Genomic DNA, 53765 nt, shown 5'->3' on the forward strand with positions numbered 1-53765 from the left:
AATCCATGTAAAGCTTCATCAAAAGGAATAATGGGAATTCCCAGCCTTGATTCCTCAACAAAATATTTCTGAATGGCGTTGATCTTTTTTGCTAATTTTTCAGCATCTTCATTGGCATTGTATTTCAGTAACTGCCCTGCTGCTCCACCTCCCTGGTTTCCTGCACTTACCTGCAGTCCAAAAATCCCATGAGCATATTGCCCTTTGGGAACATAATCCAAATCTCCGGGAATCATAAAACACTGCCAGAATTTTTCTTCAGGTGTCATTCTCTTCAAAAGGTCCTGAACTCTTGCTTCAACGGGCTGTTTTGAATCTTTGTATAAAGGCTTTTGAGCAGAAATAAAGACTGAGCTCAACAAGAAAATTCCTATAATTTTAAATCGAAGTTTAAAACACATCTCAAGAATAATTTAGTTTAAAATTTGTTCTTTTACCTTAAAGCAAAAGAACCATTTTCTATCTCACTTTAATATAAAAATGAGTCACAAATTCAACTATTGCATTATTTGAATTACAGTTGAATATTTTAACTGAGTTCTTTCTTTAGGTAAATTAATTTCAATTGAATTCCCTGCTTTTTTCCATTGAATTTTGTTTGACAACCCTAAAACTTTCAAAGATTTTGGTTTAAAATTATCAGGAATTGTAAAACTTAATGTTGATGGAGACTCATAATTTGTTTTTTCATCCAAGTGAAAAACATTCACTGTTTTTCCATCTTTGCTTTGCGTATAATAAAAATTACCTTCGTGATATGGCGCAATAGGACGGGTTGCAAAAACAGCAGACTGATTATTTTCCATCCAACCGGAAATTTGTTGTAATCTTTCATATACGATGGCATCATAATCTCCATTGGGACCCGGAGCAATATTCATCAGGTAGTTTCCTCCTCTTGAGATGATCTTTACTAAGGTTTCTATGATCTTTTGGGAGGTTTTATAGTGGTCATTGGGAAGGTAGGAAAAGGAATCTCCCATTGTGATACAGCTTTCCCAAGGGATAGAAAGAGCGTGTTCCGGAACAGCCTGCTCCGGGGTAACATAGTTTTCCCATTTTCCTGGAACGGTACGGTCTACAATAATGATCCCCGGCTGATTTTTTCTCGCCATTGTTCCTATTTTGTCCATATCAATATCCTGCTCTACTTTGATGGTACGCTGCCATTCTACTTTCGGATCTATGGTGTGAAAAGGGCGAACCCAGCCTCCATCCAGCCAGAGAATATCCACTTTACCGTAATTGGAAGTGATCTCATTCAGCTGATTGAAGGTGAATTTTTTAAAATTCTCCCATCTTTCCGGATATTTCTTAGGGTCATAATTAACATTTCTATCTTTTGGTGGAAAGTAAGACCACCAATAGTCATCGGAATGCCAATCCGGTTTTGAGAAATAAGCTCCTATTTTAAATCCTTCTTTCCGAAAGGTATTGAAAATCTCTTTCGTGACATCTGATTTTGGATTTTTTGAAAATGGGGTTTTAGAAGAAGTAATCTTATAATCTGATTGTTGAGTATCAAACATCGCAAAACCATCGTGATGTTTGGTGGTAAAAACCACATATTTCATTCCTGCTTTTTTTACAGCATCAGCCCATTTTTGCGGATTGAATTGAGTGGGATTGAAAGTTGTCTGGAGGTTTTCATAATTCTTTACATATTCGTCATAAGATTTTCCGTGTTCAGGCTTTCTCTGCGTCCACGATTCATCTTCCGGACATAGGCTCCAACTTTCAACAATCCCCCACTGGCTGTAGGTTCCCCAATGCATAAACAGCCCGAATTTCATATCCTGCCATTGTTCCAGATTCTGCACAACAAGTGGGTCTGTGGGTTTTTGATATCCATCGGATACATTGTGGGCTTGTGAAAACACCACTGAACTGATAAGAAGGGATGAAAGGAAAAAGGGTTTTATTTTGGGTATAACCAGCATATGGAATAGTTTTCCGCTAATTTAATTATCCTTTGGGATATCCGCAAACATTAGGATTCCAAGAGATTAAGAACCGCTTCATCAAATCCGGGATATGAAAACTTAAATCCGTTTTTGATGAGTCTTTCAGGGTAAACATTCCGGCTTTTTAAAAGCAGCTCAGTTTCTGTTTTTAGAAATAGGGAAGCTATTTCCAACTGCCAGACAGCAGCATTGAGTCCAAAAGGTGCTTTTAGTTCTTTTCTCAATTTTTTCATCAGGATTTCATTGGAAACCGGACCTGGAGCAGTGATATTAATGGTTCCTGAAATATTTTCATTTTGAATGATCCAGTCTATTGCTTTGCAGAAATCATCGATATGAATCCAGCTTACCATTTGGTTTCCTCTTCCTTGCTTTCCTCCCAGTCCCATTTTTGTAACCGTTTTCAATTTTGGAAAAGCACCGCCATTATTCCCAAGAACAATAGAAGTACGGAGGGCAACTTTTCTTATTCCGGCATTTTTGATCTTAAAAAATTCCTGCTCCCAGCTTTTACAGATATTCATAGAAAAATCATCTCCAATAATTCCATTTTCTTCTGTATTCAGATGTTTTTCAGAGTGAACATAAATGGTTGCAGAGCTGGCATTAAGCCAAATTTTTGGTTTTTCAGAGCACTGATCCATTGCTTTTTGCAAAATTTTTGTACTGTCAATTCTTGAAGAATAGATTTCCAGCTTATTTTTCTCGTGATACCTGCAGTCTACAGATTTTCCTGTAAGATTGATCAGAACATCTGCTTTTTCGAGGCTGTTTTTCCATTCGCCTATTGTTTTAGCATCCCAATAGATTTCATTTTTACGTTTGGGGTTACGGGTAAGAATATACACTTCGTTTCCTTTTTCTGTAAAATATTTTTCAAGGTTTTCGCCGAGAAATCCGGTTCCTCCTGCTATGATTATTTTCATTGTTTGAGATTTAATGTTTTAAAGTTTTGACTTCAAGGTCCAAAGTTTATGGTTTCCCCGTAGATTTTTCAGATGTTGATAGTTAACGTTATGTATTATTTTAGACACTTAAAACAATTCAAAATAATATAGTATAAAGTTCATTTAAGAGAAAAAATCGAAGATTTTTAAAACTTATGTTTACTTCTTAAGCGTAAATATACTCTCTTAATCTTACTTAAGTGTTTAAAAACTTTTGTGACTTTTGTGGTTTATTTTTCCCACAGATTTCACAAATTTTCACAGATGATTATTGATCGAGGAACATCTTGTTAATCTTAACTTTTTTAGTGAATATATTTCTTAGTTTTGACCTGGATTTCTGAACCTTCTGCCAACATTACAGAAATAGGTTTTTGATGATTCAGGCACTCAAAATCATTTCCATAGATCTTTTGAAAATCGATTTCTAACCGGTGGTCTTTTACAGTATAAAATTCCCATTTTGGATGGCATACTTCATATTCTGAGGTTGTATGTTCTTTTTTGGTAAAGCCAAAATAATGTTCTGTGATGAATTCAAACTCTGAGTTTTCTTCCATTGGCCTCGTTCTATTTTCTGCCATAATCTGAATAGAATGCCAGCTTTTATCTTTCCATGAGTAACGGACCAGCAGTTCATCTTCTTTCTCCTGAATCAGATTTTCCATTGGCATGGTGTGATAATTTTCTTTATATATAGATTTGGCTACCAGGCTTAATGCAGGTTTCGGAACAATTTCCTTGATGAATACCACCCCTCTTTTCCAAACTCCATTTTCTTTTTTTCTAACATAAAATCTTAGGTTTACTTCTTCAAAATTCTGGTGAAAAGGGATGGGTAATCCTAACAGTTTGGTATTTAAAAACATGAATCCTACCAGACTTACATAGCATTTGCCCTTATAAAAATCGAGTTCTGTTCCTTTAGGCAGGTATGCTGATAATAGCTCTGGGCTGATCTCGTAATTGATGACGGCTAATTTTCGCCATTCTGCTTTTAAAAAGTTCATAATGATGTGTTTTTTAGATTAGAAAATAGCAACACCTTCCTTCATAGAAGATTCTGCAACGGTCTTTATCAACTGATTTCTTTCCAGAAGGAAATTTTTGAGATATCCGGTGAGAAAAATGACATTAAATAATTTTCCTATGATGCCCAGTGGAGATTCAAATTCAAAAATGTCTGTCATCAGCGTTTTCCCATTCACGGATTTAAAAACATGGCGGTGGCGCATAGATTTGAAAGCTCCTTCCTGCATTACATCGATAAATTGAACAGGTTTTTCCATATTGACAATTTTTGTGGTCAGGGTCTGATAGACTCCCAGATGTTTTGCTCTCCAGGTAACCGTTTCATTTTCTTCAATCAGTCCTGATGTACGTCCTGCAATGGCTTTTTCATCAGTTTTTGAAGTTGACTGCTGATGAAGGTCGATATTCCTTGCCAGGTCAAAAACATAGTGAATATCTGCATTGATTACGGTGTTTAAATAGATTCTTGACATTTTTAAAAGGTTTGTTTTTTATTTAATTCTGGCAGCTTTTTGTCTATTCTTTGTGCAAGCTCTGGAAGCTTTATGGTAGGCACCGCAGGAAAAAGATGGTGCTCCATATGATAAAACATACTGAAGCTCAATTTATTCTTCCAGAATCCACGTTGTGTTCTGGCGATATCAGGATGCTCGTGGGTATCGTGATGAACAGTCCACACGGCAAAAAATGCCATCAGAAATTCACCAAAAACCATTATCAGCACGTGATACAACAGGAAATAAATTTGAAAATAAAACACTACTGCTATAAAAATGGCTATAGATGCCAGCTCTAACATCATATTCTTCCGATAGGTCTTATTGGCTTTTTTAAAAGTGATCCAATGAATCAGAAACATATGTTGGGGTCCATATAGAATGGCTTCATACCATTTCATGGAAGCTGATTTACCTTCGTAATCTTCTTCTGAAAGGCAAAATTTATGATGTCTCACGTGATTGAATTTTACGGCGTGAATAGAGGCCATCATGGTAAGGCTGTTAAGATATAAAGACAACCATGTCAACCTTTTTCCGGTTCCCAATGAATTATGAAAGCCATTATGTACCTGCCTTAATGCAGTGAGGAAATAAAAGCCGGAGAACGGCAATGCTAATACATAGTATTCTTTATACGCTAAAAACAGGGAAATAAAAAGCCATGGCAGACTGATGTTGTTTTCAATCAGTATTTCCTTTGGAGAAAGTTTTTTTAGGTCTTTCCACTCTATGGTTCTGATAATTTCAAGATGATTCATATTTTAATTTTTTAAATGGTTGTCAGAATGATAATAGCAAGCGCTGTTATTCTAAACAATATCCATGAAATGGTAGGAAGAAAATTCAGCTTTAGTATTCTGCATCTTCTTATATGTTCCAGAAACATGATCAAAACTACAATTCCAAAGTATATCATATAAAAAACAGATGTAAAACTGGTCATCAAAACAGGAATTAAAAGTAAAGTCCCAATCAAAGAAACGGTCATCATATTTCCCAGATAATCCCAGATCTTGTCTTTGACATACGTTTTTAAAAAGATGGTCTGCCAAAAGATCTGGCCAACACAAACTGCAAATTCTCTCAGGAAATTCTTTTCCAAATTCAAGTTCAGTTTTCCGGAAAATTCACTTAAGGTATATGCTGAAAAAATAACTACAAAACTGATGTATACTATTCTGTATTTCAGGTTAAAATCCGGTACACAGGATTGTTCTGTATAGTCATTTTTAGAAGGAATAATTTGTTTCCGGTTATAAGAAATGAAGGAATACAACTTTTTGAAAAACCAATACAAAGGTTTTATTCCTGCAATTTTCGCCAACAGCGGAAAAGAGTTTCCCATGATGAGAAGCAGACTGTCTAATCCATATACAACTTCATTTTTGTTGTGATCTACCAATGCAATTTCATTTTTCGCCCGGTTGAAGTCTACCAGGGCTTTATTTTTTAATGACATTTCTGTAAATGCTTCTCTTCCATCTTCATCCAACATTCCGCATTTTGTAAAACCTTTGGAATACAGATTACACATTGGGCATTCATTGTCGTAGATCAGCGTGTGATTTTGGAGCGTTTTCATAATAATGATTTATAAGGTTCATACGTGTTGTAACAATCATAAACATATACCACTGCCATAACAGGACTATATAAAAGAGCTGCCATTAAAACATATCCAAAAAAATCATTGAGATTTTTCTCTATAAACAAAATCGTTACAATAATCCAGACCGGCACTATTACAATCCCATACATGATATAGGACACCGATTTTTTTGTTCCAAGAAATAATTTGATCAGGAAGCTTATCAATTGTGGGATTCCTACTATAAAATAAAACAGAATGAGTCCAGACAACCCGCCAATTATAAAAGCCTGAGGTCCAATTATGATAAAGAACAACTGAATATAATAATCATATTTTACAAATGTTTTCATGGTAGATATAGTTTAAAGTGATCCTTTTCCTCTGAAATAAATAATCAGGAATAAATGAATGATTAAATTTTTCATAATTATTATTAATTTAAAATTTTCAGTAATTTTTGAAATATTGTTTCAAATAAAAAACGAGTCTCTTTTTACGTGAAGAATTTCTACCAGATCCAGATATCTTTTGTGTGAAATGATAGACAGTCTGTTCCTGATAAACTGAATTTTCAAATCTTCCAGACTTTCATTCTTGTTGATATAATGAAAGAGTTTTCCAAACTCGCTTCCAAAAAGTTTTGAAATCAGAGTTTCAATATACCACTTTACACAAGTGAATCTCCATGCTGTTTTGGGTTTTACAAATTCTACAATGATTATTTCTCCTTTTTCGTCAATAATCCGTGATAGTTTATCTGCAAAAATCTGTTTCTTATCTTCCTCTATCGTCTTTGTTCCATAAGAGCACAATATAATATCCATAGAGCGGTCCGGAATATGACTTTCAAAAAAATCATCCTGAATTTGTTTTACAAAGAGTTTCTTTTTAAATGTTGAAGACAGTTTCAGATTCATTGCTGAAGAAAAATCCAGCGTGACAATTTCTGTATTTTCATTATGCTGTTGAAGGAATTTTAAGTTTTCTCCCTGTCCGCTCATCAAATCGAGAACTCTTTTATCCCCGTAACTTTTCACCTTTTGGACTGCCATTTTTCTAAACAGCCTGGTAAACCCTAGAGATGCAATTTCGTTGATATAGTATCTGGGTTGTATACGGTCAAAATATTGCTGCAGATCATTCATTTTCAGATTGTGTTTTTATAGATTGTAATACATGACTTTGCATTTTATCAATGATATAGCCAGACCATTTTTTCCAGTACCAGGTAGGTGCTATTTTGTACCCGTATTTTGTTTTTGCTATTATTTTTGTTTTATTTTCTGACAGTTTGTCTAAAGTAATTTCACCATACTTCACGATAAAATAATCATGTAAATGCTTAGCATCAATTTCTTCATACGGTGTTATCTCTTTCATTGGAACGGTCTGATTTTCCAGAGAGAATTTTACTTTTTTATTTTCTATAAACTCGTCAATATTAAGTTGTAATTCATCATTATTGGTCTGGCAGCTATACCCTAATTTTCCGTTTTTATCTACTAGTTTTATATTCTTTGGATAGCTGACTCCTTTTTCAAACAGGATAAAATCAGGTGCATTGAAATTGATTTGTGTATTTAAAAGTTTCCATACTTTGTCACTGGAAGAATTCACAATCATTTCTGTAGTGATAGTCTCCTCAATAGGTTTTGTATAGGTATCAAAAATATAAGATGCTGGATTGATAAAAAGGATAAATACCATAACACTTCCCGTATGTCTTTTTTCATCAAGAACCCCAATAATAAAACCAATAGTAAAACCCACAAACATGGCAAAGCCAATAAATGGGATAGCCATAATAATGCAAATAGCTCCTTCTGTTCCGGCTGCTATCAAGATCACAGAGAAAATGACTAATCCTAATACTATTTTGAAGATGGTCTTCAGAACATTCATCAATCCAATTTTTTTAAAATACTTTACATATCCGATGATAAATCCAATAGAAACCGGAATGGTAAAGAACATTGTGAGTCCATACTCACCTTTGGAAACCAGAAAAAACCATACTGCAACAATTAAAACAACAGTCAGAAAGAGACTTAAATAGAGGTATTGTTTAAAAAAATTCTTCATGATATTATAAGTTTTATATTTTCAGTAATTTTTGAAAGTTAAATCGAAATAAAAAAGGATTCTTATCCTGATTTATTTTTTATTGTAGCTTATTCTTTTTCAGATAATCCTTCAGCGTATACCAGGTGGAAAATTTACATGTACCGTCATAAATGGTATCTGATTTCCCTTTATGATAGAAAATATACTTATCTCTTGTGGTACAGCCACCATCTTTAGGAATTTCCCTTATTCTATTTTCCGTTTTTACAAAATACGCCCATACTGCTTTATCTATAGGTTTCAAACTCCCGTTTTTTTGACGGAGAAAGTAATTTTTTCCTTTGTTAATGATGACAATTGAATCTTTATCCTGATGAAAACATCCTATAGATTGAAATACTAATTTTGCTTCCGAGTCTTTTAGATTTTCAAAAATTGATTTTTCATTTTTCTTTATTAAAAGATCAGGGTTGATACTTATTCTGTATGTTTTGGAATCATCTACTTTTATCTCTTTCTTTATTTCTTCTCCAAAAATACTTTCATAAACAAATGAATATTTTCCTTCTTTTAAACTATCCAGCTTTATATTGGCATCTAAGAAAGGGACAAGCTCTTCAGATTCTAAAATTTTGAATATCTTCTCGTCCTTATAGATTTCAATTTTATACAAATTATAATGTTTATTATCATACTGATCTGAATTTTCTATATGAATGTCAAAATTTGCATTCACATTTTTCTGACAACTCATTGTCAGGCTTAAAAGACCTAATAAGAGAAGATTTTTCATTTTTAGAAAATTTATTTCAACAAATTAGTAATCTTTCCTACCAGCCAGTGATCATCACTTTTGATTGCCAGATCCATAATATTGTTGATTTTTCCGGTCACAGAACTGAAATCATTCATCAGCTTTATAAATTCCTGAGCTTCTTCTGAATCTTTATCTTCAATATTCTTCAACTCTTCCAGGAAAGAAATTACAGGTTCTATTTCTCTTTTTCTACGCTCTTTGGTAATTTGCTTGAAAAGATACCATACATCTTTTTCTGCTACGAAATATTCTTTACGGTCGCCTTTTACAAATTCTTTTTTCACGATTCCCCAGTCTATCAGAGCACGAAGATTCATATTGGCATTCCCTCTTGAAATCTCCAACTGCTCCATGACCTCATCTGTAGAAAGTGGCCTGCCGGTCGCCAAAAGCAGTGCATGTACCTGTGCCATCGTACGGTTGATCCCCCAATTGGTAGCAAAGGTTCCCCAGGTCTGAATATATTTTTCTTTTGCTTCTGAAAGTTGCATTTCGTTTTCCTTTTAGATTTCTATAGCAAATGTAATTATATTTTTTGAATTTTCAATAATTTTTGAAAATTAATTTTTTAGAAGGTTTTATTGATATTTATTGTTGCTGCCATAGAGGATTTTTGCTTTACCTCTTAGAAGTCATTCCAAACTGAGCCTTCCCTTTTCCACGAGTTCCTTCTTTCTTCCAGCCAGATTATTATCATCCTTGTCAAGGTTTAAAACCTTGACAAGGATGATATTCAAAATTAAGGTTCAATATGGGTTGTTATTCCTTGATTCCAATACTTTGCTTCCGGCATATAGTACAGGTATACATTGCTTGATTTTCCTGTATAAGTTCCTGCAAATTCTACTTTGAGATCCAGATTGATTGTTTTTGTTTCCTCAGCATTGAAATGTTCCCAGTATAATACCAGATAGTTGTCAAAAATTTCATAATAAGAAACCTGTTTTTTATCAATCATATCTTTCAATAAAGCATTTTGAAGGGTCAATCCTGCAGGAATCCCAATTTTTGCAATTGTCATGGGAAGCTGTCCATTTATTTTGTTTTTAATGGTAATCGTCATTCTGCTGGTCTCTCCTACTCTATTCGATCCGGATTTCAACCTGGTTTCCATGGTAAGAGGAATATCTTTACTTTCCGGTGCCTGGAGTGTATGATATTGATATTCCAGCTTATAAGGTAATCCATTTTGAGTTGGATAATGAATATGGATACTATTTTCTCCTGTTTTATAAGCTGATGAAAGACTTATAATAGGCAGGGTCTGAGCTTTATTGATCGTGATAACCGGTTTTTCAGTACCATATAATTTTTCATTTTTAGAGAAAAACTCAGAAAGGGTTTGTATTGCCAGCGTTGTTGCCTGCGTAGACCCGAACCCGTAATATCCATTGAAATTGATCAGATGATCTGCTGCTTCTGCAATTTTCAATACATTGAGTTTTTCATCTTTCTGAAGCGCCATCATGTATAATGAAAGGGTTTCTGCTTCGGCAGAACGTCCCCAGGATCCTGTAAATGTAATTTTGGATTTTGCATTCTTTGCTTCATACTGCTGGTCCAGAATCTTCATCAGATCATCATATTCTTTTTGCTTTCCGAGGTTAGCGGCCGCATTGGCAAGCAAAGCCAGCTGATAAGTATCTTTTGTAGCCAAAGCTCTTTTCATCGTTACTTTAAAAGAATCTTCTATTTCACTTGTAAAGCCCAATTTAGATAAAGCATAGATAATGTACATATTTTTTGACCATAAATGTTCGGAATAGGTATCTTTTGATTCATACCATCTTCTTACTTCAAATAAACCGTTTGCATTCTTTTTGGATAAAATAAATGAAGAAATTCCCTGCATCAATTTGGCATCCGGATGTACGTATTTTTTTAAGTCTGTAAATTCCAATAGAGCAAATGCAGAAAGTGCTAAGTCAGATTCAGCATCATTGAAATACCCGAATCCTCCATCTTTATTTTTATAGCTTAACATTTTCTGAAATCCTTTCTTAAGGTTCTTAATGACCAGGTTCTCTGTCGCAATGTCAATTTTTTTACTGGACTTTAAGTAATCCAGAATAAAAAGATTAGGATATACCGTTGAGGAAAGCTGCTCAAAACATCCATGAGGTTCTTTCTTCAGCCTTTCAATATCCTCAAACATCTGCAAAGCAGTATTCTCAAATACATAATAGTAGGAATGCAGACTTCCGTTGATATATTCCGGAATATTGACTTTTATCTCTTCTGTTTTATTATTAATGATAGAAAAGTGATGTGGAAACCCCTTCTCTTCTACTTTAAACGGAAGGATCATGGTTTCTCTGAAATCTCCTGATCTTACTATAAACTGGATATCAGAATTCACCACCTCATCCGTTTGTATGGTAACCAATAACCTTCCTGATTCTAATGGTTTGAGGGTAATCAGACTATCAGCCCTTACCAGCTTTACATCGTTGGGAACAATCACATCCATGGTCATTTTGCGAATTTCCGGAGAGTTATTTTTAATTATCACAGGAATGGTCATTTGATCTGTTCTTGTGAGATACTGTGGAATTTTAGCATCCATTGAAATAAGGCTCTGCGCTGCATAGGTCGTTTCATCTCTTCCTAAAAGCCCTGATGAAGAAATACCTTCTGTCATAATCCTAAAAGCGGAACTGGCATCTGAATTATAAAACTCCACTTTTGCTTTTCCGTTTTTATCAGTTTCTACCACCGGATTCCAGTAAAGGGTTTCCCTGTAATCAAATCGGTAAGAAGTGTTCGTTGTTTTATATTCCGGATAGGCAAATTCTCTCGATGTGGCATATGAGGTAAGTTTCCCATATGGGACTGCTTTTACCGCAATATAAGTTGTTGGGGTAATATCAAACTCGATTTTTGAGCTGTTATTTCTCAACGAATTAATAATCACGACTCCATTTGCAGCTCTGCTTCCATAAATTGCTGTGGCAGCAGCATCTTTCAGAACGGTAATACTGCTGACATCATTGGGATTGATGATGGTATTAAAGTTTTCTACAGGAACTCCGTCAACAATAAATAATGGATTTTTATTGGTTATGGAAGCTTCTCCCCTTATTCTTATCTGTGTGCTTGCTCCAGGCTGTCCGGTAGGTGTTACTATAAGTCCGGTAACTTTACCACTCAATAATGAAGTAACATTTGGATTTTGAATTTCCATTGATGAGATTATCGTTGTAGAAGCAACCGTTGTTTTATATTGATTCATATTGTACCCTACAACAACAACTTCTTCGACCCTTTGACTTCGAATGGTATCCGTTTTTGAATGGCCAGGTTTGTTCAACCGCTCCATATTGTTTCTGTTTTCAGTCTTTATTTCTTCTTTCCTTTCAGCTTCTTTTATAATTTCTTCTACATCTATATTGCTAAGTTTCTGCTTCGCTAAAGGATTAATATCAAGATTGTAGGATAAAATCCTGATTTCCACTTTATGTTTAGGCTGGAAAGATTTTGCAATGATCTTATAGGAATGATCTGCATCTAAATCTGAAAAATAAAACCTGCCATTTTTCGCCACAGCCTGCTTCAGAATCTTTTTATCATCGGCATCCAGCAGGAAGACATCTGCTTTTACTGGTTTCTTATTCTCATCTTCTACCACTCCGTAGATTGTGTTTTTCTTTTCGGGAAGGTATTTGTATTGATGTGTTTTGATAATTTCGGGGATAAGCTCAAAGTATCGGTAGCCGTTCGTGAGCATAACAAGGTTTAAGCTTTTATCTGCTTTTTCTTCTTTTTTATCGAAATAAAACTGAGGTTTTTCAATTTTCCCTTTCAGTTCGGAGTCCATCATAAGCCAGGAGAGGATATGATTCTGCTTGTCATCAGCATAGGTCCATAGTTTATCATCTACCACACTCAATCCGAGGTTAGCAGAAATGGGTTTGTTGTTTTCATCAGTCGTTTCAATATCCAGAATTACTTTTTCTCTGGGCAGATAATGTTTTTTTACGGGCTTAACCTTTATATTCATTTGACTCACTTTATTGGTGAATACAATACGTTCTGCAAGAGGAATATTGTTTTCCAGAGCTGTAAATCTGCAGATTCCCACAGGGAAATCTTTCTCATCAATTTCCAATGAATTGCCCCCGATTTTTAATGGAAAAATTTTGCTGTACACCTCTTTTCCGCGGAAACTCCCTTTTAGGGTAATGGTTTTCTCCTGAGTTGAGGTGATGGTAACGTTCAGTTTTTTGTTTTCATTTTGAACATTTAAAACCAACCCCTCATTTTTTGCCACCGGAAAATTAAAAATCTGAGCTATATTTTCCGGCTTTACAACTTTTGCATAGTAGGCTTCTCCTTTTTTAGGGGTAAAACGGAAGCTTCCCATCCCAAAATTGTAGGCAGAAATTTCTTTTACTTTTTCATGATTCTGATTATAAACCGCCAAAACAGCATCTACAGGTTTTTCAAACTCATCAAGAATCTTAAAAGCTATATTTTGCTCTATTCCATTAATGAAAGTTCCTCCTTCAGGTAAGAATTTCACATCCAGGTTATTCAGGACAATGGGAATATTTCTGGAAATAGATTCTGTAAATCCGTCAAAATTCACTTTAATGTTTAAAAGGGCATCAGAGGATTTCAAAACCTCAGGAAGTTTAAAAATTAGTTGCTTTTTACCTTCTTTATCCGTAATCAATTTCCCTTCTGAAATGGTTTCTCCATCGTGCATTACTGTATAATCCGCTTCATAGAAAGGAATCGGAAGATTGCTTAGGCTTCTCATTGAAAAATCAGCTGTTACCTCATCTCCCGGTCCATATCCTTTTTTAGGAAAATCAAGCTTCATTAAAATCCTTGGGGAAACAATTTTTTGCAGGGTAATTTCTTTTTCAAAGGTATTTTTCCCCTCTTCATTCTGCATCCAGTTGGTAAAAGCCCTGATTTTATAAATTCCGCCTTTCATATCTTCATCAAAGTGGAAATAGCCTTGTGCATATCCATTGATAATTTCATATTTCAATTTTTTCAAAACACTTCCTGCCGGATCTATTATTTCGAAATTAACGATTCTGCTGTCTTCTGCCGGAAGATTACTGCTTCCTTTTACAACATACATTTTAAAATACATTCCTTCACCAGGCTTATAAAAAACGTGATTGGTCTGTATATAGGTTTTTTCTTTTTCAAAGTCCTGAAAAGACTGCTGTGCTTTGAAGAAAACCGTTGAAAACAATAAGCTCAGCAAGATGATATAGGATGATATAAGTTTGAAATTCATGCGTTAAAATTTGAGTGAAACAATACAGCCAAATGTCTTAAAAGAAGGAAGGTTGAAAAAATCCAGTCCTCTTCCATTATCCATATCATAAAAATTCTGATTCGGATCTACTCCTTTGCCGGCCTGCCAAAGCATTAGATTATTCACATAAAAAGTAAGTTTAAGATTCTGTTTTCCATAGTTGATCGGAAAACTGGAAGACAATGAAATATTGCTGATTCTTATATAATCTGCCTTTTGAACATCGTTTTCCGCCACTCCCAGATAGCCATATCTCGTCCATCGGTTTTCCTGCACATTCCGGCTGGGATCATAGAAATCTACAGGAATCTGGTTTACAGTTCCATTGGCCTGCATACCCTGAAAAACATAATTTTTGATATTTCTTTCTTCACCCGAATCGTAAGAACGTCCGTAATAATCGAGAACAGCCTGTGTTCCGTTCCAGAGCTGTCCGCCTTTTTTCCATTCCCAATTGATATCTAAAGAAAAGTTTTTATAAACAAAACTGTGATTGAATTTCATCACAAAGTCGGGTGTAGGATCTGCAATAACTTTCATTCCGTCAGCCTTTTTGGGGAAGCCATATTCATCAATAATCAATTGCCCGGCAGCATTCCTTTCAAAATAGCTTCCCATCACAGCGCCCAAAACCTGTCCTTCCATCAGTGTTTTATAAATGTCTTTAAATCCCGAAATGGCCAGATTCTGATATCCGGGAGCTATCCGGTCTACAATATCTTTATATTTGAAAAAGGATACTTTATGAATGCTGTAAAAGTCGTATCCCATACGCAGCCGGTCATAGGTAAAATTGAATTCATATCCGCTGTAGGTATGGTCTGCGATATTTTTCAGTTTCAACTGATCGTTTTCAAAAACAGGAAAGATATCATCGGTCGTTTTTTTGCTGAAATACTCTCCTTCAAGACTTATATTATAGCCAAAGTTTAACCTGGCACCTACTTTCCATTCTCTGGTATTGATATTGGATAAACCTCTGAAGGTTTCAACTTCCTGCACAGGAAAATATTGATTATGGTTTTCTGCATTCAGCAAAGTTGTTGCATAGGAAGCATACGATCTTGTAATTTCCGGTTCCGAGCTTAATTGTGTGTAGCTTCCCAACAGTTTAAAGCTGTCATTATTCCAATTGAAAATATCATTAAACTTTAAAAATAAATTAGCTTTGGGAAGCCAATAGTTATTTTTAAGGGAGGTATTGGATATATAAAATGAATTTCCAACATTAAAACCTGCTTCAAAATCAGAATCACGGATATCCATATTATAATTAAAAATATGATCCTGTGAAGTTCTCTGATAGAGATATTTCTGCTGGGCAACACTATTATAAACATCTGATTTCCTATCGTTTAAAATAAAATTCAGACTGAATATATTTCTAAAGTCATAATCTCCCAATGTATAGGTCGCCAACACATTAGAATGATACAAATTATTATTTTGAATCCTTTCATTAAGTAATCCGTTGCTGAAACCATACGTAGAAGGTTTATACTGATCCCAGTTCCAAATGTTGTTGTTTTCATAAGACTGACTAAGATTGAGTCTAAAATCTCCCCAGGCTTTAGCAGCGTTAAGACTCAGCTGTCTTTGACGGTTGTGAAAACGGTATTTATTATCCTGTACAAAAAGGAATGAAGGGTTGTCGGCGTATTTGCTGTACGATCGTTGTGAGCCGTTATTCAATAATATACTTTGCTCATTTGAAAAAGAAACCGGCGTCAGTAGTGAATTCTGATAGGCTCTGTTGAACAGCCCTATTCTATTGGTATTGGTTGCTTTATCTTCTTCATAATTTAAAGCAAGATTCACCGTATATCCACCAAAATTTGTATTCAGTTTTGCTTTTAATGTATTGGTAATATCAAACTGATCTATGAAATACATCTGGTTCTTTTGCTGACCTAAGTTTAATGAGAGGCGGATTTTTTCGTTATTGCCGTCTTTTATAAGAGCATTTACATTCAGTTGGTTATTGTATCCTACTGTTGTTTTAAAAAGGCTGTTATTATATTTTTGTGTGCGCGAAAGCCCATTCACCCAGGGAATTAATCTTCCGTTCTGATCATATTCATAGGCTAGTCCATTGAATCCTAACGTGGAAATATCCGGTCCAAAACTGAACATTTCATTGGTTTCAGGTCCTTTCCAGACAAGGTTCCCGTTTTCAGATCTTCCCTGTACATATTTATTTTGAGTCCCGGGAATTGCATTTCTGCTTTTAATATCAAAAGATGTGGTAAAGCTTCCATTCAGCACCAATGTTTTCTGATTGATACTTTTTAGGCGGTATATACTGTCATTCTTCTGTGTTATTTTTTTTATTTTGTAAAAGTTTCTGCCGGATTTTTTACTTAAAAATGTTTTCGCTTTTTCAATGCTGAAATCATCTTTAGTCTCTTTTGAAATGAGGCTGTCATACGTTTTACTATAAATATTTTTCACATATTTTTTATCCGTCTGACCTTCCAGAATAGCTTTTAATTCTCTCGCTTCATAAGAAGAAATAACATGGATACTTTTGCCCTGATTCCAAACAAGAGTATCGTAAGGTTTTGCTGCAATGATGGCAAATCCCTCTTCATCAGTCAGTTCATAAGTGCCATTGTTTTTATTATAGATTTTCAGGAAGTTCTGTGCTTTATTTTTTGGGGTTAAAAATTTCCCTGAATAATATAATTTTGAGTTTTGTGCCTGTAATAGGGTAATCGTGAATGGCAATAACAGCAGGTAATTCTTTTTCATCAGTTATTAGTATGCTTAAAAATATGAAAAAAGAAATTTCCGGGGAAATTTCTTTTTTCCAGTTAAATTTAATTTTTAATTACCTTAAATGTCTCCCACACTCCATGGGTGTGAATACGTATAAGATAAACTCCTTGTGGGTATAATGTTAAATCAATTGTGTTTTTACCATCCGGCAGGTTTTCTTTTCTCATGATGATTTTTCCTGCAAGATCATAAAGAAACAACTCATCAATCATTTTTCCTGTTTTTATCTGCAGCAAACCTTTTGTCGGATTGGGAAATATTACAGTCTTAGTATCAGCCTGGCTGTTTATTTCCGCCTCCATCTTTTTATTGATATTCTCATTGGAAATTCCTGTACTGCATTCCGGTAAAGTTGCTCTTTGAAGAATCAATCGTAATAATAAATCATTCAGTTTTTCTACCTCATAAGAATCTATGGTAGGTTTAATATGATTATTTCCTATCCCGCTGTCGTTTGTCAGGAATGTGTAGGTTCCGTTCGTGAGCAAAGCAAAGGTCCTCATCAGGTACTCTGTTTGTTTATCAGTATCGCTGGCAGCCAGTGGAATGATGGTAATTCCTTTCTTTGCTGCAGATTTTATTTTACTGTAAAGTTCTTTTATATTCTGTTCTGAGTGATGCGGTGGTGCATCCAGAATTAAAAACATGATTTTAGTTGAGTTTTCATTACTCCATTTCAACTCATCCACAGAAACATTCAACGCTTCCACAACGGCTTCCGGTGTATCTCCTCCTCCTGCAGCTTTCTGTTTTTTGATAAAGCCTACCAGATCTTCCGCCTTATTTGAAAAATCAAATTTCCGGGTTACATATTCATCTCCTTTATCTCGGTAGAAAACAGATCCGTATCTTACTGTCGTATTCTTAAGCTGTCCTTCAATCTTTTTCAGCACATCCAAAAGTTCAGACTGAAGATAAGAAATCTCGTCACCCATAGAACCTGTTGCATCCACTACAAAAGCAATATCCAATATTCTCTCTTTCAGGCAGGGTTTATCCAGAATAATCAGATTTCGTCCATTTTTAAACGTTTTGATATTACTGCTGATCACTTGGCCGGAACGATCAGCTAAATAATATTTCTCTGAATCTGAACTTTCATCGGTCATCGGTGAAATCCATAATTCTACATTACCGAGATTATCTGAAACGGCTTCCCAAATAACATTTTTCTTATCATCCAACAGCTTTATCTTTTCACCTACAACGGGTCTTTTATTTCCGTTGACCAGCTGAACAGAAACTCTTTTATCAGGGAAAAATTTCCATGTATTCTTATACTGATCGAGAGTGGGAACTGCAATATCCTTCCAGTAATCCCATTTAGAGAAATCATTTACTTCTCCTGCTGTCAGCTGACCTGCTTTAGGAAGTACCTTTTCAGGCTCTTCGGGTTCTTTTAGTAATTCTTTTTCACTTTCTGAGGAAACTTCTTTGAGCTTTTCTAATTCTGCTTTGGATAATCCTTTTGTTTTGATTACTACGACTCCATTCCTTGCTTTACTGCCATACAAAGCGGCAGCTTCTGCATCTTTTATGACTTTTACTTCTTTGATATTTTTAGGATCAAGGGTATTTAAAAATTCAGATTTCCGACCTAGTATAACTCCGTCAACAACATATAAAGGGCTCGTGGAACGACTATCTATACTCCTAGCTCCTCTAATCAATATCTCACCAGGACGTTTAGCTCCAGACGTTACTTCTACTCCTGCCACACTTCCTGCCAAAGGAGGTATTGCCGCAGAAGATCTTACAGAAGCCTTATCGGTAGAAGCAATCATCACTGTTGAAGAGGCTGATGCTTCCTTTCTACGGACTGTTTTTGAATATCCCACCATTACCACTTCTTCAATACTTCTTGTTTTTAAAGTATCATTATATATAGATGGTAAAGCTGAGGCAATTTTATCAGGAGCTTCTACTGGTGGTATAGGTATACCACAAGTGGGAAGTGTATATGGATCTAGCCCAACAATTGGCGAAGGCTGATAAGCAATAGGAGGAGGTAAAGGCAGTTCTTCTTTTCTAATGTTATTCTTTACCGTACTATCTATTTTTGCAATGTCTATTTTAGTAATCGGACCTCTTGACGTTGTATTCTCTGCTATTATTGGTTTTAAAGGTTCTGTAGCTTCTTTTTTATTCATAAAATAAAACGCACCCATGCCAATGATAAGACTTGCCGCAATCCCATAAGGCAGCCAAAGAGGAATCATTCTCTTTTTCTCTTCTTTTTTATCTAATTTTTCTTCAATTTTCCCCCATACTTTTTCAAAACCAGGAAAAACTGTTGGTTCTTCTGAAAGCTTAGAGGCTTCATTGAATTGTTGATCTATATGATTATTTTCCATTGTTGTAAAAGTTTAAATGTTTTGGTTCACTAGAAGTTCCTGCAGTTTTTTCCTTGCAAAATTGAGCTGTGATTTTGAGGTGCCTTCACTGATGGAAAGCATGGTTGCTATTTCCTTATGAGGATATCCTTCAATGGCGAAAAGATTAAAGATGGCTCTGCAGCCTTCCGGAAGAAAATTCAGCAAACTCAGAATATCTTTTTCCAGGGACAGGCTGTCCGTAGTCCCTTCAGAATGATCAATAAGATGATCTTCAAGAGAAATAAACAATCCTTTACTTTTTCTTAATTTCTGCAGGCATTCGTTCACCGCAATTTTTCTGGCCCATGCTTCAAAGGTTTCGGGATTCTCAAGCTGAGTAATTTTCGTGAAGATTTTATAGAACGTATCGGCCAATACTTCCTCTATATCTTCATCGTTTTTCAAATAGCGTCTGCAGACTGAGTAAAGCCTGCCCGCCATTTTCTCGTAAACTTTCCGCTGGGCATTGCGGTCGCTACGCTGGCATTCCAATAATAATTCTTGTTCCATAGTCAGGAGTTATAATAGTATAGATGCCGAAACTTTTGTGAAGGTTGGAAACATAATAAACTTTTTTGGTAAAAAGATGAAAATCAAATTTATAAATCAGCCTATTTGCCTATTATGGTTTTATGATTTTGTCTTTTCACATTTTTTTTACATTTCAAATTTAACTTTTCCTTCTGTAACAAATCTCTATTAGCAACGACTATTAATACAAATAATCTTTTTATAGTAATGAAAAATGCCAAAATTGCATCATTACTTTTTGTTTTGTCTGCAGGAAGTATGATGTTTGCCCAAGATGACTTAATCAACAAGTTAAAAAACAACCACTCACAAAATGCTAATTTTCAGTTCACAACGTTAAAAGACGTTGGTGCAACTTCTGTAAAGAACCAAGGTTCATCAGGAACTTGCTGGAGCTACTCAGGAAATTCGTTCCTTGAATCTGAAATGCAGAGAATGGGCAAAAAGCCTGTAGATCTTGCTGAAATTTTTACCGCGAGAAATTCTTATCATGATAAAGCGAAATTATATGTTTTAAATAATGGCGCCATCAGCTGGGGTGACGGAGGGGAACTTCACGATGTCATCAACATGTACAAAAAGTATGGAGCAGTTCCTCAGGATGTTTATACGGGTTTAAAATCCGGACAAACGACAAACAACTTCAAGGAAATGCAGGGGAAACTGAAGCCGGTTCTTGACAGTCTTGTTCAGGCTTCTTCGAAAGGGAAACTGACCGATAACTGGATGGATTCTGTAGATGCTATTCTTGATGAATATTTAGGAAAAGTACCTGCAAACTTTACGTATGAAGGGAAAAACTACACTCCTAAAACATTTGCTAAGGATGTGGTAGGAATAAATCCTGAAGATTACGTAGAATTATCTTCATATAAAGATTATCCGTATTTCCAGAAATTTGTAGTTCCCATTCCTGATAACTGGAGCCACGATTCTGACTGGAATGTTCCGATGAAAGATCTTACAGCAATCATCGACAATGCCGTAACTAAAGGATATTCTGTAGGTTGGGCAACCGACGTTTCTGAGCCTTATTTTTCTTACAAAAACGGGGTAGCTTATGTTCCGGATATGGAGCTTGATCAGATCACTGCAGAGAACAAACAGACTTTGTTTACAGAACCTAAAAAAGATAAAACCATCACTGAAGACATGCGTCAGAAAGCACTTAACAACCTTTCTACAACGGATGATCACGGTATGCATATCGTAGGTTTGGCAAAAGATCAAACGGGTAAAGAATATTATATGGTGAAGAATTCCTGGGGTGTAACCAATGATTTCGCTGGATATCTTTATGTAACAAGACCTTACGTTGAATATAAATCAACAGCTATTTTGGTTCACAAAAACGCCATTCCAAAAAGCATCTTGAAGCAGTTGAAACCCACCAAGAATATTGGTTTATAAGAAAATCATTTCTGCCATTTTAGAGGCAGTTTTAGATATTTAAATCTGTTAAAACCCGCTCCCGGAAATCCCAGGAGCGGGTTTATTTTTAAAATATGCTATTTGAAAGAATATATTTCCCATTTCAGTGCAAAGTATTGTTTGATTTACAAAAAATATTATATTTGCATGAATCAACAAACTAATTAACATGAAAAATCTAAGAAAATTATTAATTTCTGAATTAAAGAAGATTAATGGAGGAAATGCTCCTGAGTGTCCACAAGGAACTACAGCCTGTTACATTCCTGGTAACAATGGATTCCCCCCTCGTTGGAAATGCCTAACGGATACAAAAGAATGTCCATAAGATATAATAAATTCCAAATTTTAACTTTATTACCAGTAAGTACCACAATACTTACACTAATTAACATGAAAATCTAGAAAATTAGCAAAGTCAGAATTAAAAAGAATACATGGAGGAGCCGGTCCTAATATTACCTGCCGTCCCGGAACTATAGCATGCCCTTATAAAGAGCCTGGTTTCCCAATGTATTGGATTTGTGAATCCATCGAAACTGCATGTGGATATCAGGACAACATGTCATAAAAAATGAAATCGGCTTTCAGGAAATCCTGAAAGCCGATTCTTTAATAAATAGGTGAAAATTAAATATAAAATAAAGTGAATTATGCTGATTTACTATCAGGTATGAATAATCAATTTTGCTCCGCAAGTGAATAAAATATGCTGTTAAAAAATTGACAGCGAAGCGAATTTTCTATTCATTATTGATATTAAAATAAAACGCTCATACTTTCTGCTGAAAAGTCCAAAAGAGCTTCGGTATTTCCGTCTTTGATCTTCTGTACCCACTGGTGATCCTGTAAAATGGCTCTTCCTACTGCAACAAGATCAAATTCTTCATTATCAAGTCTTCTGATCAGTTCTGTAAGATCTGATTTTTCTGTTCCCTCCCCTGCAAAAGAATTAAGGAAATCTCCATTTAATCCTACAGATCCTACGGTAATAGTTGGCTGTCCGGTAATTTTTTTAGCCCATCCTGCGAAGTTTAGATCTGAACCTTCAAATTCAGGCTCCCAGAAACGACGTTGTGAACAATGGAAAATGTCTACTCCGGCTTCTTTTAAAGGTAATAACCAATCTTCCATTTCATTAGGAGTAAAGGCCAGTTTAGTTTTATAATCCTGTTGTTTCCATTGTGAAAGACGAATGATAATCGTAAAGTCCTCTCCCACTGCTGCTCTGATCGCTTTCACTACTTCAACAGCAAATTTGCTTCTTTCTTTTAGTGTTTTACCACCATACTCATCTGTTCTTGTATTGCTTACTTCCCAGAAAAACTGATCGATAAGATACCCATGAGCGCCATGAATTTCAAGACAGTCAAAGCCAAGATCTTTCGCTGATTTTGCAGAAGCTGCAAACTGTGCAATCGTATCCTGAATATCTTCAATGGTCATTGTTGAAGCTTTTTCCATTGGAACCAACGGATAGTCTTCCGACGATCTTGTATCGCCTACATGCCAGATCTGAGGTCCCATTTTACCTCCGTTTTTATGTACGGAATCAATTACATTTTTCCAGCCATTCAACGCTTCATTTCCGTAGAAATCTGGAATGTTCTGTAAATTTTTTGATCCGGGTCTGTTGATAACAGTTCCTTCAGAAAGAATCAATCCTACATCCGAAGCAGCCCTTCTTCCATAGTAGTCTGCGATATTCTGTGTAGGAACTCCATTGTCAGACTGTGCTCTGGTCATAGGAGCCATTACAATTCTATTTTTAAGCTGTAAATTTTTGTATTGAAACGGTTTAAATAATGATGATGTGCTCATATTTAAATTTATATTTTATAATTGTTACACAAAGTAACTAATAATAGTTCGTATTTGTACCCTTTATTAAAAAAATAGTGGTAACTTCGCAGTAACTTACATTAGTAACATCAAAGTAACGTATGAAACTTTGGTTCCATATGATAATTAAAATACCTATTTCTCTATGAAAAAGAATGAATTAATGCAATACAGCTGTCCTCTGGGTAAGGCAATGGCCGCTTTGGGAAGCAAATGGAAACCCATTATTGTTCTTGTTATAAAGGACAGAAGGCTGCGTTTTGGAGAGCTTGCTGTGCGCATTAAAGTTATTTCCAGAAAGGTATTGACCGATCAATTGAGGGAGATGGAAACCGACGGACTTGTTATCCGTGAAGAGTTTAAAGAACTTCCTCCACGGGTAGAATATTCTCTTACAGAAAAAGGATTGGCTCTGTTACCTATTCTTTATTTATTGGAAGAATGGGAAGCAAAGTATCAGGTGAAAGGCCAGCATGAAGATAAAGAGTGTGTATTTTTGAATGAGGATGTAAAAAATAAAAAGGCTGCCAATGTTTGATAGCATTTTTTGCTTTAAAATACAATATCATATAAAGTTACTTTCCAAAAGGTAAGTATAGAACGAAAAGGTAAGTATATAGGCTCGAAACTATTTCTGATGCAAATTTGCAGAAAATATTTCATTATGAACTACAAAGAAATTGCAAAAGAAACTATCGGAAATCTGTATAGAGCCCACAACAGCATTAGAAAATCCGGTATTGATGAAAAGCTGATCGCATTGATCGAATTACGGGTTTCTCAAATCAATGGATGTGCCTATTGCTGCAGTTATCACGCTAAAGAACTTTCCAATTTTGGCTTTGGGCAAGATGTTATTAACCGGCTTCCAGGCTGGAAACATACCCATGTCTTCAATCCTTTACAAAAGCTTGCTTTAGAGTGGGCAGAAGCTGTCATTTACAGTAAAAATGACTGGCAATTGATCAAAGCAAAACTAACAGAGCATTTCACAGAACGGGAAATTATAGAACTTACAGCAAGTATCACCTTAATGAATACTTTAAACAAGCTTCGCATTACTTTGGCTGAAATAGATTAAAAAACAATGGGCTTTCAGAAATCTGAAAGCCCATTGTTTTAGTATATTAAATCCCAATTAGAATATCGCAGGATATTTCTGAGGATTTGTTTCATTAAACATAGCGTAGATCTTTTCTACCATATCGTCTGTAGACGGCTTACTGAAGTAGTCACCATCACTTGCATATGCTGGTCTGTGATCATTTGCTGAGATTGTCAGCGGATCTGAATCCAGATATCTAAATGCTTTTTGTTTTTCAAGGATCTGCTGTAAGATAAATCCTGTAGTTCCCCCTTCCACATCTTCGTCGATTACGACTAATCTGTTGGTTTTCTTAACGCTTTCAGCAATTTCATGAGATAAATCGAAAGGAATCAACGACTGGATATCAATTACTTCTGCAGAAATTCCCAGCTTTTCCAATTCGTTGGCTGCTTCTGTTACAATTCTCCATGTAGAACCATAAGTAACCAAAGTAACGTCTTTTCCTTCTTTTGTTACTTCAATTTTACCTACAGGAACAGTGAATTCACCTAAGTTATCGGGTTGTTTTTCTTTTAATCTGTATCCGTTCAGACATTCTACGATAATCGCAGGTTCGTCAGCCTGAAGCATTGTGTTATAGAATCCAGCTGCTTTAGTAAGGTTTCTAGGTACCAATACCAGAATACCTTTTGAAAGGTTTAGAATTCCAGCCATTGGAGAACCTGAATGCCAGATTCCTTCTAATCTGTGACCTCTCGTTCTTATAATCAACGGAGCTTTCTGTCCTCCTTTGGTTCTGTAATGTACCGTTGCAAGATCATCACTCATCCCCTGTAAACAGTAAAGAACATAGTCTAGGTACTGGATTTCAGCAATGGGTCTCAAACCTCTCATTGCCATACCAATTCCCTGTCCAAGGATTGTTGCTTCACGAATTCCTGTATCAGCAATACGCAATGCACCATATTTTTCCTGCATTCCTTCCAATCCCTGGTTTACGTCACCGATGTTTCCGGTATCTTCTCCAAAGATTAAAGTTTCAGGATATTTTTCAAAAATTTTATCAAAGTTATTTCTGATTACTACTCTTCCGTCTACATCTTCAGAACTGTCAGAATATACTGGCTTGATTTCTTTAATGTTTTCAGACTTCCATTCAGATTGAGAATATAAGTGAGAAGAATAGTTATCTTTTTCAACAGCTGTTACTTCATGGTATTTCTGCATCAACTGGTTTCTTTCTGCAGAGTTGGTCCCTCTGGTAACTAATAAAGATCTTCTTACCAAATGGAAGATATCTTTTTTAGCTTTTGAAACAAGCTTATTGAAGTGAGCAATATAAGTTTCGACTTCAGCATTCTGACCTTTAAGACTTTCTACTAAAGGTAAAATAGACTGAATTAATTCTGTAATCGATTTCTGGTAGTTTTCCCAAGCTGCTTTCTGCCCTGTTTTTGCAATCTTTTTTGCTTCATCATCAATTGTTTCCAATTCTTCAGCAGTTGCAATTACTTCTTCTTTTCCTTCGATTTCTATAGAGTAGTTTAAGATCCACTCTTTGAATTTTGCCAAGCCATCATACTCAGCTTCCCAAGCTAAACGCTCTTCGTTTTTATATCTTTCGTGAGAACCTGATGTAGAATGCCCCTGAGGCTGAGTAACATCAATCACGTGAACCACTACCGGTACACTTTCTGTTCTTGCAAAATGTTCTGCTTTAGCATAGGCATCTAATAATGCAGGATAATCCCAAGCTTTCACCTGAATAATCTCACATCCCTGATTCTCTCCCTCTTTTCTCTGGAAACCGCTAAGCATTTCGCTGATGTCAGCTTTTGCTCTCTGATTTTTTGTAGGCACTGAAATTCCATACCCATCGTCCCAGATAGAAACAATCATAGGAACCTGAAGTGCACAAGCTGCATTTAAAGTTTCCCAGAAATGCCCTTCTGCTGTAGAAGCATCTCCTATCGTTCCGAAAGCAATTTCATTCCCTTCTCTTGAGAATTTTTCAGAACCGTCAAATTTTACATTCTTATAAATTGTAGAAGCCTGAGCCAACCCTAATAATCTTGGCATTTGTCCGGCTGTAGGAGAAATATCTGAAGAAATATTTTTCTGAGCCGTCAAATCTTTCCAGCTCCCGTCTTCATTTAAACTTCTTGTTGCAAAATGCCCGTTCATCTGTCTTCCAGCTGAAGCAGGTTCTCTTTCCACACTTGTATCTGCATACATCTGTGCAAAGAAGCTGTCTACTGTTAAGGCATCTATTGCCAATGCAAAAGTCTGATCTCTGTAATACCCTGAACGGAAGTCTCCATTTCTGAAAACTTTCGCCATCGCAAGTTGAGGAAGTTCTTTTCCATCCCCAAAAATTCCGAATTTAGCTTTTCCTGTGAGTACTTCTCTCCTTCCGAGATAAGACATTTCACGGGAGATCCTTCCTAACCTGTAATCTTCAAGTATTTGATTTTTAAAATCTTGAAAGGATATTTGCTGTGTTTCAATATAGGTTGTTTGCATAGCTAAGTAAAAAAGTTTTTAATCTTCAAGTATTTTGCTAATATACAATTTTTAAATTAATTTTAATTTTTAATAAAATTTTTTAAAAATTTGATAATAAAAAAAATTGTGCTTTATTTTGAAAAAAAATGTAAAGATGGAAAAAAAGTCACCCCATATTTTGAATGCATCGAGTAATCTTTTGGGATTTTCACTGATCATTATCACCTCATTGAAAATCTCTAAGATCAGTCAGAGCACCTATTTGGACGAATTTGCAGGATTTGCCTGCATCCTTTTTGCGTGCAGCTGCTTCTTTTCATTTCTGGCGATCAGAACAAGGAATAGAAAGCGGGAATACACGTTTGAGAATATTGCGGATTATTTATTTTTAACAGCTTTATTTTGTATAGTTCTAGCTGTTATTATTGTAACTCTGAAAATAATTTAGTTTAAAATTTTCGCTCAATTACATAGTCAAGCATGCTATGTAACGATGTTTTTGCTTCAGAATCGGGGAATTCATTAAGAATATCCTTTGCTTTCTGTTGGAAATCTTTCATAACCGTAATGGCATATTCCAATCCCCCGGAACTCTTAACGAATTCTATAAGCTCTTTTACACGCTTGGGATTGTTATTATAACGTTTTATGGTATCGAAATAGTATTTTCTATCCTTTTCATCAGCTTTCTTCAGGGTATGAATCAAAGGCAGTGTCATTTTCTGTTCTTTAATATCAATTCCTACGGGTTTTCCAATCACATTTGAGCTTAAGTAATCAAAGAGATCATCTTTGATCTGAAATGCCATTCCGGTAAAGGTTCCGAAATCCAGCATTTTTTTAGCAAGCGTTTCATCTGTACTGTTGGAAAGAACACCTATTTCGCAGCAAGCAGCAATCAAAGTTGCTGTTTTCTGACGGATAATTTCATAATAAACATCCTCAGTAATATCAAGCTTTCTGGCTTTTTCCAGCTGAAGAAGCTCTCCTTCAGACATCTCACGGATCGTTCTGGAAATCACCCCAAGCAGGTCGTAATCTTTATGGTCTGTAGATAATAAAACTGATTTCGACAAAAGATAATCCCCTACCAAAACGGCAATTTTATTCTTCCATAGAGCATTGATAGAAAAGAAATTACGACGTTTGAAACTTTCATCCACTACATCATCATGTACCAGAGTTGCGGTATGAATCAGCTCAATCATAGAAGCTCCACGATATGTCTTTTCTGTCACCTCACCCACGAGCTTGGCACAAAGAAACACAAACATAGGACGCATCTGCTTTCCTTTGGTGGTAACAATAAAACGGGTTACTTTATCTAATAAAGCTACTTTACTCTGCATTGATTCATAAAACTTCTGTTCAAAAAGTTTCATTTCATCATTGATAGGTCGTTTAATTTCTTCTACAATGTTTGCCACAATCTGCGATGCTGGGTGAATAATTATTAATTCTCACAAAGATAATTTTTTTCGGTCAATTTTAAGATAAAATTAATCCTTGACTTGTTCTTTCGGAATAAAATAAAAAGAAGGTTTTGTAGTTCCCAATGGAGATTTGAATTTTTCCCCGGAAATATAAATTCCATTTCCATCCACACTTATTCCTTCAATCTGTCCTATTGAAAGTGCTGTCCCAAGGTAATAATGCATGGGTCTTTCTTTGAAAAATATTCCAGGTTCTGTTTCTGTAAAGATATCCAAAAAGACCTCCGTTTTTCTTGTATATCCTACCAAATAAAGCTTTTTATCAAAATAAGCAGCATCTGTAACCACGAAATTGGTTTTATAAGATTCTATCTTTACAGCATTCTGTTTCTCTTCTTTTTCCGGATCGATGGTATAATGAGTCACCGCTTTTGCGGACCATTCTTTGGTGAAAAGATGAATCTTCCCATGAGCATAGACCATCGCTTCCGCATCAAAATCAGTTTTCAAATAACCGGATGCATAATCATCCTGCTCCGGGTACTGGAATTGTATTTTCTGAATCTGACTATTCTGAAGGCTGTCATTCTGAAAAGGCACCTTGTAAATTTCAAGATCTCTCCTCTTCCCGCCATTATTTCCAAAATCTCCTATATAAAAATGAGTCCCATCATTCGTCAGCGCCTCCCAATCTTTATTCTTAGCATTAACTTTCAAGACATTTACAATTTCCCCTGATGTTTTATTGATTTCAAACAATTCAGGATCGTTTCCACTGTCGTTGAAAGTATAGAGTTTTCCGTTCAGAAGGTTTAATCCTGACGTTTCTTTGATTTTATCATCCAGATGATTAACTCTATATTTTTTTATTCTCAGGAAATCAGCCTGCTGTGAAAATACAGATTGACTAATAATAAGAGTAACGATCAAAAGAAACTTTTTCATAAGACAAAAGTAGGGTTTTATTGTGAGTTGGGGGGCTGGAGAGTCAGAGTGTTTGAGAGATGGAGGGTTGGAGGGTTTTGAGATGCTGGTTATGGGATAGCTAATAGGTAGAAAACAAAAGTTGATCTGCAATTTTACCTTTTGTTTTTTGCTTACTGAGTCATCCTTCGAGTAACCTACTTCCTACAATAGAAAAACGAGCTAAAATAGCCCGCTTTTCGCTCAGATTTTTATTGATTTTAAATCAAAAGTTAAGCAGTTTTCTGCTCTTTCTGATTTTGCTGTTGTTCTTTCTTTTTTGCCTGTTTTTCAAAATACTCTCTCTGGTATTGTCTTACCGTCTTTCCTGTTCCGTCATGCCTCCATCCCGGTGAATTGAAAATATAATTGATTCTGTCTGTGAATTTTAATCCCGGTTGTTTAAGATCTTTCCAGATTTTTCTCCATTCATAAAAAAGAACGGTATCTGGTCTGTTGTCTGGCATTTTAGGGTAGATTCCGTATTTTACAGGTATATTCGGGTCTTCTTTTTGAAAAGTTCCAAATATTTTGTCCCAAATAATCAGACACATTCCCATGTTTTTATCCAGATATTTCACATTGCATGCATGGTGTACACGGTGATGAGAAGGAGTTACCAGAATGTATTCTAAAAATCCCAGACTCTTCACAGTCTGTGTATGTACCCATGTACCATATACCTGTCCTATAGCGTAAGCAACCATAATATGCCATGGATTGAATCCTAAAAACGCAAGCGGTGAAAAATATAAATATCTGTAAAGCGGCTGTAATACAGGGCTTCTGAATCCTGTTGTAAGGTTAAAATATTCTGAACTGTGATGCGTGATATGAACTGCCCAAAAGGCTCTGGAACGGTGGTCAACATAATGCAGTACATAATAGGCAAAGTCTGTTATTATAAAACATGCTAATAAATACCATACGCTAAAATCCCATGAAAAAAGTCTGTGATTGTAAAAGAAAAACATTACGCCCATGGCAAATGCTTTCATGATAAGGTCTAAGCCAAAGTTCATGAGTGCCAGATAAATATTGGTAGCAAGGTCTTTTCCACTATATAATTTAGCTTCTGAAACGTGGCTGTAAATCATTTCGGCTAAAATGACAGAAGCATGCAACGGAATAGACCATGCATATACATTTTCCAGCCCGTCCTCACTCATAAGAAAATCCATCATCACAAAATAATTTTTGCAAAGGTATGGCTTACCCTATTTTTAAGAAAATGTTTGGTTTTTTTTTAAGGAAATTTTAATCTGTTGCTTTGTTGGCCAATTGCCCACAGGCGGCATCTATATCCCCTCCACGGCTTCTTCTGACCATTACCGTAATCCCTGCATTTTCAAGCTGACGAATATAATTTTCTTCCGCCTGTTTGTTGCACTTGTCATACTTTCCATCCCCGATCGGGTTGTATTGAATCAGGTTTACTTTTGAAGGAACCTGTTTGCAGTATTTGATTAAAGCTTTGATATCTTCATCTCCATCATTGATCCCTTTCCATACACAATATTCAAAAGTAATGACAGAAGCTGTCTTTTGATACCAATACTGAAGAGATTCCATAATATCCGTTAACGGGAATTTATCAGAGAAAGGCATGATCTCATTACGCTTGGACTCGATCGCTGAGTGAAGGGACAAAGCCAGTTTCACACGTAAATCATCATCTGCAAGCATTTTGATCATCTTAGGAATACCGGATGTAGAAACGGTAATTCTTCTTGGAGACATTCCTAATCCTTCCGGTTGGGTAATTTTTTTGATGGCCTCTACTACGTTTTTGTAGTTCATCATCGGTTCTCCCATACCCATAAATACGATATTGGAAAGCGGTCTGTCGAAGTACATTTTGCTTTGGGTATCAATAAGTGCTACCTGATCTACAATCTCAGCCACTTCAAGGTTTCTCATCCTTTTCAGTTTGGCTGTAGCGCAGAATTCACAGTTTAATGAGCATCCTACCTGTGACGATACACAGGCTGTAGTTCTTGTTTCTGTAGGAATAAGAACAGATTCCACCATCAGTCCGTCATGAAGTTTCACGCCGTTTTTGATGGTTCCGTCAGAGCTTTTTTGAAGAAGATCTACGGAAACAGGGTTGATGGTATATTCTTCTGAAATTTTTTCACGAAGTGATTTCGAAAGATTCGTCATTTCATCAATCGAATGGAGGTTTTTACTCCATAGCCAGTCATAGACCTGTTTCGCACGAAACGGTTTTTCACCTAAAGTTTCAAAGTAGTCTTTAAGCTGATCTAGTGATAATATACGGATATCTTTCATTTCAGGAGGTAAGTTGCAGATCTTAGGTGACAGGTTGCAGATACTATTACCTGCAACCTATTCCCTATTATCTTTTTTATAGAATTAACATTGCATCACCATAAGAATAGAATTTATACTTTTCTTTTATGGCTTCTTCATAAGCTTGCATAATGAAATCTCTTCCTGCAAACGCAGCAATCATCATAAGCAATGTAGACTTCGGTGTGTGGAAGTTGGTGATCATTGAGGTCGCAACTCCAAAATCGTGAGGCGGATAAATGAACTTATTCGTCCATCCGTTGAAAGCAGATATTTTCTTGTTTGAAGAAACAGAAGTTTCCAATGCTCTCATTGTAGTAGTACCTACTGCACAAACTCTTCTGTGACTTTCTACTGCTTTATTGATAATTAAAGCATTTTTCTCATCGATGATAATCTCTTCAGATTCCATTTTGTGCTTAGAAAGATCTTCTACCTCAATCGGGTTGAATGTCCCCAATCCTACGTGAAGAGTAACTTCAGCAAAATTGATTCCTTTGATCTCTAATCTCTTCATCAAATGTCTGGAGAAGTGAAGACCTGCTGTAGGTGCAGCTACTGCTCCTTCTATTTTTGCATAGATCGTCTGATATCTTTCTGCATCTTCAGGTTCTACAGCTCTTTTGATATATTTTGGAAGTGGAGTTTCTCCCAATTCTTTTAATTTCGTTCTGAATTCGTCGTAAGAACCATCGAATAAGAATCTTAATGTTCTTCCTCTTGAAGTTGTATTATCGATCACTTCAGCGACCAAAGATTCATCCTCAGTGAAGAATAATTTGTTACCAATTCTGATTTTTCTTGCAGGATCTACTAAAACATCCCAAACTCTTGTTTCTTTATCAAGTTCTCTTAATAAGAAAACTTCAATTTTAGCACCTGTTTTTTCTTTATTTCCGTAAAGACGTGCAGGGAAAACTTTCGTATTGTTGAAGATAAACAAATCATCTTCATCAAAATAGTCCACTACATCCTTGAATAACTTGTGCTCGATAGTTTGTGTTTTTCTATCAAGTACCATTAATCTAGCTTCATCTCTGTGCTCTGATGGGTGTTCTGCTAATAATTCCTCAGGAAGATCAAAATTAAAATCTGATGTTTTCATTTTTTAAATTACGGTTTAAAAATTACTGAAATTACAAGGTGTAATTTTCGGAGTGCAAATATACGACATTGAATACCCCTTTGTCAAGTATTATTTACAATCAAATGTAAAACCCTGATTTCATGGGGATTTTTGAAGCTTAAAAAGATTAGTTTTAGGGTAATTTAAATTCAATATTGAACAAATAAGTAAAATTCACTCCATTCATCATCCGTATCCTGATGGTCATAAAATATTCATATTCAAATAATTCTGAAGGATCAATAAAATTGATTCTGTCTGCATTAATTTTCATTTAAAAACTAAAGCTTATTACCCAAATAATCGAGATAGAGAACCTTAAGAAAACGAAAATTTGGCCGATTGGCCCTCCAAAATAGGGTGTAAAAATTATTATAGCTTTACTTTATCATCAATTTATCGCGGGAAACAGAGAAGAATCAGGATCGATAACCGGGATGAAAAACTGGATTTTAATGACCTTGCAGCAACCATCTGCTGTTTGTTTATAAAACCTTGGTCAATAGAAAAAGTAACTGATATATTTAAAGCTAAATGTCAATTTCTAAGAATATAAATTGTTGAATTTGAATTTTAAAAGTAACAAAAGAGATACAAACTCGACAAAATAAAAACAGGAACAGTATAAAAACAACACCTTAAAAATAGATCATTATGAGTAAATATTCGATAGAAGCATTTATCAACGAAACGAAAGAAAATCCTCAGCAAAGAGATTATTTTGAACTGGAAACCAAGCATCTTTTGGAAATCAACCTTAATAACCAGGCAGTATGGACAAAAAAAGGAAGCATGGTAAGTTATGTGGGGAACATCAATTTTGAAAGACAAGGAATGCTGGCCGGCGGAATTGGCAATTTTTTGAAGAAAGCCATCAGTGGTGAAGGAGGAAAGCTGATGAAAGCTGAAGGAACAGGTAAGTTGTACGTCGCTGATTTTGGGAAGAAAGTTCGTATCCTTTATCTGAATAATGAGTCAGTCTGCGTAAACGGAAATGATGTGCTTGCTCATGAACAAAGCATAAAAAGTGATATCACCATGCTTAAAAGTATTGCAGGAATGATGTCTGGCGGTCTTTTCCAGGTGAAACTTTCAGGTACAGGACATATTGCAATTACCACTCACGGCGATCCTTTGACCTTATTGGTTACTCCTGACAGTCCTGTTTTCACAGATCCAAATGCTACGGTAGCATGGTCCGGAAACCTTAGTCCCGAGCTGAAAACCAATATTTCATTTCAGAGTTTGATGGGAAGAGGCAGCGGTGAAGAGTTTCAGATGAAATTTTCAGGACACGGATGGGTATTGATCCAGCCTTATGAAGAGGTTTATTATATGGAAAAATAAGTCCTCTCACAGATAATTTTATATTTTCACAATAACTAAAATACTAGCAGATGAAGACTCTTATAAAGCTATTTTTGGTGATCGTTATATTCTCTAATATGATGATTGCCCAAACACCAAAGAAGAATTATGAATACCACATAGATCTTCTTCATATGTCTAATGATGAGGTAAAGGTATCTTTTGCTCCACCCAAGAATAACCTTACACAAGGTAAGTTTATTATTCCCAAGCTGGTTCCCGGCTTTTATCAGGCGATGAATTTCGGGCAGTATGTTTCTCATTTTACCGCTACTGATAAAAACGGAAAAAAAATACTTACCGAGCGTTTGGATAAAAATAGCTGGATGGTACATGATCTTAAAAATGTTGCTACAATATCTTACCAGGTAGCAGATGGATGGGACTCTTTGGAAAAGGAATCCAATGAGGCCAGATCTGCAGGCAGCATGTTTAAAAAAGACAGTGTTTTTGTCATCAATTATAATTCTTTGGTGGGATATTTTGAAGAAATGAAGGATATTCCGTATCAAATTAACATTACCAAAAACAAGGGTTTTTATGCTTCTTCTGCTTTGGACTATAAACAGAAAAATAAAACTACGGATAGGGTTTGGGCAAAAGATTACCGGCAATTGGTTGACTCCCCCGTTTTATACTCTGTTCCCGATACAACATGGCTGAAAATAGGTCATACCAAAGTCCTTGTATCCTTCTATAATAATAAGGAAAGACATTATTCCAAAACAATAGCTCGTGAGATAGAAAACATTTTGAAAAACCAGCAAGCTTATCTTGGGGGAACATTACCGGTAGACAAATATGCTTTTTTGATTTATTATGAATCTTCCAATGAAAGAGGATTCCTGGGAGACGGTCTGGAACATGCCAAATCTACAATGTGCCTATATCGTTCCGGAAGTATGAAATTTCTTCCGAATGCTTTAAACCGAGTGGCCTCCCATGAGTTTTTCCACATTATTACTCCCCTCAACATCCATTCAGGAGAAATTCAGCATTATGATTTCCTGAATCCCGTCATGTCTAAACATCTATGGCTGTATGAGGGTATGACAGAATATGCTACAATTCATATGCCTATAAAACAAAAAATGATCAGTCTGGAAGACTTTGAAAAAAGCATAGAAGAAAAGATACATGGCATGAAAGAGTTTGATAATAAGCTCTCTTTTACAGACATCAGTAAAAATGCAATGGAAAGACAGGACCAGTACATGAATTTTTACCAAAAAGGACCATTACTCGGGCTATGTCTGGATATAAGATTAAGAGAACTCTCTAATGGCAAAATGGGAACTCAGGATCTGATGCAGCTGCTGATGAAAAAATATGGAGAAGGAAAATATTTCAATGATGATGACCTGTTTGATGAAATTACAAAAATGACTTATCCGGAAATACGTACATTTTTCAGAGATTTTATAGAAGGTACCCAGCCTCTTCCTCTGAAAGAATATCTGGAAAAAGCAGGTTTTAACTATGATGAAATTACAGGAAAAGTAAGTGTTCTGCCTAATCCTGATTCAAAACAGCTCGCTTTAAGAAAAGCATGGATCAATCAGTAAATTCTCATGCAGATAAAAAACAGGGTATAAATAAAAAATAAAATAAATGAGAAAAATAGGAAAAAAGTGAAAATTAATAATCTATAATTCAATAACTCCAAAACCATTCAACTTTAAAATCCAATACCCCTCAAATTCTTACAAACGATCTCTCTCACTTCATTCTCCGATTGTCCATCACCTTATCGCGGATTCACAAAATTTTTAATATATTTAAGAAAAAAACTGATGAATAATAGCAATTCCCGCAGAGATTTTCTTAAGACAGCTGCTTTGGCAAGTTTTGGAGCCTTGGTATTACCGAACTCTTTATTTGCTTATTCCAATGATTTTAAAACAGATAAAAAAGTCCGTGTTGGTTTTATTGGGGTTGGTCTTCGTGGCCAGGAACATGTCAAATTACTGGCAAAACGTAATGATGTAGAGATTGTAGCGTTTGCAGATCCCGAGAAAAGAATGCTTGCTGCGTCTCAAAAAATATTAAAAGACAATAATAAACCGGCGGCTAAAGAGTTTTCCAACGGGGAATATGACTATCGAAATCTTTTACAATTAAAAACAATAGACGCTGTTGTCATTGCTACTCCATGGGAATGGCATCTTACACAAGGTGTAGAGGCAATGCGTGCTAAAAAAATTGTGGGCATGGAAGTTTCCGGAGCGATAAAGCTTCAGGACTGCTGGGAATTTGTAAAGGTATATGAGGAAACGAAAGTTCCTATCTTTATGATGGAAAACGTGTGTTACCGAAGAGATATCATGGCCATCCTGAATATGGTCCGTAAAGGGATGTTTGGAGAGCTGGTACACGGAAGAGGAGGTTATCAGCATGATCTGAGAGGTGTCCTTTTCAATGACGGGGTTACTCCTTACAATTCCGGTGCTGAATTTGGAGAAAAAGGATTCAGTGAGGCAAAATGGAGAACTGAACATTATGTGAAACGCAATGGAGAGCTTTATCCAACTCATGGATTAGGTCCTGTTGCCATGATGATGGACATCAACAGAGGAAACCGTTTAACAAGGTTATCTTCATTTTCTTCAAAATCGGTAGGCCTTCACAAATATATCGTTGAACATCCTAAAGGAGGAGAAAACCATCCAAGTGCCAAAGTAAAATTCAATCAGGGAGATATAGTAACCACTCAGATTGCCTGTGCCAATGGGGAAACCATCCTTCTGACTCATGATACGAGCTTACAAAGACCATATGATCTGGGATTCCGGGTTCAGGGAACCGAAGGACTGTGGCAGGATTTCGGATGGGGAGATTTCAACCAGGGGCATATTTATTTTGAAAAAACCATGAACCATACCCACCGTTGGGATAATACGGAAAAATGGATGCAAGAGTACGATCATCCAATATGGAAGAAGTTTGAAAGCACTGCTGCAGGAGCAGGACATGGCGGAATGGATTTCTTTGTGATGAACACTTTTATAGAATGCATCAAACGAAATATAGAATTCCCGATGGATGTGTATGATCTTGCATTGTGGTATTCGATTACGCCATTGAGTGAAGAGTCTATTGCCAAAGGCGGTCAGGTGGTTGATATCCCTGATTTTACCAATGGAAAATGGAAGACCCGTAAACCTGTATTTGGAATGACCGATGAGTTCTAAGAAAACATTACTCATATTAGCAGGCGGATTAGGCAGCAGATATAAAGGCCTCAAGCAGGTAGATGGTATACTCAATAATGGCTCTCCAATTTTGGAGTATTCTATCTTCGATGCCCTGGAAGCAGGTTTCCAAAAAGTGGTTATTATTGTCAACAGACTGATTCCGGAAAGTTACATTGAAAGACTCAACAGCATCTCAACAACAAAAAGCTTTGAGCTCCATTGGGTCTATCAGGAAATGGACAGTATTCCTATTTCGCTGGAAGGTTTTGATTATCCTGAGCGTGAAAAACCATGGGGAACTGCTCATGCTGTTCTTTGTGCCAAGTATTCTATACAAGAGCCTTTTGTCATGATCAATGCAGATGATTTTTACGGAAAAGAAGCTTATAAACTGGCGGCATATGAAATTAATCATCACCATATTTCAGACACACAGCTGGGAATGGTTGCTTATCCTGTAGGTACCACATTGAGCGGCCACGGAGCGGTAGCAAGAGGAATATGTACGCTGGATTCTGAAAATTATCTGATCAAAATTGAAGAACAAACTTCCATTCAAATCATCAATAATTCGATTATCTATATTAAAAATGGAGAAAATATAAAATTAGATCCTGACACATTGGTCTCGATGAACTTTTTTATTTTCCATCCCCATATTTTCTGCTATATGGAAGCTTATTTTTATGATTTTATCGAATCTGGTCCTCTGCCGAACCAGGAGTTTTATATTCCTTCTGCGGTACAGAGAATGATAGATGAAAACAGGGTACAAGTAAGGGTAAAAGCCTCTCCTTCCCAATGGATGGGAGTCACTTATGCTGATGATAAAAAGGAAATTAAGGATTTTCTGATCTCAGAGATTAAAAACAACAGATACCCGGAAGATTTATGGAAATAAAGGATATTGTCATTGAGTTTATCGGTACTGACAACTATGATCTCTCCCCTATCAATGACGGATTGATCAATACCACTTACCTTCTGGAAGATAAAGATCTAGGGAAAAAGTTTATCCTGCAAAAGATCAACCATCATGTTTTTAAACAGCCGGAGATCATCATCAATAACCATTTGATGATTAATGAACTTCTCAAGTCAAATAATTATCATTTTCAAATTATAGAGCCTATCCCTTCTCTTACCCATCAACTTCTGGTAAAAGATGCAAATGATGAGCCATGGCGTATGCTAAGTTTCGTAGAAAACAGCATTACCTTTCTTACCGCTCCATCTTTACAGACGGCTTTTGAAGCAGCTAAAACCTTCAGTTATTTCCTGGCCACCGTCAATACTGAAAAGCTTCCTGCTATTGAAGATACCCTTCCCAATTTCCTCAATTTTGAGAAGAGAGTCGCAGACTATAAAAATGCACTACAAGATGCAGCTCCTCATTTAAGAGAAAACGCAAAGGCTGAAATAGAAATCACCAACCAGCTTCTGTCCTTACCTGATCAATGGATCGAAATGGAGAAAAGCAATCAAATACCTAAAAGAATCATCCATGCGGATGTAAAAATCAGCAATATCCTCTTCGATCAAAATCATCATCCACTAGCTGTCATTGATCTGGATACTATGATGATTTCCACTATTCTATATGATTTTGGAACGATGATACAGTCCTACACCAATACAACCCATGAAGATGATGGAAGTGCTCAAAACAATTTCAACTCTGAAATGTATAAGGCTGTAAAAGAAGGATTTCTATTCTATCTAAAGGAAAAATTGACACCGGAAGAATCTGAGAATCTTGATTATGCAGCGCAAGTCGCTATTTATATCCAGGAACTTCGTTTTTTAACCGATTACCTGAATGGAAGCACTTACTATTCTATCACACATCCTGAACACAATCTGGATAGGACAAAAAACCAGCTGCAGCTGTTGAAAGGACTGAGGGAATACCTGAAGGTTTGAGGGTTTGAGGGTTTGAGAGGCGGAGGGTTAGAGAGTGGGTTTGTAAGTGAATAGATTCCTACGGAATGACAAAGTGTGCATACAGATAAAGTACTCTGTTTATCATTCTATAGGAATCTGTTTCTACTCTCTTATTCTCAAACCCTCAAACTCTCCCACTTTCCAAACTTACCCTCATGCCAAAAACTCCAGAATTCTCTTCCATTCTTCCAGCTTTTTTTCAAAGGAAACGGTATGAAGCGGGCTTGTAGATGGCAATAAAAAAATGGGCAGTTTATAATTTTTCCCCAGCAGTTTCTGTAGGTTTTTGTAAGATTTTCCACCGTTGCAGAAAATAGCTTTGATATTTGGGTGTTCTTCCAATAGTTCAGCAATCTGATTGGCTTCTTCGTTTTTAATTTCAGAATCCAGACTTCCTTTCCGCTCACAGGAATCGATGACATCCCAGAGGGCGATATGATGTTTCCTTATGGTTTCGATTCTTTGCGTATAATCATCTGTAAATTCTTCGTTCAGCAATTCAAAAATGATTTTCCAGAATTTATTTTGAGGATGGGCATAATACTCTTGTTTTTCCAATGATTTCACGCCGGGAATTGATCCTAAAATTATAATTTCAGATTGGGAATCAATAAGGGGTAGAAATGAAGAAATACGGTTTTGCATATTCAAATATATAAATTTTGGCTTAAGCCATGGGATTTTTTATCATAAAAAAAGCGGGCTAAAGCCCGCTCCTATTAATATTGTATTCTTATTTTTCTTATAAAGTCTCCTTTAACCAGTCGAAGAATTCTCTCTGCCATACCAATCCGTTTTGTGGATGAAGTACCCAGTGGTTTTCGTTAGGGAAATACACCAGTTTAGATTTTAATCCTCTTAATTTTGCAGCCTGGAAAGCTTCCTGTCCCTGCTCGTAAGGAACACGGAAATCAATTCCTCCCTGAACAATCATGATGGGTTTATTCCATTTATCTACAAAATTGCTTGGATTGAATTCTGTGTAGGCTTTTGGTTGTGGCTTTTCCCATGGTGAACCAAGATCCCAGTTTGCAAACCAAAGTTCTTCAGTGGTTAAGTACCAAGATTTCATATCAAATAATCCATCATGAGCGATGAACGTTTTGAATCTGTTCTCATGAATTCCTGCCAGCATAAATACACTGTATCCTCCATAACTTGCTCCTACAGCGGCTACTCTGTCACCGTCTACATAAGGTAACGTTTTTGCAAAATCCGTGGCTGCCAGATAATCTCTCATTGGCTGTCCGCCCCAGTCTCTTGAAATTTCTTCATTCCATTTTGTACCCCAGCCCGGCATACCTCTTCTGTTAGGTGCTACCACGATATAATCGTTGGCTGCCATCAGAGCAAAGTTCCATCTTACGCTGAAAAACTGAGTAAGAGCAGACTGTGGACCTCCCTGGCAGTATACCAAAGTAGGATATTTTTTATTCGGGTCAAAGTTCGGTGGATAGTGGAACCAAACTCCCATTTCTTTACCGTCCGAAGTTTTCACCATTTTAAGTTCAGATTTCCCCTGAGCCAACTTAGCATAAGTATCTTTGTTCGCTTCAGTCACCTGCTTCATTTCTCCGTTTTTAACGTTTACAGAGAATAATTCTGTTGCATGGTTTACATCTGTTCTTCCTATTAAAAGTGAAGTTTTATTGTCTGTAAAGATTTCGTTGACGTCAAAATCTCCTTTGGTGATCTGCTGTACTTTTGCTGATTTTGAATCAAGGGCAAAAAGCTGCTTTGTTCCTCTGAATGCTGCTGTAAAGTAGATAGTTTTTGAATCTGCTCCCCAAAGCACATCTCCGGAAACACTTTCGTCCCAGCCAGAAGTAAGGTTAGTCGTTTTCCCTGACTTCCAGTCCATGATTTTCACATCATTTTTATCTGCTTCATACCCATCTCTGGCCATGCTCTGCCAGATCAAAGATTTTCCATCCGGGCTGAATTTAGGGTTTACATCATATCCTTTGTTGGATTCTGTAATATTTTTGGTTGTACCTGACGCCAGATCGTAAGCAAAGATATCTGTATTGGTACTGGTTGCGTACTCTTTACCACTTTTAGGTTTTGTAACGTATAAAAGCTGTGCAGAATCCAGACTCCAGATAAAGTCTTCAGCACCCCCGAAAGGTCTTTGAGGAGAATCCCACATTTTCCCTTCCAACAGGTCTTTTGCGCCCTCTGCTTTATCAGAAGTATTCACTACAAATACATGGTTGTATTTCCCTTCATTGAAGTAATCCCAATGTCTGTGGTTCAGATCTGTGTATACCTGAGCGGTCGTTTTAGGAGTATCACTGAATTTGTCTTTCCCCATCACTTTTTCTACCAACACCTGCTTACTGAAAGCAATTTTCTTCCCATCAGGAGAAATTACAATGTTATCAGCTTCCCCGATGGTATAAAATTCTGTCCAGGTTTTTCCGGCATCTTTAGAAAGGTAGATTTTGTCTCCTTCCTGAGCATAAATTCCGTTTTTATCCCACTGAATAAGTGCTTTTTTACCGAAATCAATTTTGGAAGACTGGTTATTAAGAACATTCAGAAAGTAGTTCTCGTTTTTTGTTTTTTCTGTTTTCAGATCTACCTGTCCAACTTTATAGATAAGGGAACCCTGATCTGGTGAAACTGCCTGTACCCCAACTTTTTTCAAAGTCCAAAGAATTTCAGGCGTCATTACTTGTTGTGCATTCATTAAGAGCGGAGCTGCCAAAGCCAGCAGACTGTACTTAAGTTTCATATGTTGATATTCATTTTTAACGGATCTATGAAATCATAGTAATTTCATGAAACCCTTTTATTAAATTCAAAGATTGCCAAAGTTAATATTTAAAATAAAAACGCACGAAAGAATTAACATTTAAGTTTAGATTTTTATTCTGTATTGTTAAAAATAAATGTATAGTTAAGAAATATAAACAAGTACAGATGCCAAAGCAACTCCTATTTACATCTGGCAACCCGTTCCAGCTCAAATTGCTAAATTATTTATATTTGAAAGGAAAAATAAACCGGAAAACTATAAAAACATTATGAATGGCCGAAATTTAAAACAAACCCTTATTACTTTACTCGTCATTATCACTTCAAATCCAGTGCCTGCTCAAAAAAGTGAATTTTTGGATACAAAGGTAGATAGTCTGACTTTTGTTACTACCAGAAAATTTTTAAACAGCTTAAATACAGATAATTTTCAGAAAAAGATTTTCATCAAGAATGATATACAAATTCCCTACAGAATCCTGACTCCGAAAGATAATGACAAAAATCAAAAGTTTCCATTAGTTATTACTTTTCATAATTCCACAAGAATTGGAAACGATAATGAAAGCCAGCTTGAACCTTTGGCTAAAATATGGCTGAGAGAGGAAATATATGACAAGTACCAATGCTATGTGATAGCCCCACAATTCAGCACGCGTTCTTCAGTTTATGACAACAATACTGATAATGATCTGGTATCAAAACCATCAAATGATGTCTTTGCCCTATTGGATCTGATAAAAAATGTAGAAAAAGAATGCAAGAATATTGATAAGAACAGAATTTATCTGGTGGGATATTCTATGGGAGCTTCTACAGCACAAAATCTTATGAGCATAGACCCTGACAAATTTGCTGCTCTTGTTTCCATTGCAGCGGTTCCTGATTTTTCAAATCTAAAACAACTGGATAAAAAAAATATCTGGCTAATTCACGGTGAAAAAGACAATGAAAATCCTTATTCGGGAAGTACCAAATTATTTGAAAAATTAGTTTCAAACAAAAATCTGACTTTTACAACATACGTTAGCCTTAATCATAATACGATTACCATCCCATTTTTAACAACTGAAGATATTCCCAAGTGGCTGTTTAAAAAGAGAAAATAAAAATGGATAATGGCATTCAGTTTCTACCTACAAAAAGGCCTGCTGAAAATAGCAGGCTTTATAATTTTATATTGGATTTATTTCTGATCGTTACTCTCCATCTGAGAACATTGAGTTCGCCAGTGAAGTAACAATTGACAATAATATACTGAAGATAAATGCCCACCAGAAACCATCTACAAACATACTATCTATGAAATAGTCTGCAATCAGTACAATTCCGGCATTGATTACCAAGGCAAAGAATCCTAATGTAAGAATGGTCAAAGGAAGACCAAAAAGACTTAAAACAGGCTTTACAAATATGTTAAGAACCCCAAGTACAATAGCAAAGATAATGGCTGAAGAAAATCCTTCAAATTGTACTCCCGGTAAGATTTTAGTTAAAAGATAAGCAACAATTGCTGTGATAAATAATCGGATAATTAAGTTCATTGAGTTATTTTTTAATGTTGATGGGATGTACTGAGCAAAAGCCATTCCATTTCAAACAAAAATTCTGCAAAAACCCTTTGTTTAAGGAATATTTTAATCTTTATTTCCCTTTATATTGTTATTTTATTTTCATCATGGTTACTAATGAAGTGGCAACATGGCTTTCAGAATCAGAGCCTTCAGTTTGAACGTAGATTTCCGTTCTCACTACAATTATTCTTCCTCCACCTTTAAGAACATAGGATTTTGAAACCAAAGCATCTCCCATAGCAGGACGCAGATAATTCACCTTCAATTCAACGGTTACCACATAACAGTCTTCTGTGTAATGGCTCACTGCTGCATACCCTGAAGAAACATCCACCAGAGAAGCAATCATAGCCCCGTTGAACATTCCGGCTTTTCTGGTCATCATTTCCATTTTGGGAATCTTAATGGATACAAAATCGGTTTCTACTTCCAGCAGTTCTGCTTTATAGAATTGTAAGGTTTCTGAACGGTTGAAGCTGTCTGTAATAAGTTTTCTTTTCTCTGGAGTCATGAATTTTATTTTAATCAAAGATAAGGACTGCAGCCTTTTTTATTTCTATTATATTCGAAAAATTTCATTTAAAAAGCCGTTCCACATAAGATGAAACGGCTTCTTTTTGAGCTTCTAAACTCTGAATTAAACAAACGATAACTTCTCTGATGAACTTGATATTTTCAAATGATGGTCTTCTTTAATCATATCAGCTGCTTTTTCTCCAATCATAATGGTAGGTGCATTGGTATTTCCGGAAACCACATCAGGCATAATGGATGCATCTGCTACTCTTAATCCTTTTATTCCATATACTTTCAGTCTTGGGTCAACCACGGACTCATTGTCGATTCCCATTTTACAGGTTCCTGTCATATGATGGTAAGTGGAACATGATTTTTTAATATAATCAATCACTTCTTCTTTTGTTTTTCCTTCTCCCGGATAGATTTCACCATCATTCCATTCTTTCATTGCTTCTGTTCTTCCCATTTCACGGCAGATTTCAACGCAGCGGTAAAGAGCGTCCAGATCAGATTCCTCAGAAAGATACATTGGATTAATTTCCAGTGGTGCAGAGGGGTCGGAAGATGTTAATTTAATATATCCTTTACTCGCAGGTCTGATAAAGCCTGCGCAGAATGTGAAAGCATTTTCCGGTCCTGTAAATCCGGGGCTGTAATAAGGAAGTCCCATAAACAAAGGCTGCAGGTCAGGATATACCATTTCTTCTTTGCTTTTCCAGAATAATTGTGCTTCCAGTAAATTGGCTTGTGGAGCAGGAATCTCTTTTTTAGCTTTAAAAATAACACTGGTCAAAAGGTGGTCCTGAAGGTTTTTACCCACTCCTTTTAAATCTTTTACCACAGAAATTCCCACTGATTCCAGTTCTTCTTTATCCCCGATTCCGGAAATCATCAGAAGCTTCGCAGATTCTATAGTTCCGCAAGATATAATGACTTCTTTTTCAGCTTCTACTTCTATTAATTCACCATCTTTCAAATACTGAACTCCGATACACTCGTTTCCTTCAAAAATTAATTTCTGAGCCAAAGCATTGGTATGAATATGTAAATTGGTACGGGATTTCACCGGGTCTAAAAATGCTTTAGCAGTAGAACATCTTTTATTATCTTTTCCTGCAGTCAGGTGATTAAGACCCGCTCCCCATATTTCTTTGTTAAAATCGTCTGTCAAAGGATAACCCAATTCTTTACACGCTTCAACGGCGCTTATTGAAATGGCATTCGGATGTTTGATACGGCTTACAAAAAGCGGCCCTTCTCCCCCATGAATGCTGTCTCCTCCATCTTCGTGGGTTTCAGATTTTTTAAAATAAGGTAAAACAGTATTCCAATCCCAGCCCACACATCCTTTATAAGCCCAACTATCATAATCCTGCTGATGCCCTCTGATATAGATCAGCCCGTTGATAGAGCTCGAACCACCCAATGTCTTACCACGGGGCCAGTATCGGGTATTTCCTCCTGCATGTTCCTGTGCCACGGTATGATAAGCCCAGTCTCTTTCAGTATTCCATACAGCAGGCCATCCTGCCTGTTCCTGTACCTCAGCAACTTTATCATCAGGGCCTGCCTCCAGCAGAAGCACATTTATATTTTCGTTTTCGCTTAATCTATTGGCTATTACAGCTCCTGCCGAACCGGATCCGACAATTATAAAATCGTATTTCATGAGTTTTAATTTGATCTTTATTTTTTGATACTGATTACTTTAGGAACGGTGACTGCTTTGAGTCCTTCAATTCCAAATTCCACTCCATATCCGGATTGTTTTACTCCTCCAAAAGGAACAAAAGGATGAATAGCACCATGCTGATTGATCCATACTGTTCCTGCTTCCAATTTTGCTGCTACATTTTGTGCTTCATTAAGATCATCGCTCCAAACTGAAGCTCCCAATCCGGTTTCAGAATCATTGGCTTTACTGATAGCTTCTTCCAGGGTTTTATATTTAATGATAGGCAATACCGGCCCAAATTGTTCTTCATCTACAATTCGGTTTCCATTATCTACATTTCCAATAAGGGTTACCGGAATAAAATATCCTTCCAGATCCGGTTTTTGCCCTCTGAATATGAAATCAGCACCTACATTTTCAGAATCCCGGATCAGATCCTGAATTTTATCGTACTGCATTTTATTCTGAATCGGTCCTAAAACACTGTTCTCATCCGCCCCATTCCCCATCGGAATGTTGGAAGAGTATTCTGCCAAAGCCTGTACTATTTTTTCATAATCATTTTCATGAACGTATAATCTTTTTAAGCAGGCGCAGGTCTGCCCCATATTTAAGAAAGCTCCCCAGAAAATAGAATCGATGTGTTTGGCTACATCAAGACCCGGTAATATAATCCCTGCATCATTTCCTCCGCATTCCAAGGTTAGACGTGCCATATTTTTAACAGAGGCTTCAATCACTTTTTTCCCTGTTGCAATAGATCCTGTAAACATAATTTTTCCAATTTCAGGATGAGCTGTAAGATAACTGCCTACTTCACCCCTACCGGTAACAACCTGTAAAAGATTTTCGGGAAGCACGCTGTTGATTACTTTTATCATTTCCAGGCTGCAGAAAGTGGTATATTCTGAAGGTTTGATGATGACCGCATTTCCCATTCTGAGTGATGGAATAATCTGCCAGATTGCAATCATCAGAGGCCAGTTCCAGGGAGCAATGGCGGCAACTACTCCAATTGGGTTTCTGTATACAATATCTTTCCTTGTTTCATCTTCAAAGACAATTTCTTCAGGTAAATCCAGTGATGCGGGAACTTGTGTCCAGCCTACACAGGCCTGCATTTCGAAATGGGCTCCGGGACCATTAAGTGGTTTTCCCTGCTCGCGGGTGATCCATTCTGCCAGATGTTTTGAATTTTGCTGTAAAGCTTCCGCAACTTTTAATAAAATGTCTTTTCTTTCTGAATCCGGTCTTACTGACCATAGTTTTTGGGCCTTTTTTGCTTTCTCAATTTTAGCATCAATCTCCTCATGGGAAGTATTGGAAACACCACCTATAACCTCTAAGGTAGAGGGATTTAGGGATAAAAAGTAAGTGTCTGAAATATGATTTTCTTTGGCTAATGATGTATTTTCCATTGTTTTAATTTATTTTGTATTTTACGTAGTTCGAAAATGGCAATAACATGATATAAATCATTTACCTATTCTCTATTTTTTTTAACCTAAACTCTACCTATCATGGAAAAGATCGAAGAAAGAACTGTTTTCAGCATTCCTTTTGGTGAATTGAATGTGTTTGAAACGAATGTAGTGTGCCACGATTTTCCTTTCTTTTTTGAAAAGCCTGTCATTACACTTATGCTGAGTGGCAATAAGATCATTCGCAGTGAGGATGAGACTTTTGAGTTTAATGAAAGAAGTGTATTTATTCCGCCCTGTAATAAGGAACTGAGTATAGACATTCACCCTGTTTTCAAAGAGCCCACAAAATGTCTGGTATTGAATATAGAACAGGAATATATAGGCAGTGTATTTTCTGAGGTAATTGAAACCTGGCATCCGGACTGGGACAGAACGGGAATTATGATGAAGGAAAATATGGTAAAAAAGTTTGTAAGCTCAGATGAATCTTTATGGAGAAGCCTGACCAATCTTTACAACAGAAGAATAGACAACAGTATGTATGGCACCTCAGATTTTCTTTTAAGCTTGAGTCTGAAGGAACTGATCTATGAGCTGATGAAGACCAATGCAAAACATATTCTGTTGTATTCTGACAAGGCAGAAAGTGTACAGAACGGACTGCAGGAAGTGGTCCATTTTATCAAACAAAATTACAAAGAACCAATTACCATAAAGAAACTTTCCGTGATCGCAGGAATGAGTGAAGCCAATCTGTTTAAAAAGTTTAAGCATTCCTACAACTGCACTCCGGTAGAATATATTATCCAGTTGAGAATAGAACACGCCAAGCAGCTATTAATAAGCAACCCTGAAATTGGAATTAAAAATATATGTTTTGAATCCGGTTTTAATACACTGGAGTATTTTTATAGAAAATTTACCCAGATCACCGGAAAGTCTCCGAAGAAATTTAAAATAAATTGATAAGGGCTGGAAGATGGAAGTGAGAAGATGGAGGTTAGTACCAGTCTTTTTATTTCCGATAATTATCATTATTAAATAAAGTAATCGTCCTATGTATTATAAAAAGATATTCATTGTTTTAGCTCTTTGCTTATGCTGCATTTTTCATGCGCAGACTCTACATTTATATGGAGGAGCCGACCGGGATCAATATCTGGGATGTCTGAACTGTGATAATTTTGATAAAAATTCGATATGGAATAAGTTTAGTGACTACGGGAATGTGTTCAGTTCAAAATCAATCTGGAACACCTATGGAAACTATGGAAGTACCTATAGCACCTATTCTCCATGGAATACTTATGGAGCTTATCCTCCGGCAATCGTTGATCAGGACGGAAATTTCTTTGGATTTCTTACTTTGAATCCTTATAAATCCGAAAGGTCTGAACTGGAACTGGCTATGATTTTATGCAAGCATCATGAAGAGATTAAAAAGGATGTTGGAGGTTGGTATGAGAGGTTGTTCCGGTAAACCACCCCGTCAAAAATTCCTTGAATTTTCGCCACCCCTCCATTTCACGTCTTCAGTTGTAATACTTGTTATTAAAACAAAATTGCAAAGTACAGAAAATATAGGGTTGGATTTTAATAGGTAAAAATCTGGCGCGTTTGACTGGCAGTAAAAAGGTCACAGGTTCGAATCCCGTATTCTCCACTAAACGGTAATATTTAATGTATTGGTCACAGATTTTTATCCTCTCACGGATTGAGCGGATTAGACAGATGTTCGCATTAAATTCAATATTAATCAGCTAAGTTGTACCTGAAAGTCGTCAGTTAAAGTCAAAATACCTTCTGCAAGGTCTTCCGGATGGGTCGTAAATCCTTTCAGCTTCGATGTTTTTCCTTTTAAAACTAAATCTAAAAGCTGTTTATCAGACAATTTTTTACCAAAAATTTCGAAAGTGATTTTAAAGCCGCAATTTTTGAAATCGGAACATCCTACTGCGGTTTTTCCTTTGATCAGATTGTGTTCTTTACATTTCGGACATTTCGTTTCTTCCCAGGACTGAAGCTCTTTTTTCTGTGCAGGTTCTCTTTTTTTCTTTTCCTTCACTTCTTCTTTTTCTTCTCCCTGCAGAGTAATGACTTTTCCTTTTCCGTACACGACTTTTTCAGTCAGTTCTGTAACCATCTGAATCAGTTCTTCTTTGAAGAGATTGGCTTCATACTCCCCTTTTTCAATTTTACGAAGTTTAGATTCCCATTCTCCTGTCAGTTCCGGACTCTTTAGCAGCTCGTCTTCAATGGTATCAATCAGCTGGATTCCGGTTTGGGTAGCGATGAGGTTTTTCCTTTTCTTCTCGATGTATTTTCTTTTAAAAAGGGTTTCGATGATATTGGCACGGGTGGATGGTCTTCCGATCCCGTTATTTTTCAACATTTCACGCAGTTCTTCGTCTTCTACCTGTTTTCCAGCAGTTTCCATGGCTCTCAGCAATGTTGCTTCGGTGTAAGGTTTTGGCGGAGTAGTTTTCCCCTGGTGGATCATGGGATCGTGCGGTCCGGTTTCCCCTACAATAAATTCAGGTATCGTCTGTTCTTCCTCTTTTTCTTTTTCCTTATCAGCAGATTCTTCTTTGGGTTCTTTAGCATAAACGGCTCTCCATCCCGGTTCCAGGACTTGTCTACCGCTGGTTTTGAAAGGAATGGTTCCTACTTTTCCTTCTACCAATGTATTGGAAATTTTACATTCCGGGTAGAATACGGCAATAAAGCGCTTCGCAATAAGATCATAGATCAGTTTCTCTTCCCTGCTCAGATTCTGAGAAGGTGGAATTTCCGTAGGAATGATCGCATGGTGATCGGTTACTTTTGCATCATCAAAAACGGCTTTTGATTTTGGAATCGGAGCTTCCAATAACGGAGCAATTAATTCCTGATAAGGATACATTTTCTGAAGAATACCGCCTATTTTCGGATATAAGCTTTCTGATAGATAAGTGGTATCAACACGCGGATAGGTTACGTGTTTCTTTTCATAAAGGCTCTGGATATAATTTAGCGTATTTTCTGCTGAATATCCATATTTTTTGTTGGCTTCTACCTGAAGGCCGGTCAAATCGAAAAGTCGTGGATTTTTTTCTTTTCCTTCTTTAATTTCGAAAGAAACGATTTCAAATGGATTTACTTTAAGATATTCCAATCCTTTTTCTGCACGTTCCAACGTTTTTAAACGATCGATCGCAGCATTGAAAATGACGTCACGGTATTTGGTTTTCAGTTCCCAATATTCTTCTGTAGTAAATGCATCAATTTCTTTCTGACGCTGAACCAGCATCGCCAAGGTCGGAGTCTGAACCCTTCCAATAGAAAGAACGGCTTTATTTCCTCCAAATTTCTTGGTAAAAAGCCTTGTGGCATTGATTCCCAATAACCAGTCTCCTATCGCTCTGGCATTTCCGGCCAAATATAGATTTTTATAATCTTCCGCAGGTTTTAAGCTCGCAAAGCCTTCTTTGATAGCCTCTTCCGTCAATGAAGATATCCATAAACGCTGGATGGGTTTGTTGCATTTTGCCTTCTGCAATACCCAACGCTGAATGAGTTCTCCCTCCTGCCCGGCATCCCCACAGTTAATGACCTCATCACATTCTTCGACTAATCTTTCAATCACTTTAAACTGATTTTCAACCCCTTTATTCGGGATCAGCTTGATACCAAAACTGCTTGGAATAATTGGTAATGAAAAGAGATTCCATGATTTGAACTGAGGACCGTAGTCGTGAGGTTCTTTCAAAGTACAAAGATGTCCGAACGTCCATGTTACGCAATAGCCGTTTCCTTCCATATAGCCTTGCTTAGGCATTGTAGCGCCCAATACTTTGGCGATATCTCTGGCAACACTGGGTTTCTCGGCAATACATAATTTCATGAAATCGGGTTTATTGAAGGAGTGCAAAAATCGGGATTTTTTTTGGATTTTGCTAATTTAGTTGGGAGCTGATCTTTAATAAGTTGTAGGCACCCGTATCCCAAACCTCCCAGCAATATTAATGATTATGAGCTGATAAACATTACTTTTTCTGCACCATTTAGTATATTCAGCTCCAGCCTTTCAATAAGAAAATTGACATCCTCAACAAACTTCTCCTTCAGATAACCATCTTCAATATCATGACCATATACTATCTTTTTATAGAAATCAGGTTGACTTTTCAATGCATTCTTCAATTGTACCAGATTAGATTTTAAAACGTCCAGATCAATATATTCTTCATAAAAATGCCAGAAATCCAATATCTTCAGGTCTATATGTAAGACTCTTTCTATTTGACACAATAATCGGTCATCATCCTCCGGACTCTCATCGGTCATCACCAGATTTAAACCATCTCTTCCGTCAAAATGGTATTGATCTCTCAAGTCCAGATATTGCCATAAAGGCTCCTCTTTATCAAATACAAAACTTATTTCAAGTCCGAATCCCATATCATTTTCTTAAAAAGTAAATATAACAAAAAGCCCCCTTATAAAAAGAGGGCCAAATCAACAATGTAATGAAACTAGGTTCATTATTTCTTTTTTGCTTCTGAAATGGCATCGGCAATTCCTCCACCTGCGGTTTCAAAGAAGGCAGGGCCAGCCAGAAGATATACTTTTTCTAATTTTTTGGTTTTGGATAGTTTGTGTTCTTTCAGGTAATTTTCAGAACGGTTGGCGTGAACAATTCCTCTTACTACATTTCCGGCTACCAGAGCGGTTGGGGAATCTATTCCGGCATCTTTCAGGTCACTGGCAAAAGCAAAACTGGTAACGCCCAATCTCATGGCTTCACGAGCCGCCACTTCGCCTACGGAAGTCATCATATCCGGAGTGAATTTATTACGGTCTCCCAAACCGATCAGCAATAGTTTCTTTGCTGACATAGATCCCGCAGGAGGTGTAATTAAAAGGGTTTCCAAAGAATGTCCCTGAAATTGTCCTGTTTTTCTAAGATTGGTCAGTTCTCCTTTTAAAGCTTCATCCAGATGAACCAATCCGTTCAAATTGGCTGGTAATGCCTGAGCATTGAAGATGTCTCCTTCTGTATATTCGAAAACACAGGCTACCTGAAGCTGAGCATCTGCTGAGGAGGGACCTTGTACTAATCCTACCATTGAGATTCCGTCTACGATTCCCCAGGTTTTAGAGGTTCCGATGGTTGTTGTCGTTTGTGAGAAAATCAATGTTGTGAACAGCAGCCCTGCAATGATGTATAATTTGCTTAATTTTTTCATGACTTTTTATCGTATTAGTTGTTCCTCTATTTTTTGGAATGATTCTTATAGGGTCATCGGGACTTCCATCAAAAGAACTTCTGTACCTTCTTTAAGTGCTTTGATGTTAATTTCCTGAATATCCCAGACTCCGAATCCATCACGTTCTTCAATGGTCTCTCCACCTATTTCTGCGCTTCCTTTAAGGATAAAAGCATACACTCCGTTTCCTTTTTTTCTGATCTGATAATGAGTTTCTATATTCTCATCAAAAGTTCCCAGGTGAAACCACGCATCCTGATGGATCCATACTCCTTCGTCATCAACGTTTGGGGAAAGAATCTGCTGAAATTTGTTGTGACCTTTTGTTTTGTCCAAAGTGATCTGATCATATCTTGGGGTAACATTTCTCTTTTTTGGATAAATCCAGATTTGAAGGAACTTTACCGGCTGATCACTATTTTTGTTGAATTCGCTGTGCATGATTCCGGTTCCTGCACTCATTGCCTGGATATCTCCACTTCTGATTACTGCTGTATTTCCCATACTGTCTTTGTGTTCAAGATCACCTTCCAAAGGAATGCTGATGATTTCCATATTATCGTGAGGATGTGTTCCAAAACCTCTTCCAGATTCTACTTTGTCATCATTCAGGACTCTTAAAACTCCAAAATGCATTCTTTCAGGGTTGTAATAATTGGCAAAACTGAAAGTATGCTGGCTCAACAGCCATCCGTGGTCTGCTTTCCCTCTTGAATCTGCTCTGTGAATCACAGAATTTTCTTTTATTTTTGATTCTGTATTGGGAAGATGATTGTATCCGATCGGTTCTAATGGTTCGATCTCGTCGATGTCATTTTTCATAGCGCTGGCTAAAGAAGCTGATGCTACAAACATTCCTGTTCCCAATAATCCTTTCTTTAAAAAATCTTTTCTGTCCATATCAGATTGTTATTTGTTCTTGTTTGATAGGACAAATTTAAAGAGACTGAAATCCCTGCACATTTAACTAGTTTAATAAATGACTTAGCAGCAAAAAAAAATGCCGATTGTTTTATTAGATTGTTTTTTGGAAACACAAAGACGCAATATGTGTATTATAATGTTTATTAAGGTGCAAGGATTTTATCTCCGATAAAATTATTTACAAGATAAAATCTATGAGATTATGATGATTATATTTTTTTGTTCTTTTGCCTTGAAGCAAAATGAACCAAAAGTTCAAGACTTGAGAAACTTCCGCTAAAAATGAAATCTGTTCTCTAAAAACTCTAAACTCGTGCGGTAACACTGTATATTTATTATCACCATTTCGTCCGCACTCAGACATAAGAGTTTTCTTAACGTTCACAGCGTTCATTTTTTAACGCTCCATTTTCTTAGGTCATTTCTTACGACGTGTTATATAACAAAGTTTTACTTTTCTTTTGAAGCAAGACGCTTTCTGATGGTACTTACAATATGTATCAAATCTGTGAGATTATCATGATTATATTTTTTTGTTCTTTTGCCTTGAAGCAAAATGAACCAAAAGTTCAAGACTTGAGAAACTTCCGCTAAAA

46 protein-coding genes (1 of these 46 only partly in view) are annotated in these 53765 nt (G+C 36.4%); 12 read left to right on the top strand and 34 right to left on the bottom strand.

Going from position 1 to position 53765, the window contains the following annotated elements; genetic code table 11:
* The 16 genes from AC07UM_RS17665 to AC07UM_RS17740 all read right to left on the bottom strand — a co-directional run.
* A protein-coding gene (locus AC07UM_RS17665) for a beta-glucosidase (protein WP_494681375.1) crosses the window boundary here: on the bottom strand, window positions 1-362 show its beginning. Its footprint begins 2263 nt before the window's first position; only the first 362 of its 2625 coding nucleotides appear in the window; the start codon lies at window positions 360-362; its stop codon lies beyond the left edge, outside the window.
* Window positions 363-497: 135 nt separating this feature from the next.
* Window positions 498-1940: an alpha-L-fucosidase gene (locus AC07UM_RS17670; RefSeq protein WP_494681376.1), complete on the bottom strand. Its 1443-nt coding sequence runs from the start codon at window positions 1938-1940 to the stop codon at window positions 498-500.
* Between the two features lie 50 nt (window positions 1941-1990).
* A complete protein-coding gene (locus tag AC07UM_RS17675) occupies window positions 1991-2890 on the bottom strand; it encodes a TIGR01777 family oxidoreductase (RefSeq protein ID WP_494681377.1) in 900 nt (299 codons plus the stop codon).
* A gap of 326 nt (window positions 2891-3216) precedes the next feature.
* Window positions 3217-3921, bottom strand: a complete 705-nt coding sequence (locus AC07UM_RS17680) for a YqjF family protein (protein WP_494681378.1) — start codon at window positions 3919-3921, stop codon at window positions 3217-3219.
* Window positions 3922-3939: 18 nt separating this feature from the next.
* Window positions 3940-4416, bottom strand: a complete 477-nt coding sequence (locus AC07UM_RS17685; protein ID WP_494681379.1) for an SRPBCC family protein — start codon at window positions 4414-4416, stop codon at window positions 3940-3942.
* 2 nt (window positions 4417-4418) lie between these two features.
* Window positions 4419-5201 (bottom strand): fatty acid desaturase family protein, encoded by a 783-nt coding sequence (locus tag AC07UM_RS17690; RefSeq protein ID WP_494681380.1) that lies wholly within the window; start codon window positions 5199-5201, stop codon window positions 4419-4421.
* Between the two features lie 11 nt (window positions 5202-5212).
* Complete coding sequence (locus AC07UM_RS17695) at window positions 5213-6025, bottom strand: DCC1-like thiol-disulfide oxidoreductase family protein (protein ID WP_494681381.1); 813 nt, start codon at window positions 6023-6025, stop codon at window positions 5213-5215.
* Window positions 6022-6384, bottom strand: a complete 363-nt coding sequence (locus AC07UM_RS17700; RefSeq protein WP_494681382.1) for a hypothetical protein — start codon at window positions 6382-6384, stop codon at window positions 6022-6024. Before AC07UM_RS17700 ends, AC07UM_RS17695 begins: the two co-directional genes overlap by 4 nt.
* A 120-nt stretch (window positions 6385-6504) precedes the next feature.
* Window positions 6505-7179, bottom strand: coding sequence for a class I SAM-dependent methyltransferase (locus AC07UM_RS17705; RefSeq protein ID WP_494681383.1), 675 nt, complete (start codon window positions 7177-7179; stop codon window positions 6505-6507).
* A complete protein-coding gene (locus AC07UM_RS17710; RefSeq protein ID WP_494681384.1) occupies window positions 7172-8116 on the bottom strand; it encodes a hypothetical protein in 945 nt (314 codons plus the stop codon). Before AC07UM_RS17710 ends, AC07UM_RS17705 begins: the two co-directional genes overlap by 8 nt.
* Window positions 8117-8195: 79 nt before the next feature.
* Window positions 8196-8891, bottom strand: coding sequence for a hypothetical protein (locus AC07UM_RS17715; protein ID WP_494681385.1), 696 nt, complete (start codon window positions 8889-8891; stop codon window positions 8196-8198).
* A gap of 11 nt (window positions 8892-8902) precedes the next feature.
* Window positions 8903-9406: a GbsR/MarR family transcriptional regulator gene (locus AC07UM_RS17720; RefSeq protein ID WP_103232512.1), complete on the bottom strand. Its 504-nt coding sequence runs from the start codon at window positions 9404-9406 to the stop codon at window positions 8903-8905.
* A 248-nt stretch (window positions 9407-9654) separates the two neighbouring features.
* Window positions 9655-14172: a TonB-dependent receptor plug domain-containing protein gene (locus AC07UM_RS17725; RefSeq protein WP_494681386.1), complete on the bottom strand. Its 4518-nt coding sequence runs from the start codon at window positions 14170-14172 to the stop codon at window positions 9655-9657.
* Window positions 14173-14175: 3 nt separating this feature from the next.
* Window positions 14176-16944, bottom strand: coding sequence for a hypothetical protein (locus AC07UM_RS17730; RefSeq protein ID WP_494681387.1), 2769 nt, complete (start codon window positions 16942-16944; stop codon window positions 14176-14178).
* Between the two features lie 68 nt (window positions 16945-17012).
* Entirely contained in the window at window positions 17013-19325 is a 2313-nt protein-coding gene (locus AC07UM_RS17735) for a T9SS type A sorting domain-containing protein (protein WP_494681388.1), read from the bottom strand.
* Window positions 19326-19337: 12 nt separating this feature from the next.
* On the bottom strand, window positions 19338-19856 hold the full coding sequence (locus AC07UM_RS17740) for an RNA polymerase sigma factor (protein WP_494681389.1): 519 nt from the start codon (window positions 19854-19856) through the stop codon (window positions 19338-19340).
* A gap of 228 nt (window positions 19857-20084) precedes the next feature.
* Here AC07UM_RS17740 and AC07UM_RS17745 point away from each other — a divergent pair, with 228 nt between their 5' ends.
* Window positions 20085-21287 (top strand): C1 family peptidase, encoded by a 1203-nt coding sequence (locus AC07UM_RS17745; RefSeq protein ID WP_494681390.1) that lies wholly within the window; start codon window positions 20085-20087, stop codon window positions 21285-21287.
* A gap of 780 nt (window positions 21288-22067) precedes the next feature.
* On the opposite strand, the gene AC07UM_RS17750 is transcribed toward AC07UM_RS17745, so the two are convergent.
* Entirely contained in the window at window positions 22068-23129 is a 1062-nt protein-coding gene (locus AC07UM_RS17750; protein WP_494681391.1) for an NADH:flavin oxidoreductase, read from the bottom strand.
* A gap of 166 nt (window positions 23130-23295) precedes the next feature.
* Between AC07UM_RS17750 and AC07UM_RS17755 the strand changes: the two genes are divergently transcribed.
* Window positions 23296-23688: a winged helix-turn-helix transcriptional regulator gene (locus AC07UM_RS17755; RefSeq protein ID WP_494681392.1), complete on the top strand. Its 393-nt coding sequence runs from the start codon at window positions 23296-23298 to the stop codon at window positions 23686-23688.
* A 126-nt stretch (window positions 23689-23814) separates the two neighbouring features.
* Window positions 23815-24231, top strand: coding sequence for a carboxymuconolactone decarboxylase family protein (locus tag AC07UM_RS17760; RefSeq protein WP_494681393.1), 417 nt, complete (start codon window positions 23815-23817; stop codon window positions 24229-24231).
* A 57-nt stretch (window positions 24232-24288) separates the two neighbouring features.
* On the opposite strand, the gene AC07UM_RS17765 is transcribed toward AC07UM_RS17760, so the two are convergent.
* Entirely contained in the window at window positions 24289-26721 is a 2433-nt protein-coding gene (locus AC07UM_RS17765) for an alpha-ketoacid dehydrogenase subunit alpha/beta (RefSeq protein WP_494681394.1), read from the bottom strand.
* A 136-nt stretch (window positions 26722-26857) separates the two neighbouring features.
* Here AC07UM_RS17765 and AC07UM_RS17770 point away from each other — a divergent pair, with 136 nt between their 5' ends.
* A complete protein-coding gene (locus AC07UM_RS17770) occupies window positions 26858-27151 on the top strand; it encodes a hypothetical protein (RefSeq protein WP_494681395.1) in 294 nt (97 codons plus the stop codon).
* A gap of 1 nt (window position 27152) precedes the next feature.
* Here the strand turns inward: AC07UM_RS17770 and AC07UM_RS17775 are convergent, their stop codons facing one another.
* From AC07UM_RS17775 to AC07UM_RS17800, 6 genes are all read right to left on the bottom strand, one after another.
* Entirely contained in the window at window positions 27153-28130 is a 978-nt protein-coding gene (locus AC07UM_RS17775) for a polyprenyl synthetase family protein (protein ID WP_494681396.1), read from the bottom strand.
* Window positions 28131-28202: 72 nt separating this feature from the next.
* Complete coding sequence (locus AC07UM_RS17780; RefSeq protein WP_494681397.1) at window positions 28203-29081, bottom strand: hypothetical protein; 879 nt, start codon at window positions 29079-29081, stop codon at window positions 28203-28205.
* A gap of 251 nt (window positions 29082-29332) precedes the next feature.
* Window positions 29333-30283, bottom strand: a complete 951-nt coding sequence (locus tag AC07UM_RS17785) for a sterol desaturase family protein (RefSeq protein WP_494681398.1) — start codon at window positions 30281-30283, stop codon at window positions 29333-29335.
* Between the two features lie 73 nt (window positions 30284-30356).
* On the bottom strand, window positions 30357-31391 hold the full coding sequence (gene rlmN / locus AC07UM_RS17790; RefSeq protein WP_494681399.1) for a dual-specificity RNA methyltransferase RlmN: 1035 nt from the start codon (window positions 31389-31391) through the stop codon (window positions 30357-30359).
* Between the two features lie 76 nt (window positions 31392-31467).
* The gene (gene queA, locus AC07UM_RS17795) at window positions 31468-32517 is read right to left on the bottom strand and encodes a tRNA preQ1(34) S-adenosylmethionine ribosyltransferase-isomerase QueA (protein WP_494681400.1); all 1050 of its coding nucleotides are present in this window, start codon (window positions 32515-32517) and stop codon (window positions 31468-31470) included.
* A gap of 154 nt (window positions 32518-32671) precedes the next feature.
* Window positions 32672-32812 (bottom strand): hypothetical protein, encoded by a 141-nt coding sequence (locus AC07UM_RS17800; RefSeq protein ID WP_494681401.1) that lies wholly within the window; start codon window positions 32810-32812, stop codon window positions 32672-32674.
* 380 nt (window positions 32813-33192) lie between these two features.
* Between AC07UM_RS17800 and AC07UM_RS17805 the strand changes: the two genes are divergently transcribed.
* The 5 genes from AC07UM_RS17805 (at window position 33193) to AC07UM_RS17825 (ending at window position 39023) form a co-directional block, all read left to right on the top strand.
* Window positions 33193-33885, top strand: coding sequence for an AIM24 family protein (locus AC07UM_RS17805; RefSeq protein WP_494681402.1), 693 nt, complete (start codon window positions 33193-33195; stop codon window positions 33883-33885).
* A gap of 50 nt (window positions 33886-33935) precedes the next feature.
* Window positions 33936-35471 carry a M61 family metallopeptidase gene (locus tag AC07UM_RS17810; protein WP_494681403.1) on the top strand — a complete coding sequence of 512 codons (1536 nt, stop codon included), beginning with the start codon at window positions 33936-33938 and terminating at the stop codon, window positions 35469-35471.
* Window positions 35472-35699: 228 nt separating this feature from the next.
* Window positions 35700-37097: a Gfo/Idh/MocA family protein gene (locus AC07UM_RS17815; RefSeq protein ID WP_494681404.1), complete on the top strand. Its 1398-nt coding sequence runs from the start codon at window positions 35700-35702 to the stop codon at window positions 37095-37097.
* Window positions 37087-38001, top strand: coding sequence for a nucleotidyltransferase family protein (locus AC07UM_RS17820; RefSeq protein WP_494681405.1), 915 nt, complete (start codon window positions 37087-37089; stop codon window positions 37999-38001). The genes AC07UM_RS17815 and AC07UM_RS17820 overlap by 11 nt, the downstream gene beginning before the upstream one ends.
* On the top strand, window positions 37992-39023 hold the full coding sequence (locus AC07UM_RS17825; protein ID WP_494681406.1) for a phosphotransferase enzyme family protein: 1032 nt from the start codon (window positions 37992-37994) through the stop codon (window positions 39021-39023). Before AC07UM_RS17820 ends, AC07UM_RS17825 begins: the two co-directional genes overlap by 10 nt.
* Before the next feature lie 174 nt (window positions 39024-39197).
* Here AC07UM_RS17825 and AC07UM_RS17830 read toward each other — a convergent pair whose 3' ends face one another.
* Window positions 39198-39689 (bottom strand): DNA-deoxyinosine glycosylase, encoded by a 492-nt coding sequence (locus tag AC07UM_RS17830; protein ID WP_494681407.1) that lies wholly within the window; start codon window positions 39687-39689, stop codon window positions 39198-39200.
* Window positions 39690-39786: 97 nt separating this feature from the next.
* The gene (locus tag AC07UM_RS17835; RefSeq protein WP_494681408.1) at window positions 39787-41781 is read right to left on the bottom strand and encodes a S9 family peptidase; all 1995 of its coding nucleotides are present in this window, start codon (window positions 41779-41781) and stop codon (window positions 39787-39789) included.
* Between the two features lie 379 nt (window positions 41782-42160).
* Between AC07UM_RS17835 and AC07UM_RS17840 the strand changes: the two genes are divergently transcribed.
* Window positions 42161-42913, top strand: coding sequence for a carboxylesterase family protein (locus tag AC07UM_RS17840; RefSeq protein WP_494681409.1), 753 nt, complete (start codon window positions 42161-42163; stop codon window positions 42911-42913).
* A gap of 90 nt (window positions 42914-43003) precedes the next feature.
* On the opposite strand, the gene AC07UM_RS17845 is transcribed toward AC07UM_RS17840, so the two are convergent.
* The 4 genes from AC07UM_RS17845 to AC07UM_RS17860 form a co-directional block, all read right to left on the bottom strand.
* The gene (locus tag AC07UM_RS17845) at window positions 43004-43348 is read right to left on the bottom strand and encodes a phage holin family protein (protein WP_494681410.1); all 345 of its coding nucleotides are present in this window, start codon (window positions 43346-43348) and stop codon (window positions 43004-43006) included.
* Window positions 43349-43466: 118 nt separating this feature from the next.
* Window positions 43467-43889: a PaaI family thioesterase gene (locus tag AC07UM_RS17850; RefSeq protein WP_494681411.1), complete on the bottom strand. Its 423-nt coding sequence runs from the start codon at window positions 43887-43889 to the stop codon at window positions 43467-43469.
* A 126-nt stretch (window positions 43890-44015) separates the two neighbouring features.
* Entirely contained in the window at window positions 44016-45566 is a 1551-nt protein-coding gene (locus tag AC07UM_RS17855) for a GMC family oxidoreductase (protein ID WP_494681412.1), read from the bottom strand.
* A 17-nt stretch (window positions 45567-45583) separates the two neighbouring features.
* The gene (locus AC07UM_RS17860) at window positions 45584-46990 is read right to left on the bottom strand and encodes an aldehyde dehydrogenase family protein (RefSeq protein WP_494681413.1); all 1407 of its coding nucleotides are present in this window, start codon (window positions 46988-46990) and stop codon (window positions 45584-45586) included.
* A gap of 102 nt (window positions 46991-47092) precedes the next feature.
* On the opposite strand from AC07UM_RS17860, the gene AC07UM_RS17865 reads away from it, so the two are divergent.
* Together AC07UM_RS17865 and AC07UM_RS17870 are read left to right on the top strand one after the other, a co-directional pair.
* Window positions 47093-47962 carry a helix-turn-helix domain-containing protein gene (locus tag AC07UM_RS17865; RefSeq protein WP_494681414.1) on the top strand — a complete coding sequence of 290 codons (870 nt, stop codon included), beginning with the start codon at window positions 47093-47095 and terminating at the stop codon, window positions 47960-47962.
* 91 nt (window positions 47963-48053) lie between these two features.
* Window positions 48054-48476 carry a hypothetical protein gene (locus AC07UM_RS17870; RefSeq protein ID WP_494681415.1) on the top strand — a complete coding sequence of 141 codons (423 nt, stop codon included), beginning with the start codon at window positions 48054-48056 and terminating at the stop codon, window positions 48474-48476.
* Window positions 48477-48752: 276 nt separating this feature from the next.
* Here the strand turns inward: AC07UM_RS17870 and AC07UM_RS17875 are convergent, their stop codons facing one another.
* The 4 genes from AC07UM_RS17875 to AC07UM_RS17890 form a co-directional block, all read right to left on the bottom strand.
* Entirely contained in the window at window positions 48753-50879 is a 2127-nt protein-coding gene (locus AC07UM_RS17875; RefSeq protein ID WP_494681416.1) for a type IA DNA topoisomerase, read from the bottom strand.
* A 125-nt stretch (window positions 50880-51004) separates the two neighbouring features.
* Window positions 51005-51436: a hypothetical protein gene (locus AC07UM_RS17880; protein WP_209801753.1), complete on the bottom strand. Its 432-nt coding sequence runs from the start codon at window positions 51434-51436 to the stop codon at window positions 51005-51007.
* 83 nt (window positions 51437-51519) lie between these two features.
* Window positions 51520-52224, bottom strand: coding sequence for a M17 family peptidase N-terminal domain-containing protein (locus AC07UM_RS17885; protein WP_494681417.1), 705 nt, complete (start codon window positions 52222-52224; stop codon window positions 51520-51522).
* 45 nt (window positions 52225-52269) lie between these two features.
* A complete protein-coding gene (locus tag AC07UM_RS17890; protein ID WP_494681418.1) occupies window positions 52270-53145 on the bottom strand; it encodes a pirin family protein in 876 nt (291 codons plus the stop codon).
* Between the last annotated feature and the right edge of the window lie 620 nt (window positions 53146-53765).

It is taken from the genome of Chryseobacterium sp. GW821-FHT04C04 (assembly GCF_059420365.1).

Bases quoted from the DNA above. Each gene is read 5' to 3' on its own strand.
- AC07UM_RS17810 (WP_494681403.1), top strand. From the start codon at position 33,936: ATGAAGACTCTTATAAAGCTATTTTTGGTGATCGTTATATTCTCTAAT.
- AC07UM_RS17780 (WP_494681397.1), bottom strand. From the start codon at position 29,081: ATGAAAAAGTTTCTTTTGATCGTTACTCTTATTATTAGTCAATCTGTA.
- AC07UM_RS17750 (WP_494681391.1), bottom strand. From the start codon at position 23,129: ATGAGCACATCATCATTATTTAAACCGTTTCAATACAAAAATTTACAG.
- AC07UM_RS17880 (WP_209801753.1), bottom strand. From the start codon at position 51,436: ATGGGATTCGGACTTGAAATAAGTTTTGTATTTGATAAAGAGGAGCCT.
- queA (WP_494681400.1), bottom strand. From the start codon at position 32,517: ATGAAAACATCAGATTTTAATTTTGATCTTCCTGAGGAATTATTAGCA.
- AC07UM_RS17720 (WP_103232512.1), bottom strand. From the start codon at position 9,406: ATGCAACTTTCAGAAGCAAAAGAAAAATATATTCAGACCTGGGGAACC.
- AC07UM_RS17755 (WP_494681392.1), top strand. From the start codon at position 23,296: ATGAAAAAGAATGAATTAATGCAATACAGCTGTCCTCTGGGTAAGGCA.
- AC07UM_RS17850 (WP_494681411.1), bottom strand. From the start codon at position 43,889: ATGACTCCAGAGAAAAGAAAACTTATTACAGACAGCTTCAACCGTTCA.
- AC07UM_RS17825 (WP_494681406.1), top strand. From the start codon at position 37,992: ATGGAAATAAAGGATATTGTCATTGAGTTTATCGGTACTGACAACTAT.
- AC07UM_RS17820 (WP_494681405.1), top strand. From the start codon at position 37,087: ATGAGTTCTAAGAAAACATTACTCATATTAGCAGGCGGATTAGGCAGC.
- AC07UM_RS17710 (WP_494681384.1), bottom strand. From the start codon at position 8,116: ATGAAGAATTTTTTTAAACAATACCTCTATTTAAGTCTCTTTCTGACT.
- AC07UM_RS17715 (WP_494681385.1), bottom strand. From the start codon at position 8,891: ATGAAAAATCTTCTCTTATTAGGTCTTTTAAGCCTGACAATGAGTTGT.
- AC07UM_RS17725 (WP_494681386.1), bottom strand. From the start codon at position 14,172: ATGAATTTCAAACTTATATCATCCTATATCATCTTGCTGAGCTTATTG.
- AC07UM_RS17735 (WP_494681388.1), bottom strand. From the start codon at position 19,325: ATGGAAAATAATCATATAGATCAACAATTCAATGAAGCCTCTAAGCTT.
- AC07UM_RS17860 (WP_494681413.1), bottom strand. From the start codon at position 46,990: ATGGAAAATACATCATTAGCCAAAGAAAATCATATTTCAGACACTTAC.
- AC07UM_RS17830 (WP_494681407.1), bottom strand. From the start codon at position 39,689: ATGCAAAACCGTATTTCTTCATTTCTACCCCTTATTGATTCCCAATCT.
- AC07UM_RS17855 (WP_494681412.1), bottom strand. From the start codon at position 45,566: ATGAAATACGATTTTATAATTGTCGGATCCGGTTCGGCAGGAGCTGTA.
- AC07UM_RS17765 (WP_494681394.1), bottom strand. From the start codon at position 26,721: ATGCAAACAACCTATATTGAAACACAGCAAATATCCTTTCAAGATTTT.
- AC07UM_RS17870 (WP_494681415.1), top strand. From the start codon at position 48,054: ATGTATTATAAAAAGATATTCATTGTTTTAGCTCTTTGCTTATGCTGC.
- AC07UM_RS17865 (WP_494681414.1), top strand. From the start codon at position 47,093: ATGGAAAAGATCGAAGAAAGAACTGTTTTCAGCATTCCTTTTGGTGAA.
- AC07UM_RS17730 (WP_494681387.1), bottom strand. From the start codon at position 16,944: ATGAAAAAGAATTACCTGCTGTTATTGCCATTCACGATTACCCTATTA.
- AC07UM_RS17740 (WP_494681389.1), bottom strand. From the start codon at position 19,856: ATGGAACAAGAATTATTATTGGAATGCCAGCGTAGCGACCGCAATGCC.
- AC07UM_RS17800 (WP_494681401.1), bottom strand. From the start codon at position 32,812: ATGAAAATTAATGCAGACAGAATCAATTTTATTGATCCTTCAGAATTA.
- rlmN (WP_494681399.1), bottom strand. From the start codon at position 31,391: ATGAAAGATATCCGTATATTATCACTAGATCAGCTTAAAGACTACTTT.
- AC07UM_RS17845 (WP_494681410.1), bottom strand. From the start codon at position 43,348: ATGAACTTAATTATCCGATTATTTATCACAGCAATTGTTGCTTATCTT.
- AC07UM_RS17685 (WP_494681379.1), bottom strand. From the start codon at position 4,416: ATGTCAAGAATCTATTTAAACACCGTAATCAATGCAGATATTCACTAT.
- AC07UM_RS17770 (WP_494681395.1), top strand. From the start codon at position 26,858: ATGGAAAAAAAGTCACCCCATATTTTGAATGCATCGAGTAATCTTTTG.
- AC07UM_RS17875 (WP_494681416.1), bottom strand. From the start codon at position 50,879: ATGAAATTATGTATTGCCGAGAAACCCAGTGTTGCCAGAGATATCGCC.
- AC07UM_RS17760 (WP_494681393.1), top strand. From the start codon at position 23,815: ATGAACTACAAAGAAATTGCAAAAGAAACTATCGGAAATCTGTATAGA.
- AC07UM_RS17785 (WP_494681398.1), bottom strand. From the start codon at position 30,283: ATGATGGATTTTCTTATGAGTGAGGACGGGCTGGAAAATGTATATGCA.
- AC07UM_RS17670 (WP_494681376.1), bottom strand. From the start codon at position 1,940: ATGCTGGTTATACCCAAAATAAAACCCTTTTTCCTTTCATCCCTTCTT.
- AC07UM_RS17890 (WP_494681418.1), bottom strand. From the start codon at position 53,145: ATGGACAGAAAAGATTTTTTAAAGAAAGGATTATTGGGAACAGGAATG.
- AC07UM_RS17835 (WP_494681408.1), bottom strand. From the start codon at position 41,781: ATGAAACTTAAGTACAGTCTGCTGGCTTTGGCAGCTCCGCTCTTAATG.
- AC07UM_RS17690 (WP_494681380.1), bottom strand. From the start codon at position 5,201: ATGAATCATCTTGAAATTATCAGAACCATAGAGTGGAAAGACCTAAAA.
- AC07UM_RS17675 (WP_494681377.1), bottom strand. From the start codon at position 2,890: ATGAAAATAATCATAGCAGGAGGAACCGGATTTCTCGGCGAAAACCTT.
- AC07UM_RS17815 (WP_494681404.1), top strand. From the start codon at position 35,700: ATGAATAATAGCAATTCCCGCAGAGATTTTCTTAAGACAGCTGCTTTG.
- AC07UM_RS17885 (WP_494681417.1), bottom strand. From the start codon at position 52,224: ATGAAAAAATTAAGCAAATTATACATCATTGCAGGGCTGCTGTTCACA.
- AC07UM_RS17700 (WP_494681382.1), bottom strand. From the start codon at position 6,384: ATGAAAACATTTGTAAAATATGATTATTATATTCAGTTGTTCTTTATC.
- AC07UM_RS17705 (WP_494681383.1), bottom strand. From the start codon at position 7,179: ATGAATGATCTGCAGCAATATTTTGACCGTATACAACCCAGATACTAT.
- AC07UM_RS17805 (WP_494681402.1), top strand. From the start codon at position 33,193: ATGAGTAAATATTCGATAGAAGCATTTATCAACGAAACGAAAGAAAAT.
- AC07UM_RS17680 (WP_494681378.1), bottom strand. From the start codon at position 3,921: ATGAACTTTTTAAAAGCAGAATGGCGAAAATTAGCCGTCATCAATTAC.
- AC07UM_RS17745 (WP_494681390.1), top strand. From the start codon at position 20,085: ATGAAAAATGCCAAAATTGCATCATTACTTTTTGTTTTGTCTGCAGGA.
- AC07UM_RS17695 (WP_494681381.1), bottom strand. From the start codon at position 6,025: ATGAAAACGCTCCAAAATCACACGCTGATCTACGACAATGAATGCCCA.